We start from the raw sequence: 56,669 nt of genomic DNA on the forward strand, positions 1-56,669 counted from the left end.
AACGGCACCCGTGCGCGGCTCTCCCACGAGGTCCCGTTCGACGCGAACGGCGACGTCGCCCCGACGGACCGGGTCCTGCCCAAGACGTTGCCGGCGGACGCAGACCCGGTCACGGCGAGTTTCTTCGACTACTACCGCACCGGCCGCGGCTACCACCCGCGTTCGATCAACTCCACCACCGCGTGGACCGCGACCACGCCGATGTCGTTCTTCGCCTTCCCGCTGATGGCGAACATCGACATGCTGGCGCCCCGCAAGGCTCTACTGGTGGCCGGCGCCGAGGCGCACTCCCGCTACTACTCCGAGGACGTCCGGGCGCAGGCCTCCGACACGGTCGAGCTTCTGATTGTGCCGGGGGCCGACCACGTCGACCTGTACGACCGCATGGACCTGATCCCCTTCGACGCGCTGGACCGGTTCTTCGCCACGAACCTTGCCTGACGGGACCGTCCCGGTGGGCCGGTGCCACCACCGGCGCACCGGTGTGGTTCTACGGAATCACGGCCAGCGACGCGATCAACGACGAGTCCCACGAATCCGGCGCGGACAGCGTCCCGTTGTCGTAGACCGATGCGGCGGCCGCGGCGCCCTGGCGGCTGCCGGGCGGGGCGACGAACTTGTAGCCGACCTGGCGGACGGTGCCGATCATCGTTTCGCAGCGGGGTCCGAGCTTGGCCCGCAGGCGCCGGATGTGCACGTCCACCGTCCGGGTGCCGCCGAAGTAGTCGTAGCCCCACACCTCGCGCAGCAACTGGTCGCGGCTGAACACCCGGCCGGGCTGCTGGGCGAGGAATTTCAGGAGCTCGAACTCCTTGTACGTCAGCACCAGCGACTCGCCGCGTAGCCGGGTCGTGTAGCTGTGCGGGTCGATGGTCAGCTCGCCGATGTGGATCAGCTCGTCCGCCGAGTCGTTCTCGGCTGCGCGCCGCTTCACCGCCAGGTTCAGCCGGGCTGCCACCTCGGCCGGGCCGGCGGTTGTCAGAACGAAGTCGTCGATGGCCCAGTCGACGCCGACAGCGGCGAGGCCGGCGTCGCGGACCAGGGCGATCAGCGGCGCGCTCAATCCGCTGGCGCGAAGCGCGCGACATGTCGCGCGGGCCTGGGTCAACTGCCCGCAGGCGTCGACCAGGACGGCGGCCACGTGCGGGTCCTTGGTCGCCCCGGCCCAGTCGCCCTGGGGCGCGACCTGGACGGTGTACGGCAGCAGGTCCAGGGCAGGCAGCACCTCGAGGTGGCTGTCCGTCAGCAGGAGGAGATTCATGACGTCCTTCCAAAACAATCTGGACCGTACGATCGCTGGTCCGCACGCTAGACCCGCACTGTTTCCACCGGATATCGCGCCGATGGCGGTAGCGGCTCGCCGGACGGTGGGCAACAAGCGCGAAACATTTACAGCACTCACTGTTGACATCAGTTAACAAGCCGAACAATGCTGTGAGAGCGCTCTCAAAGCGCTGTCCGCAGCTGCTGACGAGCGCGCCGGCGAACGGTCATGACCCCGTGACCGGTCCCCTTCGCCGTCATCCGCCACACGGCCGCTTCCCCGAGGCCCGCCGGGTGCCTGGACAGAATTGAGGTGCTGGCTTGCGTACCAGAATGAGATGGCTGACCGCCCTCGCCGCGCTCGCGGTCGCGGCGCCGGTCGTGGCCGTGACGACGCCCGCCGCGGCGGCCTCGCCCGCTGTGCTCCCCGTGACCGTCACCAACAACACCGGCCGCGGTGACGCCGTGTTCCTGTATGTCATCGGCACCATGAACGGGCGCTGGGGCTACGTCAACAGCAGCGGCGCCTTCAACCCCTGGCCCGCCGGCGGCAACCCGCCCGTGCCCGCCCCGGACGTGTCGATGGCCGGGCCCGGCAACGGCGGCACCACGACGATCCGCATCCCCAAGGGCCTGTCCGGCCGCGTCTACATGGCGCTGGGCGACAAGATCAAGTTCTTCATCACCCCGGACGGCTTCGTCCAGCCCGCACCGTGGGCGCCCGGTGACCCGAACTTCAACACCCTCTTCGACACCAGCGAGTTCACCTTCAACGACGCGGGGCTGTGGCTGAACAGCTCGCAGGTGGACTTCTTCGGCATCCCGCACGCGGTCACCGTGACCAACGGCGCCGGGCAGACCAAGCGCACCGGCGACGTCGTCAACGACGGACGAAACAAGATCATCAATGCGATAAAGGCCCAGCCGGGCTGGCAGGACTCGGTCATCACCCGCGCCGACGGTACGGTCCTGCGCGTGCTCGCACCGGGCAAGGCCACCGACGCCGGGAAGTTCCCCGCGAACTACCTCGACGCCTATATCAACTCGGCGTGGAACGCGTACACCAGCCGGACGTTGACCGTCGTGCCCCGCCAGAACGAGCCGAACCGCAAGTTCTTCGGCCGGACCGTCGGCAACACCATGCGCTTCACCGACAGCACCGGCGCCGAGGTCGCCACCGTCGACAAGCCCAGCACCGCGAACGTCTGGGGTTGCGACGGCGTCTTCAACGCACCCAACGTGGCACCGTTCATCCAGAGCGAGGTCCGCCGGACCATCTGCACCGCACTGGTACGGGGCACGCTCGGCACATCCACCGTGGAGCCTGTCTACGACGCGAACGCGTTCTACAAGAACAGCGCGCCGAACCACTACTCCCGGATCATTCACGCGAACATGGCCGACGGTAAGGCCTACGGCTTCGCGTACGACGACGTCGGCGGCTTCGAGTCCCTGGTCCACGACGGCGATCCGCAGCAGGCCGGAATCATCATGAGCCCGTTCGGTGCCGGCGGGAACCCGCCCACCCCGCCGCCGGCCACCGGCAACCGGATCCTCAGCAACTGGAACAACAAGTGCGTCGACGTCAGCAACGCCAACTTCTCCGACGGGGTGCCGCTGCAGGTCTGGACCTGCAACAACACCGCGGCACAGGCGTGGACGTTCACCGGGAACACGATCAGCACCCAGAACAACAAGTGCATGGACGTCGCCTGGGGCTCGCGCGACAACGGCGCGGTCGTCCAGATCGCCACCTGCAGCGGGAACGCCGCACAGCAGTTCGTGCTCAACCCGGCCGGCGACCTGGTCAACCCGCAGGCCGGCAAGTGCGTGGACATCGCGGCGTGGAACCCCGACGACGGCGCCCGGCTGCACCTCTGGGACTGCGTCGGCGGTCAGAACCAGAAGTGGCGCAGAGGCTGACCCCACCGGCGCCTCGGCAGCGAGGCGGGCTCACGCTCCACGCGGGCCCGCCTCGCTCCGGCCGGTCACCGCGGCCGGGCCTGCCCATCGCCGAGCCGGCCACGACGCCGCGTCGTCGCGTCCGGTGTCGCTCGGACCCTCTCGCGCGGAGGGTGGCTCACTACTTCCCGCGGTTGTTGAGCGTCATGTACTTCACGGCGTCATTCTCAGTCTCGAACTGCAACACCCATCCGGGATTTCCCTCAACCGCGAGCAGGTACATGCTCTCCGAGTCCGCCTCGAGACCCTTGGCCTGGTAGGCAGCCTTCAGCTCGGCCAGCGTCGAGCCACGCTTGATGCCCGCCTCGGTGGCGGCATCCACCGGCGCCGCAATGCTGTCGATCTTGCCGTCGGTGAACCCGGCGCCGCCGGCGCCCAGGAAAGCGTCCAGCTGCGTCGCCATTCCGCGCATCGACTTGGCGCGCAGCTGCAGAACCCGCGTCTGCTCGTCGATGGACCCGGAGGCGGCCTTCTTCTCGGCCGCCTCCAACTCCTTCGCCAACTTCTCCTCGGCGGCCATCCGACTCGGGTCAGGCTTCGGCCCGTCCACGAAGGAGTACACCGTCAAGTCCTGCACCATGGACGCTGGCGCGCTGTGAAGGTCACCGGTGGCCAGCGCTTCGGCCTCGGTCATCGTAAGGGTGAGATTCCCGTAACCGGCAGGCCCAAAGTGCTTCGGCGCGGCTGTTCTCCCGGCCGGGGCCGAGACCGTCTCCTCCGCGGAGCCGCATCCGGTCAGCGCCGCCGCAGCCGTCAGTACGACCACCCCGACAACCAGGCGGCGACGCAGCCCCTCACCGCCGACATCTCCGTTGATCATGAGTGAGCATTGTAGAGAGCCGCACCACAGCGATCCGTCGATGCCCGCCGGGCCTCACAGCAGCGTTGTCAGTACCCCACCGTCGACGCGCACAGCCGATCCGTTGATCGCGGACGCTACCGGACTCGCGATGAAGGTCACCGCGTTCGCGATCTCATCGGGTTCGATGAAGCGCCCCAGCAGGGTCGTCTCGTTGGTCCCGATGATCGCCGCCTTCATCTGCTCCTCGGGAACGGACTGCGCGGCGGCGAGGGTCCGGACCGTCCGGGCGACGCCGTCGGAGTATGTCGGGCCGCCGAGAACCGCGTTGACGGTCACCGCGGTGCCTTTCGTGAGCTTCGCGAGGCCGTTACCCACGGCGAGCATCGCGGTCTTGGACGTGCCGTAGTGAATCATGTTGCCGGGAACGTTGACGCCCGACTCACTGCTCACGAAGACGATCCGGCCCCACCCGCGATCGAGCATCGCCGGCATGAGCCGCCGGGCCAGCCGCACACCGCTGAGCACGTTGACCTCGAAGTAGAGCCGCCAGTCGTCGTCGGAGACGAGCTCGAACGGTTTGAGCTCGAAGAGCCCGACGTTGTTGACCAGGATGTCGACGCTCGGGAGCTGCCCGCACAACCGGTCGACGTCGTCGGTGACCGCGAAGTCGGCGGCCACGCCGCTGACGGACACGCCGGGGACATCGCGGCCCAGCGCTGCGACGGCGTTGTCGAGCTTCGCCTGATCACGGCCGTTGAGGATCACGTCGGCGCCTTCGCGGGCCAGCGCCCTGGCGGCCGCGTAACCGATTCCTTCGCTGGATCCGCTGATGAACGCGGTCTTACCGTTGAGTTCCAGGTCCATTCGCACTCCTCGTAGATGGCCACCGGCCGGGGCCCGAACGTCGTTCCTTGCCGGCCGTCCGGCTCGGCTCGGCTCGTTCATGCTGCCGCCGGCCGATGAGCATCCGATGAGTAACGTCCGTGCGCTTCAGCGAGGTGGTCCCAGGACCACGGTGCCGCCGATCTCGACGGCTTCGGCGAGCAGTTCGCGGCTGATCTCGAAACCGTCCGGCCGCACGGTGGTGAGGTCGCGACCGGCGTGACGGAACATCTTCTCCAGTCCGCCGGGGGTCGCCATGACCAGCAGGTCCGCCCGCTCGGAGGTGATCCGATAGCCGTGCGGGATGTTGCGCGGCAGGTAGACGATGCCGCCCTCTTCGAGTTCGTGGCGTTGGTCGCCGGCCCAGACCAGGGCGGTGCCTTCGAGCAGCAGGAAGACCTCGTCCTCGCGGGTGTGCAGGTGGAACGGGGGCGCCTCGTCCTTGGGGACGGTGAAGCGACCGACACTGAGCTTGCCGTCGGTGGCTTCGCTGTCGAGCAGGACGCGGTAGGTGCCGCCGGCGAGCCATTCGAGCTTTTGCTGCTGACCCGGCTGCGCCAGGTAGGGGATGGTCATGGCTACCTCCGATCGCCGCGGTCGACCACGTTCGTGCGGGTGAGCGTGGGGTAGTCGGTGTAGCCCCGTTCGTCGCCGCCGTAGAAGGTCGGGCGATGCGGCTCGTTGAGGGATGCACCGGCCTTGATCCGGGCCACCAGGTCGGGGTTGGCCAGTGCCATGGCGCCGACGGTGATCACGTCGGCGAGGCCGTTGTTCAGGTCCTCGATGCGGGTCCCGAGGTCGGCGCCGGCGCGGTTGAGCAGCAGCGGGCCCGGCCAGTCCGTGCGGATCTGCTTGAGCAGGCCGTCGTTACCGCCGTGGGCCACGTGCAGGTAGGCGAGACCGAGGGGTGCCAGGGCTGCCACCAGGGCTCCGTAGAGCTCGGGCACATCGTGTTCGACGACGTCGTTGAACGGGTTCCCGGGTGAGATGCGGAAGCCGGTCCGGTCGGCGCCGATCTCCTGGGCAACGGCGGTGGCGACCTCGACGGCGAAGCGGATCCGGTTGCCGATGGAACCGCCGTACCGGTCTGTCCGCTGGTTGGCGTTGCTGGACAGGAACTGGTGCAGCAGGTAGCCGTTGGCCCCGTGGATCTCCACGCCGTCGGCGCCGGCGGCGATCGCCGCGGCCGCCGCGAGGCGGAACTCCTCGACCGTCTCGGCGACCTCTGCCGTCGACAGCGCACGCGGTTCGGGCACCGGCTGCATGCCGGCAGCAGTGAACATGGTGCAGTTGGCCGGCACCGCCGACGGCGCGACGGGCTGCCGGCCGTGCGGGGTGTTGTCGGGGTGCGAGATGCGGCCCACGTGCATCAGCTGGATCACGATGCGCCCACCGGCGGCGTGGACGGCGTCGGTGACCTGGCGCCAGCCCCGGATGTGCTCGTCGGTGTGGATGCCGGGAGTGAGCAGGTAGCCCTGGCCGTCGCCGGAGGGCTGGGTGCCTTCAGTGATGATCAGTGCCATCGATGCGCGCTGGGCGTAGTACTCGGCGTTCATCGCGGTCGGCACGCCGTGCGGCGTGGAGCGGTCGCGCGTCATCGGCGCCATCGCGAGGCGGTGTGCGAGGGAGATGGCGCCCAGGTCGATCGGGTTCCAGAGGTCGTTCACAGAAAGTCTCCACTACGGTACGAACGTGGCTAGCCACGTTTCTGGCGATGGTGATGGGTCAGTCATCGGCCGGGCGTCATGCCGCAGCCGATCCCCGGATGTCATGCATCCGGCTGCCTACGGCTGTCTCAGTGGGCGGTGTCTTTGCCGTCGTTGCGCAGGGACTGCTCGATCGTTCGCGCCAGCGCGACAAAGGTGTTGATCTGTTCCGGCTCGAGGTGCCGGGTGGACACCTGCTCCAGGTGCGCCCACATCGCTTCCAGCGGCTCGCGCATGGCTCGCCCCTTGTCGGTCAGGAAGACCTGCTGGACGCGGCGGTCGTGGGCAGCGGCCTCCCGGCGCAGCAGGCCGGCGTCCTGCATGCGGCTCAGCGCCTTGGAGACGGTGGAGTGGTCGAGGCCGACGCTGGCGAGAAGTTCTGACTGCGTCTGCCCGTCGCGTTCCATCAGCTGCATCAGCAGCAGTTCCTGGCCGGGGTGCAGGCCGAGGTCGCGGAGCAGGGCACCGGCGAAACCGCGGTGGGCCCGGGCAAGAGCGAAGATGGCGAAGCTCAGTGGCCCGGTGCGAACCGTGAGATCGTCATCCGCATCGTCTCGTGCGGTCCGGGACGCGGTCACGCTGTCTCCTGCTGGGCCGAGGGTCGGGTTGCCATGGTCACCTCCTGACAAGGTATCCGGTTCGGAGGGCGGAGTTTCCGACCGGCCGGAATGTGGCTGACCACATGACCATGACACATGAATATGTGGCCAGCCAAGTATTTGAGATCGAGGGCACATCCATGTGGCTGGCCACATAACTGGCGGAGCGGTCAGCGAGGGCGGGCCAGACCCAGGTCGTACGCGATGATGGTGGCCTGCACCCGGTCGCGCACCCCGAGTTTCGGCAGCAGGGCGTTGACGTGGGCTTTCACCGTCCCGGCGCCGATGCCGAGAACCGCGCCGATCTCCGCGTTGGACAGTCCGGTGGCCAGTTGCTCCAGCACCTCGCGTTCGCGAGGGGTGAGCCGGGTGAGGCGCGGGTCGTCGGCACCGGCCGTGGCGACGGCGGCGACGGCGAACGCGTCGATGAGCCGCCGGGTGGCCAGCGGGCTCAGCATCGCCTCGCCGGCCGCGACGACCCGGATGGCCGAGACCAGTTCCGCGGGTTCGGCGTCCTTGAGCATGAAACCGGAAGCGCCGGCACGCAGGGCCTGGAAGACGTACGCGTCCTGGTGGAACGTGGTCAGCACCAGAACCCGCGGCGGGTCAGCGGTGGCGGTGAGCCGGGCGGTGGCGGTCAGCCCGTCCATGCCCGGCATCCGGACGTCCATCAGCACCACGTCCGGCGCGAGCCGGCCGGCCAGGTCGAGGGCGGCCGCGCCGTCACCGGCCTCACCGACCACCTCCATGTCGTCCTGCGAGCCGACGATCGCGCACAGGCCGGCCCGGATCATCAGTTGATCGTCGACGACGATCACGCGGATGGCGATGACGACACCTCCATGGTCCTGCGGTCCACCGGGCCGAGTCCGTCGAGCATCAGCCGCATCGCGGCGAGGGCCTCGCGGGCAGCCTCCAGCACGGTAGCCAGGTCACCCTCGTCGGCTGCCTGCGGTACCCGGGCGGCGTGCCGCAGGACGGCGTCGCGCAACCCGGCGGCGACGCGGGCCCGCTCCGCCAGGGCTCGCTGTTCGGCTTGCGCGGCCACCGTGGCCACCGCCGCCTCCTCCCGGGCCGCGCGGCGCTCCCGCCGGCGCCGGGCCGCCGCGCCGGTGAGCCAGCAACCCGCGAAGGGCGCCGCCAGCACGACGGCGGCGAGCATCGCGAGCACGACCGCCACCACCACGGTGCTCATCCGGTCGGCGTCCGTCGGCTGCATGGCGAACAGCAGGCCGAGGACCAGGACCGTGCTCGTGAGACCGGCGACCGCCGCGAGCCAGGTGAGCCGCGGTCGTGCGCCGTACGCGGCGACGGCGTGCACCGCGACCAGTTCGGCGCCGCCGCTGAACAGGAACAACCAGCCGTCGTCGGCGGGCACCACGCTCGTGGCCGTCAGCAGCGGGCCGAGTCCGGCGGTCGCCGCAAGAACGCCGAGGACCGTCCACGGACGACGCCGCCGCCACAGCAGCGGCACCGCGTGCGCGATCATCGCCAGCAGCGCGAGTGTCGCCGCGGCAGGTGCCGGCCGGTCCTCGGTGACGTAGGCGGCCAGACCGGACAGCGGGACCACCAGGGTCAGCGCGACCAGGCCGGCGTCGAGGACGACCCGGCTGCGCACCCAGCGGCGCATCCGGTTCCCGGCCGGTGCGGACGCGGCCGGCGGCAGCACGGCGTGCACCCGCCAGCCGTGTGGCTGTCGCGGCCCGGCGGAGACCGTGCCACCGAGGGACGCGGCACGCTCCCGCATGCCGGTCACCCCGCGACCGCCACCCAGCCCGCCGGCGGACGACTCGCCGGCGGGTCCGCCGTCCTCGACCAGCAGGCGGGTGCCGGCCGCATCCTGCGTCAGGCTCAGCCGGACGGTGGCGCCCGGCGCGTACCGCAGCGTGTTGGTCAGCGCCTCCCGCGCGATCGCGTGCACCACCTCCGCCGTCGCGGCGCCGACAGCGACGTCCACGTCGGCGACCACCACCTGCCCCAGTTGCCGGAAGTCGTCGGCGAGATCGGACAGCGTCGGCACCGGCGGGCCGGGAAGGCCCTCGCCCTGCGGGATGAGCGTGACCAGTTGCCGCAGGTCCACGAGCGCCTGCCGGCCGGTCCGGGCGGCGAACTCCAGCGACTCAGTGACCAGTTCCGGTCGCTGCGCGCCGAGGAAGCGGGCCGTGGACGCGTTCACCACGATCGACGTCAGGTGGTGGGCGGTCACATCGTGCAGTTCCCGGGCCAGCCGGCGCCGCTCCGCCCCGGCCGCCTCCCGCCGGTCCCGCTCCGCCTCGGCCAGCCTGCGGGCGGCCGCCGATCGTTCCGCCACCCATCGCCCGCGCGCCCGGCCGGCCGCCGCCACCACCCCGTAGATCACCGCATTGATCAGCAGATCCAGCGGGAGGTCCCGGATCGGGCCGTCGTCGAGCAGCAGCACCCCCTGCCACGCCACCAGCCCGCCGGCGGTCAGCGCGGTGACACGCCGGGAACACCGCGCCGACACACTGAACAACGCGATCAGCTCGGCGAACGAGAGCACCAGCAGTGCGTCTCCCGGCACGAACAACGCCACTTCGGGAACGAGCCGGCCGCCCACCGCGGCCACCACGGCGACGATCGCGGTGACCGGCACCGGCACCCGGGCCCGGAAGCCCAGCGCGACCGTGACCACCACGACAGCCGCGACCACGACGGCGAGCCGGCCGGCCGTCACCTCGTCGCCGCGGGCCGGCGCCGTGCCCGGCCAGACGGCCAGCTGGGCGACGGCGAGCAGCACCGGCAGCGCCCAGTTCGTCATGATGGCGGACAGCCTATCGCCGTCCCGCACCGGCTGATCTATGCCCGAGGGCAGGGGTCGATATCCGTCCGCGGCGGGATCCGCCGGCGGCCGCGCGTCAGCAGACTGAGACGCATGCTGATCCCACCGCCTCCGGCCACCGCGTACCACCGCCTCGCCCGCACCGCCGCGCACCGCTGGTGGCGCCTCGTGCTGGGCGCCGTGTTCATCGTCGTCGGCGCTGTCGTCCTCGCTCTCGTCCTGGCCGTCTCGTTCGGGGTCGCCGCCGACCTCACCGGCCAGCCCCTGGATGCCGACGGGATGTCCGCCTTCGGCGCCCTCGGCGAGCTGGCGTCCGGCTTCCTGACCATCGCCGCGCTGCTCCCGCTCACCATGCTCGCCGCCCGCTGGATCCAGCGCCGACCGGCCGGCACCCTGTCCTCGGTCACCGGCCGGTTGCGCTGGGGCTGGCTTCTCACCTGCCTGCCGATCGCGTTCCTGGCCATCGTGGTGTTCCTCGCCGCCAGCAGCGCCGTCTCCGCCGTGACCGGCGAGGACCTCGGCCTCGGCGACCCGCTCGCGGGCTGGGGCCCGTTCGCCACCTCGATGCTGGTGCTGCTGCTCGTGGTGCCGGCGCAGGCTGCCGCCGAGGAGTACCTGTCCCGGGGCTGGTTGCTGCAGGGTGTCGGTGTCTGGTTCCGCAGCCCGTGGATCCCGATCGCCGTGCAGGCGCTCGTCTTCGCCGCCCTGCACGGCTGGGGGACGCCGTGGGGCTTCGCCGACCTGCTCGTGTTCGGCGTCATCACCGGCTGGCTGACGGTGCGCACCGGCGGGCTCGAGGCCGCGATCGTGCTGCACGTGATGAACAACCTGCTCAGCACCACGATCGCCGCCGCGTACGGCGACCTCGCCGTGGACGAGTCCGCCGCCGACATGCCCTGGCAGATGGCCGCGATCGACCTGCCGGTTCTGCTGGCCTACGCGGCCGTGATCCTCGTGCTCGCCCGCCGGCGTGGCATCGCGACCCGTACCCCCGCACTCCCTGCCCCGCCGCCCGGCATGGTCCCCGCCGGGGAGCGGTTGCCGGTCGCGGCGTGATGCGTCCCAGGACACCGGTGGCCTCCGAACCCTCTCCGGGCCGGCTGTCGCTCCCGCGGCCGGCGCAACAAACCCGGGCGTCTGCTGTCGGCGACGAAGCATGCGGGTTCCGGCCGGCCATCCGCCAGCTCAAGGAGTGTCCGGCAGTGCTCACCTCGGACCGGGAGCCGGCGGGCGGCGCGCCGGCCTGCTGGCGCTGTGGTACGGGCCGCGGCTGACCGCCCTGTCCACCCGCCACCGCACCGGCTGGCGGCCGCCACTCACCCGTACCCGATGTGGCCCCGCCTCACTGCCCTCGCAGATGGTCGTGCAGTTCCCGGGCGGCCTGCGCCATCATCGCCTCGGCCGCCGGCTGCACGACGGCCGGGACGCTCGACTCGGTGAGCGCCGCCACCGCGAACACCCCGCCGTCGTCGTGCTCGACCACACCGACCTCGTGGCGCAGGTTGAGCAACGTGCCGGTCTTGGACGACCACCGGGAGGCGTCCGAACTGAAGTCCGGTGCCAGGCGATGCCCGATCAGGTTGCCCGCCATCAGCCCCCGCGTCCGGGCCGCCACACCGGGCGCGATCGAAGAGGGCGACCACAACGCCTGCAACAGGTCGACGAAAGCTCGCGCGGTGCCGGTGTTGGCACGCGCGACATCCAGCTGGGTCACGGCATGGCCCCGTGCCGCGCCGCGGGACCCGATCGCCAGCGAGTGCGCGAGGTGGGCGTCGCGCGGCTCGAAGCGTTCCACCGGCGTCTCGACGAGATCCCGCAGCAGGTGGCGCACGGCGATGCCGGAGATCCCGGCGTCGCGGAGGCAGCGGTCGACCTCGCCGGGCCCGACCAGCCCGAACAGCGCGTCGGCGGCGGCGTTGTCACTGATCGCGGTGCTCAGGTAGAGCAGGTCGTCGACGGCGATGCGGGCCGGGTGCCGGAACCTGGTCAGTCCGGTCGGCCCGGGCGTGCTGACCCGGCCCGGCTCGACGTCGAGCATCGTGGCGCCGTCGATCCGGCCGTGCTCGATCTGGTTCAGCACGGCCACGGCGAGCGGGATCTTCACCAGCGAGGCGACGGGGTACTCGATGTCGGGCTCGATACCGATCTCGGCGCCGGTCGTGAGGTCGCGTACCAGAAAAGAGCCGGACAGGCCGGCGTCGCCCAGCCGCTGACGCAGGTCGCGCAGGAATCGGTCGGTAGTCATCGCGGTGCCCCGTCCTGTTCCGCGCCGAGGCAGAGCCCGACCTGGTGATGCAACGGCCCGCGGAAGCGGTCGCCGTCGCCGATGATGGCGGCGGACACCGCGTAGCCCCGGCCCACCGGGTCCCCGGTGAGAGGCCGCCAGTACAACTCCAGTTCCTCCGCCTGCGCCGCGGAGCACAGCAGCAGGTTGCCGGTCCGCACGACGTCGGAGACGGCGGCGGTCAGCGTCGGTGCCACCGCGATCTGCGCGGGCATCAGCGCGGCCCGATGGCCCAGCTGCGTCAACCGGTCCCGGACATGGGCCACGTCGTCCTCCGGCTGGATCCAGATCCGCCGCCACGCCGATCGGGCCCGGCCCGGACGCAGCGTCTCGATGCGTGTCGGCTCGGTGCCCTCGTTCCGGACCGTGCCCAGGCCCAGCGGAACCACCCAGGTGGCCTCCCCCGGCGGGACCGCCACCAGGGCCGCCCGCACCTCGCCGGTGGAGAACGCGGCGAACCGGGCCGCCGGGCCGGCCGGCCGGAAGTCGAGGACGGTGCCCTTGCTGCGGGCGGCGGCGTCCAGCAGCGCCAGCCGGCGAACCGGGCAGACGTCTGGGACGCTCAACGCCAGGGGGCGCAGTTTCGCCTGTTCGACGTCGTGGTCGAGGGTGTCCGCCAGCTGCACGAGCCGCTTGGCGGGTGGCAGCATGTCCCGGCCGAAGGCGGTGAGCACCGCGCGCCGGGCGGCGCGGTCGAACAGCTGCTCGCCGAAGCGTCTCTCCAGGGCTGCCACGCGCCGGCTGGCCACCGGCTGCGGCACCCCCGCCGCGGCGGCGCCCAGCGTGAAGCTGCCCTTCTCCCCCACGTGCACGAACACGCGGCACGCTTCGATCAGATCCATGACCGGAGGTTATGCGACAAACGCATGAGATCCTCCGTCAGCGTCTTTGACGACATAGATCCAGCGCAGCAAGCTTCTGACCATGTTCTTCGCTTCCCGACGCCCCGCCGGCCTGGCGCTACCCGTCGTCCTGGCCGCGGTGCTCCTGTCCGGCTGCGGCAGCAGCGACACGTCCGTGCCCACCGCACCCGCACCCGCGGCCTCCGCCTCGTCCTCGGCCTCCGAGACCACGCGCATCGCCGCGTTCGACGCTCTCGAACGCGAGTACCGCGCCCGGCTCGGCGTCTACGCCCTCGACACCGGCTCCGGCCGCACCGTCACGCACCGGCAGGACGAACGCTTCGCCCACGCGTCCACCTTCAAGGCGCTGCAGGCCGCCGTGGTGCTGCGCAAGGCCTCGGACGAGGACCTGCGCCGGGTGGTCAAGTACCGGACCGCCGACCTGCTGGAGTACGCGCCGATCACCACCAAGCACGTCGCGACCGGGATGACCGTCGGTGACCTGCTTGCCGCTTCCGTGCAGTACAGCGACAACACCGCCGCCAACCTGCTCTTCAAGGAGGTCGGCGGACCCGCCGGACTCGAACGCGAGCTCCGGGAACTCGGCGACCCGACGACGAACGTCGACCGCATCGAGCCCGACCTCAACGAGGCGACCCCCGGCGACGTCCGGGACACCAGCACCCCCCGGGCGCTCGGCACCGACCTGCAGAAGTTCGTACTCGGCGACGCCCTGCCCGCCGAGCGGCGCAAGACCTTCACCGACCTGCTGCTGGGCAACACCACCGGCGACACGTACATCCGCGCCGGCGTGCCCGACGGCTGGAAGGTCGGCGACAAGACCGGCAGCGGCGGGTACGGCACCCGCAACGACATCGCCGTCATCTGGCCGAAGACCGGCGAACCGATCATTATCGCCGTCCAGTCCGACCGCGGCGTCAAGGACGCCAAGTCTCAGGACGCCCTCATCGCCGAGGCCACCGAAGCCACCGTAGCGGCACTGCGCTGAGCCGGCACGCACGTGGTCGTGCGGCTGGACAGTCGTCGGCCGTCACACCACCGCGGTCGGCCGGACCGGCGTCCGGGGACGGTGCCGCAACTCGGCGCGTGCCCACCGGAACAGCCCGTCGACGGCGGCGAGGGCGAGTCCTGCCGTCACCGCGGTCACCGTGTAGAGCATGTCGGAGTCCGCCGGGCTGACCGCGGGACTTCCGGCCAGGGCCGTGACGGGCCGGCCGGCGTCCATGGTGGCCAGCGTCATCACGAACGACAGAACCGGGTAGCCGATCAGGACCCACAGCAGCGGGGCGATGGCCGCTCGCCCGCCGCGCCAGGGCCGGCTGAGCACCGTGACCGCGCCGACGGCGAGGAAGGCTCCGGCGAGCAGCGCCACCAGGTGATCGATCACGACGATCAGGACGACCGCCGACGGGGCGAGCACGGCCACGACCGGCAACCGCCGGACTCGTGCGGGCGCCACGGCGGCCACCCCCGCGAAGCCGGCGGCCAGGAGCAGTGCGACGGTGGCCGTCCGCACCACGGCAGGCCCGGGATCCGTGTCACCGGGCCCGTGCAGAGCCGCCACGGCCACCGCGGTGGTCATGCACACCGTCGCGGCCGCCGTGGTCGGCCACCGGCGGAGCACCGGCGGCCGCCGGCCGATCAGGAGGACCGCCACCACCGGTGGCACGGCCGCGACAAGCGCCAGGACCACCACGGACGGCACAGCTGAGGCGCGGTCGAGCCCGACGTCCACCCCGATCCACGCCACCGAACCGAGCACGACCGGCACACCACGGCGGCGATCACCCGCGCCGAGAACCACCAGCAGACCGGCGACCACCACGACGACGCCCCAGCGCACATCGCGCAGCCAGTAGGCGTCGGCGCCGATCACGTCCGGGCCGGGACAGGCACCACGGCACATCGCCGAGAAGCGCACGGTGTACGCCCAGATCAGCGCGGCGGCCACGACGAGGACGAGGGCTGCGGCAGTCCGTGCCCGAGGCATCATGCCGGGCACCGTAAGCCATCCGGCAAAGCCCGGGCGCCCCTCCCGCAGGCCCCGAGCACGGTCCGCGGAATGCAGCCGTCGGTGGAGACACCGGCGATGGCGAGCTTGCGGTGGCCGGTGACGCCGCCGCGGGAGCAGCTCTATGCCCACGGGTATAGGGACGTCTCCCACCGCAGGAAGATCCGGAAGAAAGCGGCGGCTGCCAAAATTCAAGCATGACAAAGAACGAAAAGCGCCGCGAGTGGACCCTCTATTTTCTGGTCCCGCTGGCCATTCACGCTCTCCTCAGCGCATTGACCCTGACCGAACCATTCGCGAACGGTCCGCTGGCGCACTTCTCCGTACGGTTCAGCATCGCTGTCGTGGTCACGGCGGTCGTCGCCGCCATCGCCTCGGTACGCCGCTCGGCCCGATCGACGACGCATCGCCCCGCCGATTGACATTTCTGAAATGGGGTCGCGGCATCGAGCCGGTAACAGTCACGGCGCGGACGAGTCGGCAGTCAGTCCAAAATCGACGCGGGGGTCGAGGCTCATCCAGTTGTCCCGGGCGGCCGCGGCGGCGCCGTCGGCGTCCCGCGCCTCGCACAGGTCGATGATGCGGTCGTGCAGGGCCACCGAGCCACGCCCGCTGACCGAGGCGAAGCGCAGCCGCTCCAGCCGCCGCAGCACCGGCGTGAACTGCTCCAGCACCGCGCACAGCGCCGGATTGGCGGCGGCGATCACCGGGATGTTGTGGAACTCGTCGTCCGAGGCGATCGCCGCGTCGACGTCGTCGGCCTTCAGGGCGGCCGCGAAACGCGCGTTCGCCGCCCGCATCGCGGTGATCTCCTCGGCCGACAGCGTGGGCACCGCCTCCCGGACGGCGAGCTCGTGCATCGCCGCGGTGACGGTCTGCGCGGCCCGCGCGGCCTGGACGTCGAGCGGGCTGACCATCGTGTAACGGCCCGGCTTGGTCTGCACCAGGCCGGTCTCCTCGAGCCTGGTCAACGCCTCCCGCACCGGGGTGCGGCTCACGCCCAGCCATTGCGCCAGTTCACCGTCGTTGAGCCGCTCTCCCGGCTGCAACGTCCCGTCGACGATCGCGTCCCGGATCGAGCGGTACGCGTTCTCCCGCAGCAAGGTCCGCGAGATGACCCCGACACGCTGCGGAATTGGCATGCAACATATTCCACACCGCATGGCGCAGTACGTCAACGAGCCACACGCCACTCCACGCATCACGACGCCCGGCTCAGGACCAGGCCTCCACCGCTGACCTGGCGCGCAGTAGCCCGACGACTCGGACTTCGACGGCGTCGGCGTCGGCTCGTCGGCGTGCGTCCTGAGAGCATTCAGGATGTCCGAGGACGGGAAGTTGGAAGGGGCGACCATGGTAAATCACCTTCAATCAGCACGGGTACGCCGGGAGACCTACATCGGCCCGTGGTTGCCCGAACCTGTCGACACGTCGGCCGACCCCTACCTGGGTGCGGAGACCGGCGACGCCCTCGAGTTGGCCGTGCTGATGCTGCTCGAGAAGTTGACGCCCACCGAGCGGGCGGCCTACGTGCTGCGGGAGGCGTTCGATTATCCGTACGCGAAGATCGCCGTCATTCTGCGGACCAGCGATACCGCCGTACGCCAGCTGGTGAGCCGGGCCCGCAAGCATGTGACAGGCGAGCGGAAGGCGCCCGTCGACGTCGTGGCCCAGCGTGAGCTGCTGAGCACGTTCATCACAGCGGCCCGCGCCGGCGATCTCGCGGGCCTGGAGAAACTGTTCGCGGCCGGCGTCGCCAGCATCACCGACGGCAACGGTGCCAAGCACGCCGCCCGCCGGGTGGTCGAGGGCGCGACCCCGGTCGCGACGTTCGTCGCGGCGTTCCGCTGAGCGCGCCGCACCCGACGGCAGACGGCCCGCACCATCCGGTGCGGGCCGTCGCTCGACCGCCTACTTCCTGGCCGCGAGCCACTCCCGGAAAGTGGTCGTGGCGAGGTGGGCGTCCCCCTTCGCGATAAGCGCGTCGCCCGGCACCGCGGCGAACATGCCCGCCGCCGGGTCCACCACGATCTGGCGCTTGTCACCGTTCGCCTCGAGCGCGATCCGGCCGAGCTCGTCGAGCGTGAACACCTCCGGGCCGGCGACGTCGCGGTAGCCGTTGAGCGGCGCACCGACACTCACCTCGGCCACTTCGGCGGCGATGTCGGCCGAGGCGAGCGGCTGCACCGGCGTGGCGGGCAGGCGCACGGTGTTCTCGTCGGAGGTCCACGACAGCACCGCGGGCACGAACTCGAAGAACTGTGTGGCCCGCACGATCGACCACGGCACCGGTCCGGCCTTGAGGATGTCCTCCTGCAACACCTTGGCCCGGTAGTAGTCCAGGCCGGGCACCTGGTCGACCCCGACGATCGACAGGATCACCGCGTGCCCGACGTCCTGGCGCCGAGCGGCGGCCACCATGTTCTCCATCGTCGTACGGAAGAAGTCCGGCGACCTGTCGTCGAAGGTGGGCGAGTTGGTCAGGTTCACCACCACGCCGGCACCCTTCAGACCGTCGTCGAGCCCTTCGCCGCTGAGCAGGTCGACACCGCTCGACGGCGACAGCGGCACCGCCTCGTGCCCCTGCTCGGTGAGCAGCCTGACGACCTGGGAGCCGATGAGACCGGTCCCGCCCAGCACTGCGATCTTCATACGAACCACAACCCTTCGCTGTCACTGCCTTGTCAACACGTTGACCGGACAGCCCCGCGAGTTGTGACATGCGCCGGCACCGCGAGTTGTGACATGCGCCGGCACCGCGTGTTGTGACATGCGCCGGCGCCGCGTGTTGTGACATGCGCCGGCACCGCGTGTTGTGACATGCGCCGGCACCGCGTGCCCCCGTGCCGGCCTTCGCTCCACGCAGCCGCGCCGCCGTCCGCTTACGAGCAGCTGTGGGCCGAGGTCCGCCCGTCGTGACCGGACCGGCCAGCTGAGCGACGCAGCACGGAACGGCGCGAAATGATCAGTAAATACGGTGAAGAATGCGCCCGCGCGGGCCGGGCAACATCCCCGAAACCTTGGCCGACCATAAAGTCAGCAATCGTAGTCAGTCAATGCTTCTGGTTTGCAGGAATGTTGCAGTGGCACCAACCGTAAACGTCTTGCCAAGGCATCGGCACTTCTTCTAACCTCACCCGAGGAAAGCGCTTTCCCCCCGCTAGAGGCGCTCGCCCATCCCCACACGAAGGTGAGAGATCAATGAGAAGACCCGTCGCTCTGCGATGGATCGCCGTGACGGCCACCGCTGTCACGACCGCCGCGACCATGGTGGCCCTGACGTCGACGCAGGCCCTGGCCGCGGACAATTTGAGCCTCGGCGCGGGCGCCGACGGTTCCAGCAAGGCCAGCGGCACCAGTTACGGCAATGTCCGCGACGGCAACACCGGCACCCACTGGGCGCCGGCCGGCGCGACGGGCTACGTCTCGGTCAAGTGGGGCAGCGCCACGACGGTGTCCTCGGCCGTCGTCAAGCAGGCATCCGGCGGCGGCTCCATCAGCGCCTGGCGGCTGCTCAATGCCGACTCGGGAAGTGTTCTCGCCGGCGGCAGCGGCAGCCCGAGCACCATCACCTTCTCCTCGACGTCGCTGAAGAAGCTGACGTTCGAGATCACCAGCGCGTCCGGTGCGCCGCGGATCGCCGAGTTGGAGACGTACAACGGCGGCTCGACCCCCACCAGCAGTCCCACCGCGAGCCCGACAAGCAGTCCCACCGCCGGCCCGAGCCCGACCAGCGGCACCGGCACCCCGACCGGCGCGTGGCCGTCGTCGGCCGGCTCAGTGACGATCAACGGCACGGTCTCCGTCTCCGGCACGTTCGACGGCGGCATGAAGACCTACTGCTGCATCGGTGACGGCTCACAGGGCGAATCACAGGACCCGATGTTCAAGATCGCCAACGGCGGCACCCTGCAGAACGTCATCCTCGGCTCCCCGGCCGGCGACGGCGTGCACTGCGAGGGCACCTGCACCATCCGCAACGTGTGGTGGAACGACATCGGCGAGGACGCCGCGACCTTCAAGGGCACCGGCGGCGGAACCAGTTACGTCATCGGCGGCGGCGCCCGGTCGGGCAGCGACAAGACGTTCCAGCACAACGGCAACGGCACGGTCAGCATCTCCGGCTTCTACCTCAGCGGCTCCGGCAAGCTGTACCGGGGCTGCGGCAACTGCACCAGCTCGTACCAGCGCCACGTGAAGATCGACAACGTGCTGCTGAACAACATCGACATGGTGGCCGGCATCAACAGCAACTGGGGCGACACCGCCACGATCACCCGGGTCACGCTGACCAGCAGCTCCGGGGCCACGGTCTGCGGCAAGTACCAGGGCGTCGCCAAGGGCAGCGAGCCGAAATACCTCGGCGAGGGCTGGAACGACGCCAACTGCAAGGTCAACCGCAGCGACGTCACGTTCAAGTAGGCCCGGACCCGCGGAGGCCGCCGGCACCTCGATGGAGGTGCCGGCGGCCTCTACCGTCCCCTTCCCCGATCAGCAGGCGTACGGATAGACGAAGTACGTGGTGGTGGCACCGATGAAGTGCTGGCCCGCCCCGAGGTCGGGTGATTGACGGTAGGACAGTCCGCCGTTGTCGGATCGGTACTGAACAGTGCAGTAACCCTGGCCGGTGAACCATCCACCCGTGGTGCCCCAGGCGAAGTAGGTGTCGCTGAACCGGTAGGCGGGCAGTTTCCGGTCGTACCAGCCCTCCTGGTACTGGCCGTCGGCGCGCTTCTTACGGATGACGCCGATCGCGCCGTGCCATCCGTTGTAGACGTAGTTCGTCGGGGCGAGAGCGCGGCGCGGCGGGAGCGTCGCCATGATCCGGCGCAGGGCCGCATCGGCCTCCTCGGAGCTGCGGGCCACGCCGGCGAGCGCCGGCAGCGGTGACGCGGCCTCCGCGACACCCGCCGTCGACAACGCGAGAGCGACCGACGTGGTGAGGGCTGCCAGCCAACGGAACCGTTTCATCGCCAACTCCGTCCGGTTTCTGCCCGGCGCCGTGCCGGACGGAGCAACTGTATCGATGAGTGACAATGTTTTGTTCGATCATCGAGCAGACGGCCGAGCGGCGGCGCTGCGGTGGGAGGCCGCAGCGGCGCCGATGGTCAGCGATGGTCAGCGGATGACCGGGGTGTCGGTCGGGTTACCGCCGTAAAGGTGCTGGGCCAGGATCTGGTCACCGGTCCGGATGTTCTTGATGTGCCACTGACCGTTGCTCTTGCGGTAGACGCCGATCTCGCTGAACCCGTCACCGTTGTAGTCAGCGGCCACCGGAACATCCGACGGATCCCCGCCGTACGAGTGCTGCGCCAGCAGCTGGTCCCCGGTCCGGTAACTCTTCACGTGCCACTGACCGTTGCCCTTGCGGTACACCCCGAAATCGTCGTACCCGTCACCATCGAAATCACCGACCACCGGCAGATCCGACGGGTCACCACCGTACGAGTGCTGGGCCAGCAACTGCTGACCGTTGCGCACACTCTTCACGTGCCACTGACCGACAGCCTGCCGGTAGACACCGATCTCGTCGAACCCGTCGTTGTTGAAGTCCCCCACCACCGGAATGTCGCTCGGTGCCCCGCCGTACGAATGCTGCGCCAGGATCTGCTCACCGGTCCGGTAACTCTTCACATGCCACTGACCGTTGCCCTTGCGGTACACCCCGAAATCGTCGAACCCGTCACCATCGAAATCACCGACCACCGGGATGTCCGACGGATCCCCGCCGTACGAATGCTGCGCCAGCAACTGCTGACCGTTGCGCACGTTCTTCACATGCCACTGACCCACAGCCTTGCGATACACCCCGATCTCGTTGACACCGTCACCGTTGAAGTCACCCGACACCGGAACATCCGACGGATCCCCGCCGTACGCATGACTGCCCACGATCTGATCACCGGTCGCCACACTCTTGATGTTCCACAACCCGTTCCCCGTCCGATACAACGCGATCTCCGCCCGACCATCACCGTCGAAATCGCCGGCCGTCGTGTTGTTGCGGCCCGCCGTCCACCAGGTGGTCTGCTTGCGGGCGCCGGGCCAGCTGAAGCTGAAGTGGATGTGGTCGGTGTGCGCGCTCTCGCCGCTGTACGGCTGCCAGCCGGCCGAGGCCTCGCTGGCGTGCCAGATCTGCCGGTTCCAGATCAGGTACATGATGCCGAGGCGCCGGGCGTTGGCGTGCTTGTTGCCGTGCACATCGGTGGCGAGCAGCCAGTTCAGGATGGAGTCGGCGATCGCCTTCTGGGACGCGTTGTTGACGTTCAGCATGTAGTCGAGCGCCCGGCCCTCCTTGTGCTCACTGCGTCCGCCCTCGCCGCAGTCCCGGGTGAAGTAACCGGTGTGGTCGCCGTAGGTCTGGTCCAGCAGTGCCTGCAGCGCGACCGGTCCGGGCTTCGCGACCGGGTCGCAGGTGCTCTGCCCGTCGGAGGCCGCGTAGGCGTCGATGGCCGGCCCGAAGTTCGGCGTCTTCGGCACCCGCGGGTCGGCTGCCGCGACCCGCAGCGCCGACGAGCCGGCGCTCCGGTTGGAACCGTCGGTCAGCAGGGCCTCGGCGAACTCGCTCTCGCCCTCGATGACGGCCGGCTTGGGCGGGTCTGCCGCGAACGCGGGGGCCGCGGCGAGCGGGCTGAGCACGGAGCACGCGGCGGCCAGCAGCGCGGCCTTGTACGTGCGGCGCATGAAGATGTTCACGGTGATTCTCCCCAAAGTTCTCGGAACGGTTTCACAACAAGCGCCACCGCGTTAATCGCGGCGTACTGAGAATGGTGGTGTTGATGAGCTTCCGAATGGCGTCGTCGGATTCGAATTGATCCATTGCGACGGTGAAAGCGGCGATGCGGAGGCATTCATCTCCCCGGCAGACCCGGAGATGCTCGACCGGATCCGTCATCGAACGGTGGTGCCATAACCGGCTGCGCATCCATTCCGGGGCGATGTCCACCCGGCCTTTTAATGGCGCGATACGGGCTATGGACAGGAGCATCAGGGTGCCGTGGATCCCCAGCCGAAGCCGGCCATCGTCGCGTCCGCGGCGGCGCCGAGCCCGAACTCTCCCGGCAGCGCACCGGCGAGTGCGTCCATCGGGTCGCCGGTGATCGCCGCCGCGGCAACCGCCGCCGCGCCGACGAGAATGGCGATCCGGCGGACCAGGACAGTGGGCGCAAGACTCCGGAAGGCAAACATGATTCAGTCCCCGTTCTGAAGCATTTGATTGACTCCCGGCTTTCCGTTCTCGCCGGGGCTGACTCAATGATTGCTTTCGGAGAGGCCGAAGTCAGTACCTGCGACCCGGCGTGATCACGCCTGGCGTATTGACGCCCACCGTAGATCGTTTAGGGTGTTGGTACGCGGCACGGGGGCTGCGGAAAGGGTGATTCATGTTCACTGAGCTGGGTCTGACCACATGGGACGAGACGGTCTATCGAGCAATGCTCCACAGTCCGCGGGCCGGGGTGGCGCAGCTCGCCGCGCAGCTCGCCGCCGACGAAGCGGCGATTCGCGAAGCACTCGACCGGCTTCTCGATCTGGCGTTGGTGCGCAGTTCGGACGACGGGTTGTCGGTGGTCCGGCCACTGGCCGGCCTGACGTCGCTGCTGGACCGCGCGGAACGCGAGATCACTCTCCGGCAGCGCCAGCTGGAAGCGACACGGGTGTCGATCACCAGCTTCGCCACCGAGTTCTCCCACCAGGCCGACGTCGACCTGATCGTCCGGCTGGAAGGCATCGACGCGGTCCGGGACCGGCTCATCGAGCTGGCACAGGAGGCGGAGCGGGACTGCCTGAGCTTCAACAGCGGCGGCGCGCAGGCGCCGGACATCATCGACGCCGAGAAGCCGCTCAACCAGCTCGCCCTCGAACGCGGCGTGCAGATCCGCGACCTGTACCAGGAGAGCTTCCGCAACGATCCCGGCACGCTGGCGCACGCCGAGTGGATGTCCGGACTCGGCGGACACTCCCGGACCGTGCCGACCCTGCCGATGCGCCTGGTCATCGTCGACCAGCGGACCGCTCTCGTACCCATCGACCCGGCTGACCCGCGCGCCGGCGCCCTGGAGATCAGCACACCGGGCGTGGTGGCCGGGCTGATCGCCCTCTTCGAACAGGTCTGGGCGTCGGGCCGCCCGTTCGGCGAGCCGGACGCTCCCGGCCAGGACGGCCTGACCAGCTACGAGCGGAGCCTGCTGGAACTGCTCGCCGAGGGACACACCGACGAGTCGGCCGGCCGCAAACTGGCGATCTCCACCCGCAGCGTCCAGCGGACCATGATGGCCCTGACCCAGCGCCTCGGCGTGAGCAGCCGGTTCCAGGCCGGCGTCGAGGCGACCCGCAAGGGATGGGTGCGTCAGTAGAACGACTGCGATTGATGGGCTTGATTGCTTCAACAGCCCAGCGCGCGATGAGAGTATGTGGCGGCAGAGCAAGACAGCCGGAAGCTCGGCGGTGGCGAGCGATGGAGCCGCCGGGCATCGCATCGAGGGGGAGATGCTGCCGTGACGTCCTTGTCCGTGCGCCTGAAAGCAGCGCTGGTCGCCGTCGGAGTGGTCGTGGCGAGCGCAGCCGTACCGTCGCCCGCTTCCGGCACGAAGCATGACGGCGGCTATTCGGCCCTGATCCGCCGGGCCTCCTACGGCGTCCCGCACATCACCGCCGACGACTTCGGCAGCCTCGGTTTCGGCGTCGGCCACGTGCAGGCCGAGGACAACATCTGCGTGATCGCCGAGAGTGTGGTGACGGCCAACGGTGAGCGGTCGCGGTGGTTCGGTGCGGCCGGGCCGGACGACGCCAACGTGCGCAGCGACCTCTTCTACCGCAAGGCGATCGACGATCGTGTCGCCGAGCGGCTGCTCCAGGGGCGCCGTGACGGTGTGCAGTCACCGTCCGACGACGTCCGTGACCAGATCCGCGGCTTCGTCGCCGGCTACAACCATTTCCTGCGCCGTACCGGCGTGCAACGCCTCACCGATCCGGCGTGCCGCGGCAAGGCCTGGGTGCGCCCGCTCACCGAGATCGACGTGTGGCGTACGTCGTGGGACAGCATGGTCCGGGCCGGCTCCCGGGCACTGCTCGACGGCATCGTCACCGCGACGCCACCGACAGCCGCCGGGCCCGCGGCGGCCCCGGAGACTCCTGACGCCGCCGCGGTCGTTGCCGCTCTCGACGGGGCGAGCGCCGGCATCGGCAGCAACGCCTACGGCCTCGGCGCGCAGGCCACCACGAACGGCAACGGGATGGTGCTGGCCAACCCGCACTTCCCGTGGCAGGGCGCCGAACGGTTCTACCGGATGCACCTCAAGGTCCCCGGCCGCTACGACGTCGAGGGTGCCGCGCTGATCGGCGACCCGATCATCGAGATCGGGCACAACCGCACCGTCGCCTGGAGCCACACCGTCTCCACCGCGCGCCGGTTCGTGTGGCACCGCCTGAGCCTCGTGTCCGGGGACCCCACCTCCTACTACGTCGACGGCCGGCCCGAGCGGATGGGCACCCGCACGGTGACGGTGCAGACCGGCAGCGGCGCGGTCAGCCGTACTTTCCACGACACCCGCTACGGCCCGGTGGCCGTGGTGCCGGGCACCTTCGACTGGACGCCGGCCACCGCGTACGCCATCACCGACGTCAACGCGGCCAACAACCGCGCCTTCGACGGGTGGTTGCGGATGGGCCAGGCCAAGGACGTCCGAGCGCTCAAGCAGGTTCTCGACCGGTACCAGTTCCTGCCCTGGGTCAACGTGATCGCGGCCGACGCGCGCGGCGAGGCGCTCTACGGCGATCATTCGGTCGTTCCCCGGGTGACCGATGCGCTCGCGACCGCCTGCATCCCGGCGCCGTTCCAGCCGCTCTACGCCGCCAGCGGCCAGGCGGTCCTGGACGGCTCCCGGTCGGACTGCGGGCTCGGCGCCGACCCCGACGCCGCAGTCCCGGGCATTCTCGGCCCGGCCAACCTGCCGGTGCGGTTCCGCGACGACTACGTCACCAACTCCAACGACAGTCACTGGCTGGCCAGCCCGGCGGCGCCGCTGGAGGGCTTCCCGCGGATCCTCGGCAGCGAACGCACCCAGCGCAGCCTGCGTACCCGGCTCGGGCTCGACCAGATCCAGCAGCGCCTCGCCGGCACGGACGGCCTGCGCGGCAAGGGCTTCACCACCGCCCGCCTCTGGAACGTCACGTTCGGCAACCGGGTGCACGGCGCCGAACTTGTCCGCGACGACCTGGTCGCGCTCTGCCGCCGGGAGCCGACCGCGACCGCCTCGAACGGCGCGACCGTCGATCTCACCGCGGCCTGCGAGGCGCTGTCCCGCTTCGACCTGCGTGTCGACCTGGACAGCCGGGGCGCGCACCTGTTCACCGAGTTCGCCTTGGCGGGCGGAATCAGGTTCGCCGACACCTTCGACGCCACCGACCCGGTGCGCACACCGCGCCGTCTCAACACCACAGATCCACGGGTACGGGCAGCGCTCGCCGACGCCGTGCAACGGCTCGCCGGCATCCCGCTCGACGCGAAGCTGGGCGACATCCACACCGACAGCCGTGGCGAACGGCGCATCCCCATCCACGGCGGCCGCGGCGAGGCCGGCGTCTTCAACGTGATCACCAACCCGCTCGTGCCGGGCGTGGGGTACCCGCAGGTCGTACACGGAACGTCGTTCGTGATGGCGGTCGAGCTCGGCCGCAACGGCCCGTCGGGCCGGCAGATCCTGACCTATTCACAGTCGACGAACCCGAACTCACCCTGGTACGCCGACCAGACCCAGCTCTACTCGCGGAAGGGCTGGGACACCATCAAGTACACCGAGGCGCAGATCGCGGCCGACCCGAACCTGCGCGTCTTCCGGGTGACGCAGCGGGGACGCTGACACACGTACGGGCCGAGCGGGCGGACACCGGCGGCGACGGCGCTGAACCCTGAGCTTCGCTCGCCGGACGCTCGGGGGCTCCCATCCACGCACGGACGGGCCCGTCGAGGACGGAAGCGCCGTCTCAGGAACGTCTCGGCTCGCGGCTCTCCCAGAAGAGTCTTTCCGGCCGGTCCGGGTCGAGAACGATCTTGCATCGGGCGTCGATCCACATCGTGGCACGGCTGTTCGGCGTGTAGGCCGGCCACGCCGGCACCCGCGGCGCGTTCGGGCGGCCGTCGCGGGCGAAGCCCGCCCACAGCGCGCTCATGTGCCGGGCGGTCGCCCGCTCGCCGGCCGGCTGGTCGTCGGGGGTGTTGGCGAGCTTCAGGGGGATGTCGGCGGCGTGCGGCGACCCGAGCGGGAAGTCGGTGCCCGGCACGAGGGCCGGGTCCGGGTAGGCGAGCTGATACATGTACACCGGTGCCCGGCGCTGCGCGACCTTGGCTTCGGCGATCTTGATGGCGTCGCGCCAGATCGGTGAGGTGGTGATCGCGAAGTAGAGCTGCGCCGGAGTGGCGGCGGGCCGCGACGTGCGGAAGGTGGCGATGATCCGGTCGAGTTCGGTGCCCTGGTAGGTGCGGCTCAGCTCGCGGCGCAGGCCTGCGTCGTCGATGCGGAAGATGTCCGGTGGGCCGAACAGACTGAAGAAGACTGTCTCGTCGCGGGTGGTGCCGACCATCAGCGGCTTGCCGGCGGACCAGGGTGCGGCGCCGTCGGCGAACGGGTGGCGCGGGATGACGTGGCCGTCGACGAAGGCGCCGAAGCCGGGCAGCGGGTCGGGTTCGCCCCACGGCGCGACACCGTTCGCGGCCTCGGACTGCTGAATCTCCAGCAACCGGGCGGCCGGGATCTCGTGCAAGCGAGGGATGTCCGCCCGGGTCAGGCCGAGCAGGTGCAGGGTGCGCTCGGCGCGGGCGCCTGCGCCGTCGCGGGTGGGGAAGCGCAGCGGCGCGGCGCTCTCGATCGACGCCTTGTGGAACAGCCGGGCCGCGGACGGCATGGTGCAGACGGCTGCGGTCTTGGCGCCGCCGCCACTCTCGCCCCAGACCATGATGTTGTCCGGATCGCCGCCGAAGTTGTCGATGTTCTCCGCCGTCCAGCGCAGCGCGGCGCGGATGTCCAGCATGCCCTGGTTCGCGGCGTAGTCAGCACGGGTGAGGTCGTCGAGGAACAGGTAACCGAGCAGTCCCAGCCGATGGTTGGACTCGACGACCACCACGTCGTAGAGCTTGGCCAGGCGGCTGCCGTCCTGACCGGTGGCGGAGCCGGAGCCGATCATGTAGCCGCCGCCGTGGTTGTAGAACATCACCGGCCGGCGCCGGCGGTCGGCTGCCGGGGTCCAGATGTTGAGGTAGAGGCAGTCCTCCGACGGTGCCGGCATCCGGCCGTTGCCGGTCGGCCCCATCTCACCGCCCGGCGCCTGGAAGGCCGGGTGGGGGAAGTCGACCGCGTCACGCACGCCGGACCACGGCCGGGGCGGCTTCGGGGCCCGGAAACGCAGCTCGCCCAGTGGCGGGGTCGCATAGGGGACGCCGAGAAACTTGACGATGCCGTCCTCGCGCCGCCCGCGCACCCGGCCGTAGCGGGTGGCCGCGACGTCGCGTCGTCCGCCGTGGGCGTGCGCCGGCGCCGGCATGCTGACGGCGGCGGCCACGGACAGCGACCCGCCGATCAAGGTTCTCCGGGTCATTCGCGTATCCATGATCAGACCTCTTCTTTCCGGACATCGCCGTTAGTGATTGTTTTGTAACGTTTCATCGAGTGGGGTGGGCGCGCGCCGGCTGTTGGCATTGATTGACGCACGCAGCGGCCCCCACGGATGCCGCAGGGCCTCATCGCTGGACAACGTTTCTCGCGTGTTAGCCGAACATAGACATCGTTACCTCGACGGTCAAGGCGGATTCGAGCGGTTGAGCGAATGTTTGCCGCTTGACGTGGATAACGTTTTTCATCCAGCATCATCGATGTCCTACTCATGAAACAGCGGCTGGCGAGTAGCCGCAGCCACGCCCCAGGAGGAACCCGATGTCAGACGAGAACCGCATGCCGTCCGCGAGCCGGCGGTCATCGATCACGCTCGTACGACGAGCACTCACCGCGATCGCCCTCACCGCCGGCCTGGCCGCCACCTCTGCGGCGCAGCCCGCCTCGGCCGCAGCCAATCCGTACCAGCGCGGCCCGGCCCCGACCGCCGCAAGCGTGGCAGCGGTGACCGGACCGTTCGCCACCGCTTCGGTCAGCGTGCCGCGCGGCAACGGCTTCGGCGGCGGTGTCATCTACTACCCGACCGACACCAGCCAGGGAACCTTCGGCGGCCTCGCCATCTCCCCGGGCCTCAACGGCACCTGGCCCGGCATCGCCTGGCTCGGCTCGCGGCTGGCCAGTCAGGGTTTCATCGTGTTCGGGATCGAAACGAACAACCTCAACGACAGCCCCACCAGCCGCGGTACGCAACTGCTCGCGGCACTGGACTACCTGGCGCAGCGCAGCTCGGTGCGCAGCCGGCTCGACCCGGGCAGACTCGCCGTCGCGGGACACTCCATGGGCGGCGGCGGCGCGCTCGACGCGGCCCTGCGGCGCCCGTCCCTCAAGGCCGCCATCGGCAACGCACCCTACCTGCCCTCGAACACCCTGGCCGGCAACCGGGTGCCGACGCTGATCTACGCGATGCAGAACGACACGCTCGTCCCACCGTCCCGGCTCACCAGCCTGTACAACACCATCCCGGCCACGACCGAGCGCGCTTACCTCGAGATCACCGGTGCCGGCCACAACTACATCGGCCAGCCGAGCACCACCCTCGCCCGCACGATGATCCCCTGGCTGAAGATCTTCATCGACAACGACACCCGGTTCAGCCAGTTCCTCTGCCCGCTGGCGGACCAGTCGGGCATCCGGCAGTACCGCAGCAGCTGCCCCCTGGTGCCGGCCACGACCCGCGCCCTGACGGCCGCAGCGGGGTGAGAGCTCCAGTCCGCCCGGCGATCGGAGCGTCACGGCGTTGGCGTCCGCTCGTCGGGGTCGGGCAACGCGTCCAGGCGGCCGGTGCGGGCGAGGCGGGCGAAGGCGTGGGCGCTGGGTTTGGGCGTTCGGGAGAAGTCGTCCCCTACGGCGATGAGCCCGAACGTCGGCCGGTAGCCCTCGCTCCACTCGAAGTTGTCGAAGGCGGACCAATGCAGGTAGCCGCGGACGTCGATACCTTCGGTGCGGGCCTGAGCCAGGGCGGCCAGGTGGGTGATGAGGTAGTCGAGACGTTCGGTGTCGTCGGTGGTGGCGATGCCGTTCTCGGTGACGTACAGCGGCAGGCCGGTTTTCGCGGCCCGGTGCAGCATCTGGCGCAGGCCGTCCGGGTGCACGGCCCAGCCCATCTGAGTCAGCGGCGTGCCGGGCGGTGGCGGGGCGAACAGGGTGGGCGAGGCCGGATCGACCCATTGTCTGCGGTAGTACTGCACGCCCAGCCAGTCGCCGGCATCAGGTCCGGTCAGTTCGTCGAGATGGCGGTCGACGATCTCGTACCGGATGGCCCGGAATCCCGCGGTCTCGGGTGCCTCGTCAGCCGGTTCCAGCAGGGGTAGCTGTACGGCGAGCCCGACCCGCGCGTCGCTGACGGCGCGGACGGCACGGACGGCGGCGAAGTGGGCGTCTAGCAGGACCTCGCCGACGCGGCGCCACTTCATCGGATTGGTGACTCCCGGTGGGTGGTAGCCCTCGAGATAGCCGTGCAGGGCGACCATCTGCGGCTCGTTGACGGTGCAGACGAACGGCACGAGGTCGCTCAGCTCGGCGGTGATGTGGCGGCAGTAGCGGGCGAAGGTGTCGACCGCGTCCGGGGCGAGCCAGCCACCGCGGGCAGCGAACCAGCGCGGCAGCGTGAAGTGGTGCAGGGTGACGAACGCGGTCATGCCGGTGCCGCGTAGTGCCGTCAGAACCCGTCGGTAGTGCAGAAGCGCGGCGCGACTGAACTCGCCGGGCGCGGGTTCGATACGTGACCATTCGATCGACAGCCGGTGGGTGTTGTGTCCCAGCGATGCCAGGAGCGCGAAGTCTTCGGCGTACCGGTGGAAATGGTCGATGCCATCGCCGGACGACGCCCGCGCGAGCGACGCCGGGTCGTGTTCGAAGTCCCACCAGTCGTTGTTGGTGTTGCCGCCCTCGACCTGGTGGGCCGAGGTGGCGCTGCCCACAGGAAGTCGTCGGGGAAGTCCACGTGGTGCCTCTCGCCGTGACCGGGCCGGCCTCCGCGGACGGTGCGGAGGCCGGGCCGGGTCTCATCGGGTGGTGAAGGTGTAGGTGCCGGACGGCACCCGGTATTCGGCGTAGCCGCCGCTGGTGCGCAGGAACTTCGCCCGGCGCGGGGTGCCGGTGACCCGGCCGCCCAGCGTCGGCACCTGGATGAGGGCGGTGGTGTTCGGCGGGACGGTGACGGTCAGTCGCAGCCGGTTGCCCTCGCGCTTCCACTCGGACCGGGCGGTGCCCTGCGGCGTGGTGTAGTGGCCCTTCACGAAGGTCAGGTCACCGACGACCTTGGGCTGGATGACGAGGTCCCGGTAGGCGGTGGTGCCCTCGGCGGCGCGGATGCCGGCGAGGCCGGCGTGGAACCACTCCTCGATCTGGGCGAGGATCATGTGGTTCTTGGAGTCGCCGCGGTTCCACCGCTCCCCCATGGTCGTCATCCCGCCCGGGTTGGCGACCGTCGGCTCCATGAAGTAGCCGTAGCTGGGCTGCTCGTCCTGAAGGATCAGGTCCCACAGCACGTCGTCGCGGCCACCCGCGGACAGCGCCCGCACGGTCGGGGCCATGCCGATGGTGCCGCCGCTGAAGTGCGGTCCGTCGCCGTTCGGGTGGAAGGCGTAGATCATCGCCACCAGCCCGTCGAGGACGGCCTGCCGCTCGGGCCCGGGCACCAGACCGGCGTCCAGGGCGAGCGCCTGCGCGGACTGGGAGACAGCGCCGTTGTCCGCGTAGAGGCGCCGCGCCGGGTCCCAGAAGGCGTTGTTGAACGCCGTCCTGATGTCGGCCGCCAGGGCGGTGTACTTGGCGGCGTCCGCCTGATGTCCGGTCAGCCGGGCCAGCTCGGCCAGCTCCTTGATCATCAGGTAGTAGCCCCAGGTGCCGGTGATCCGCCCGGAGACCGGCTCGGCCGACACCCAGTCGGCGAGGGCGGCGTCGACGATGTTGCCGACCGCCTTCTGCCGGGCGATGTAGTCGGCGAACCGCACCATCGGCTCGTAGTAGCGGGCCGCCGTCTCGGTGTCGCCGTACAGCTGCCGCAGGAAGCCGGGCACCAGGATTATCGCGTTGCCCCAGTTGATCTCGTCGCCGAAGCGGCCGGTGTAGCCCCAGTCGTAGACCGGGGTCTTGAGGGCGACGTTGCCGGCCATCGGGGTGTCCGCGATGGACTGGCCTTCGACCAGGTGCCGTTCGTGGGTGCGCAGGTAGGCGGAGAGGTCGAAGTCGCGGTGGATCGAGCCCATCGGCATCGTGTAGTCGGCCGGGTAGGACAGCTTCTCCCGGCCGGGGCAGTCGGTGAAGACGCTCATGATGTTGCCGGCGAACGAGTACCAGGCCATCTGGTGGATCCGGTTGACCCGGGCGTTCGAGGTGGTCACCGCGCCGGCGAGCGGCGTCTCGGCCTGCACCCGCAGTCCGGTGATCGTGTCCGTGGCCGGGACGTAGTCGAGAGGCAGGCCGGTGACCTGCACCCACTGCATGCCGAAGTAGTTGAAGTCCGGCCGCCAGGTCTCACCGCCGCGCAGCCCGGCCGTCGTGTAGGTGTTGAACAGGTCGACACCGCGGCTGCCGCCACCGCCCTTGAGCGACGCCTGGTCCACAGTGCCGTCAGCCGCGAGGGATTCGGCCGGTGAGATGCGGATCGTGGTGCCGGCCGGGACTCCACCCGTGAGCTTGAGCAGGGGAAACCCGACGATGTTCTGCCCGAGGTCGAACACCCACGTGCCCGGCACCGGGTTGGTGATCTTCACCGGTTCGTACCGGTCGGCGATCGTTATCGGCGGTGCGGTGCGGCCGACCAGCTTGGTCGCCAGGTTCGGCGGCGGCGCGATGCCGGCGGCGATCCAGCCGGTGGGGGTGCCGTCCCGCCGCTTCGCGGTCGCCGACCGGTCGGAACCAGGCTGGTCCCAGCCGGGCTGTTCCCGGCGGGCGTCGTAATCCGAGCCCGAATACCAGGCGTCGGTCTGGAGGGCGCCGAGCGCGGTGCGCCACTCACGGTCCGAGACGATCACCGTCTCGCGACCATCGGTGTACGTGATCTCGAGTCGCGCGATGAACCGAGGCGTGACGGCCGCTCCCGCGCTGGCGTCACTGGCGGCGATGTTGTTGCCGGAGCCGGTGACCGCCGCCCCGGCCGGGTGCGGCTTCGACAGGCCGGGCGTGAAAGTGATGCTGTCCGTGCCGATCGCGGTGATGACCCGGGATTCCAGGTTGACGCCGCCGTCGCCGGTGTCGACGTTGATCGTGCCGCCGACGTGGTAGCCGGTGACGGCGCTCAGCGTGACGGTGGTGGCGCCGGCCTCGACGTCGGCGGTCAGCGTGCCGCTGCCCTTGAGCTGGCTCTGCCACCAGGAGTACGGCGCGGTCCGCCCGACGGCCGGGTTGGTGACGCTGCGCCGCACGTAGGCGGGGCCGTTGCCGAGGCGTACCCCGACGGCGTTGGTCCCTTTGCGCAGGTCGCCGGTGATGTCGTAGACGCGGTACTCGGCCGAGAGCTGGTAGTTGGCGTAGCCGGGCGCCAGCACCTCGTCGGTCAGCCCGCGCCCGTTGACGGTGGCGAGGTGCATGCCGACGCCGCAGAGGTAGAGCCGCGCCCGGGCGACCTTGCGGCGCGGGTCGGCGGTGAACTGCCGGGCGAAGATCGGCATCGGCTGGGTCTCGGTGCGTCCGGGGTGTTCGATCCACCGGGCGGCTCCCCAGTCGCCCTGGTCGAGCAGGCCCATCTCCCAGGACGACGGCGCGCTCCACCCGGTGGCGTGACCGCTGGCGTCCCAGGCGCGGACCTGCCAGCTCAGTCGCTGGCGGGAGGTGAGCTGTTTGCCGCCGTATCGGACGCCGGACTGGACCGGCGAGCTGACCTTGCCGGAGTCCCAGAGCAGCCGGTCACGGCCCGCGTCCCAGACCCGGATCTGGTACGCGGTCTGCCGGTCGGCGGCAGCGGATGAGGTCTCGGCGAACCGCCAGCTCAGCACGGGGTTGCGGCTGTCGAGGCCGAGAGGCCGGTCGGGGCGGCCGTCGACCCGCAGGCCGACCACGCGCAGGCCATGACTGGTGCCTGTCGCCTCTGCCGGGCCGCCGGTCAGCAAGGTCGCGGAGGGGACGGCAAGGGACAATCCGAGTGCTGTACGTCGTTTCACGATCCCGCCTTGTAGTCGGTGTCCATGTCCGTGAGGACCTCGTCGGCCGTCGCCTGGTTGCTGAAGATCTCCTGCAGGCCGCTGAGCATGGTCTGCTGCACCTTGGCGTTGGGCCAGAGCTGGTCCATGAACGGCACGGTGCGGTTGTCCTTGACGAACGTGGTCAGGTCGGCCAGGCCAGGGTCGACGGTGGTGCCGGCGTCCGGCAGGGTCGGCAGGCTGCCCTGCGCCTCGTTGAAGATCTTCATGCCCGCCGGCGACATCACGAAGGTGACGAACTTCAGCGCGAGTTCCTTGTTCTTGGCCTTGGCGTTGATGCCGTACCCGGCTCCGGCGGCCGCGGGCATGACGAAGCTCGCCGGGTCGTCGGTGGCGGGCAGCGCCTTCATGGTGAACGTGCCGCTGGGGTTCTTCTGCTTGAGCAACCCGATGATCCAGTTGCCCTGAATGATGCCGAGCGTCTTCCCGGTGGCGGCGAGCGTCTGGCTGGCCTCGTAACTGGTTCCCAGGGGGTCCTTCTGGAAGCAGCCAGCGCTGTTCATCTCCTGGTACTTGGCCATCGCGGTGGTCCACGGCGAACCGGCGAAGGTGGCCTGGCCGGCGGCCATCTTCGTGTCGAAGTCGGAGTCGGTGCCGTAGACGGTGGTGGCGACCAGGGCGTACAGGGCGATCTGGGTGACCCAGTTGTCCTGGATGCCGAGCGCGAAGGCGGGAGTGCCCTTGCCGGCCGCGTCCTTGCAGAACGTCAGCAGGTCGGTCCACGTGCCCGGCGCGGTCAGGCCGGCTTTCGTCATGGCCTCGTCGTTGTAGACGGCGCCGATGCCGTTGAGCCCGAACAGCGCGTTGTAGGTCTTGCCCTCGTACTGGGCGACCTTCTTGAATGACTCCGGCAGCTGCCCGGCCCACGGCTGGTCGGACAGGTCGAGCAGATAGCCGGGCTTGGCGATCACGTACGTGGCGCCGGGGTTGCCGTTGCCCGGCCACACGGTCATCACGTCCGGCGCGGTGCCGGAGGACAACTGGGTGCGGATCTGCTGCTGGTACTGGTCGGCGCCGCTGGTCGTCAGGTTGACCGTGACACCGGGGTTGGCGGCCTTGAACGCGTCGACGACCTTCTCGACGGAGCCCTGGTCGACCGAGGCGATGGTGAGCGTCTGGTTGTCGCCGCCGGCACCGGATCCGGATCCGGTGCCGCTGGAGCAGGCGGCGAGCAAGGTGGCGGCGGTCATCGCGGCGGCGACGGCCGCCGATCTGCGAGTACGCATGCGTTCTCCCACTGTGGAGATGAATCAGACGGGGTGGTGGAAGCGGTGAAGGCGTAGCGGCCGGACGTCAGCCGCAGGGTGAGCCCGGCGGCGGACGGTTCGGCCCGGGCGACCCCGGGTGTGTCGGCGGCGGGCAGGTCGTTCTCGCGCACGCTGCCGGGGTCGGTGGTCGGAATCCGCAGTACGGCGGTGCAGCCCGGCGGCACCGTGACGGTCACGGTGAGCCGGTCGTCATCGCGGGACCAGCCGCAGGCCACCAGGCCGCGGGCGGTCTCCTGCTCGGCGCGGGCCCAGGTGAGGCGCCCGCCCGGGGTGGGGCGCAGCAGCAGCTCGGACCAGGCGACCGAGTCCGGTGTCTGGTCGATGCCGGCGACCCGGCCGTAGAGCCAGTCGCCGACGCTGCCCAGGCTGTAGTGGTTGAAGGAGTTCATCGCGGCGGACTGGAAGCCGCCGTGGTCGGTCCAGCCGTCCCAGCGCTCCCAGATCGTGGTGGCGCCGTGCCGGATCGAGTACATCCAGGAGGGGTATTCGTCCTGGTGGAGCAGTGCGTAGGCGAGGTCGCTGCGACCGTGTTCGGACAGCACCGGGCACAACAGCGACACCCCGACGAAGCCGGTGGTCAGCCGGTTGCCGCGGCCTTCGATGTCGGCCGCCAGGTGGGCGACCGCCGCTCCGGCGAGGTTCTCCGGGAGCAGACCGAAACCCAGGGCCAGGAGGTACGAGGTCTGCGTCGCACCCTTGACGCTGCCGTCGTCCCCCACGAACGCGGCGACGAACGCCCGCTTGATCGCGGCGTGCAGGGCCGTCCACTCGCCGGACGGCCGGCCGAGCACGTCCGCGGCCGCCGCGACGATCTCCGTGCTGCGCGCGAAGTACGCGGTCGCCAGCACGTCCCGGGGCGTGTCGGCGTCGATCTGGAGCCAGTCGCCGTAGGAGTTGCCGGTGCGGTGCTGCCAGATCAGGCCCGGATTGTGCCGGTGGATGTGCCGCACCCAGGCGGCCATCGCGTCGAAGCAGCGCTCCAGGGTCCGCCGGTCGCCGTAGGTGCGCCACAGCAACCACGGGATGATCACGCCGGCGTCGCCCCAGGCCGGGGCGCCCTCCCGCTCGAAGGCGATGATCGGAGCGACGTCCCGGAACGCGCCGTCGTCGTTCTGGCCGTCGACGACGTCGCGCAGCCAGCGGGCGAAGAACGCGGACACGTCGGCGTTGCGGGTCGCTGTCGGCGCGAACACCTGGGCGTCGGCGAGCCAGCCGAGTCGTTCGTCGCGTTGCGGGCAGTCGGTGGGTACAGCGACGAAGTTGCCGCGCTGCCCCCAGCCGATGTTGGCGTGCAACTGGTTGACGAGCGGGTCGTCGCACTCGAACCGGCCGGTCCAGGGTGTGTCGCTGTGCAACACCCGGGCCACCGCGCCGGGTGCCTCGGTGCAGCCGGTGACCTCGGCGTACCGGAAGCCGTGGAAGGTGAACCGCGGTTCGAAGGTCTCGGTGTCGCCGCCGGCGGTGAGGTAGGTATCGGTGGCGGCGGCCCGGCGCAGGTTCGCGACGTAGAGTTCGCCGTCCGCCAGGACCTCGGCGTGCCGGACCACGATCCGCCGGCCGCCGGGCATTCCCGGCAACGTGAGCCGCACCCGGCCGACGAGGTTCTGCCCGAAGTCGATGACGAACCGGTCCGGTCCCCGCCGGTCCACCGCGACGGCCGGCAGCTCGGTGACGACCCGGATCGGCTCGTCGGGTTCGGCGACCAGCGGCCCGGTCCCGGTGTCGAGCACGGCGACCGACCGGTCGGCCGACACGGCGCGGCGGGCGTCGACGTACTGGCCCATCATCAGGTCGGCGGACCGGATCGGGCCGTCGCTCTCGGTCCAGTCGCCGCCGGTGGCGATGATCTGCTGGGAGCCGTCCGGGAGGTCCACCACCAGTTGGGCGAGGAAGGCGGGCGCGTCGCCGTAGTGGCGGGCCGGGCGGCGCGGGTCGAAGCCGACGTAGCCGCTCCACCAGCCGTCGGCGACGACCGCGCCGAGGGAGTTGTCGCCGGCTCGCAGCTGATCGGTGACGTCGTAGGTCTGGTACTGGATCCGGTGGTGGTACTCGGTCCAGCCCGGCGCGAGTTCCCGGTCGCCGACGCGGGCGCCGTTGAGCTCCGGTTCGTAGACCCCGCGGGCGGTGGCGTACAGCCGGGCGCGCACCGGGCGCTGCGCCAGCCGGAACCCGTGCCGCAGGTAGAGCGGCGCCTCCTGCGGGCCGGGCGAGACGAGGTCCTCGTCGGTCGGCGGGTCGACCGGCGGCAGCGCCACCGGATCGCGGCCGATCCACACCGCGGTCCAGTCCTCGGGGTGCAGCAGGCCGGTCTCGAACCAGGTCTCGGCGGCGCCGGTGGGCGTACCCTGCTCGTCCCAGATCTCGACGCGCCAGTGATAGCGGGTCGCCGAGCGCAACCTCGCGCCTTCCCAGGGAATGAGGATGGTGTCGGCGGACTCGCGCCGGCCGGTGTCCCAGACGATCTCGCCGCCGGCGGTCACCGTGATGCGGTAGGCGCTCTGCGCCGCACCGCGCCGATCGGAGCGCAGCTTCCACGACAACCGCGGCTGGGGTTCGCCGAGTCCGAGGGGCTCGGTGCGCTGTTCTGTCTGCAAGCCGTAGGGGATCATCCCTTCAGCCCTCCCGCGAATCCGTTGATGATGCTGCGCTGCAGGGCCAGGTAGACCGCCAGCACCGGGACGATGCTGATCAGCAGCGCGGCGAAGATGAGGTTCCAGTCGGAGACGAACTGGCCGACGAACCCGGCGACCGCGACCGGCATGGTCTGCTGATCACTGCCGGACAGGTAGAGCAGCGGGGTGAAGAAGTCGTTCCACACGCTGACGGTGTTGAGCACCAGCGCGGTCACCGTGATCGGCTTGAGCATCGGCAGCACCACGTAGCGGAAGGCGGTCAGCGGCCCGCAGCCGTCGATGGTGGCGGCCTCCTCGAAGTCGCGCGGCAGCGCCCGCAGGAAGCCGACGTACAGGAACGTGGTGAACGGGACCTGCAACCCGGCGTAGAACAGCACCAGCGACCAGACCGAGCCGAGCAGCCCCAGGTCGCGGATGGTCTGGTAGAGCGGCAGCGCGGCCAGCTGGAACGGCAGGATCAGGCCGAGCATGATCAGCAGGAAGGTGCCGCGGGACCAGTGCGCGGTGGAACGTGCGAGGGGATAGGCGGCCAGCGACGACACGGCGAGCACGATCAGGACGCTGACCGCGGTCACGATCACACTGTTGATCAGGGCACCGCCGAGACCGCCTTCCTGCCACGCCTGGGTGAAGTTGGCGAGGGTGGGTGCGGTGGTGGGACTGATCGGGGACGAGGTGTCGGACGGGGCCCGGATCGCGAGGTTGACCAGGACGTAGACCGGGAAGGCGAAGACGATCGCCACCGCGATCATGAGCATTTCGAGCGCGAGGGTACGCCGGGTGTAGCGGTTCATGACGCGGCCCTCTCATTGCGGTTCAGGACGGCGTACTGGCCGGCGGACGCGACCGCGACGATGGCGGTGAGCACCACGGCGAGCGCGATGCTGTAGCCGAACTCGCCGAGGGTGAACGCGTCCTTGTAGATCAGCGTGGAGATGGTGTCGGTGGCGTGCCCGGGTCCGCCGCCGGTCAGGGCGTAGACCTGGTCGAACAGCTTGATCCCGCCGATGATCGACAGCATCAGGTTGATGGTGAGCGCCGGTGCCAGCAGTGGGCGGACGACCGACCAGAAGCGGCGGACCGGGCCGCTGCCGTCGATGGCGGCCGCTTCGTAGATCTCTTTGGGGATCGACTGCAGCCCGGCCAGGAAGATGACCATCGAGTAGCCGGCGAACTGCCACACCACCACCAGGACGATCATCCAGAGAGCCAGGTCGGGGTCGCCGAGCCAGTTCTGCCGCCAGGAGTCCAGACCGATCGCGCTGAGCAGGCTGTTGACCGCGCCGTCCGGACCCAGCAGGTTGCGCCACAGGTAGGCGGTGACGATCGGAGTGATCACCGCCGGGGCGAACAGCAGGGCGCGCAGGAAGTTCCGGCTCTTGATCATGGTGTTGACGCCGAGGGCCAGCAGCAGACCGATGCCGTTCTGGATCACGGTGATCGCGACGGCGATCAGCAGGGTGTGCCAGATGGCCTGCAGCGCGTCCGGGTCGTCGGCGATGGCGGTGAAGTTGTCCAGGCCGATGACGGCGAAGTCCGGGTCGAGGCCGTCCCAGTCGGTGAAGGCGTAGTAGACCCCGCGGGCGCTCGGGACGAGCACCACGAAGGTGAACAGCAGCAGTGCCGGGACGGTGAACCACCACGGTGGTGCGGCACGTCCCCGGCGGGACCGGGTAGGGACCGCGGTCCGTTCCGGGAGTCGTTCTTGCAGATCGGTTGTCACGGAGAACCCACCTTGCTGAATCGTTTCATGATCAGGTGGACGGCCGCGGCACCGACGCCGCGTCGGGGCGGCCACCACGGCGCCGGCGTGATGTGGGTAACGTTTTCCAAATGTTTCGCCGACCTTACGAGCGCGTGCCGAACAGCGTCAAGAGGTTCGCGACTGCCTTTTCCCGGCGACAGCCCCCGGCTTCCGCAGGGCGCCGATGATCTCTATCGTGGGTAACGTTTCACCAAGCAGGGAGAGTGCGTGCAGCACGGCCACACGGCTGCTGCTCGACCCCAGCACCGATCCCACCCGCCCGACCGCCCAGCTGAAGCTCTCCCCCACCGCCGTCCCACGGGGCACGACCGGGCCGCCACGCTGATCAGTACGCTTTGCTCGACCCGTCACTCAGCCCCGAGGAGGCCAGGTGGACAAGCCCGCGACCCGTCGCGTCACCATCGTCGACGTCGCGCGCCACGCCCAGGTGTCCACCACCGCCGTGTCCAAGGTGCTGCGCAACGCGTACGGCGCGAGCCCGGCCATGCGCGCCAAAGTGCAGCTGGCCATCGCCGAGCTGGGGTACCGCCCGTCCGCCGCCGCCCGAGGCCTGCGCGGGCAGACCTACACGATCGGCGTGATGCTGCCGGAGCTGCGCAACCTGTTCTTCGCCGACATCCTCGACGGCATCACCGCCCAGCTCGGCGACAGCGACTACCAGGTACTGCTGGCACCCGGCTGCAACGGCGAGAAAGCCGAAGCCCGGGTCATCGACGCGATGATCGACCGCAGCATGGACGGCCTCATCCTGATCGCCCCGGTGTCGGCCAAAAGCCGCCTGAACGAGGTCGCCCGCAGCGTGCCGACCGTGGTCGTCGGCCGGCACGGCACCTCCCCGGCCTACGACAGCGTCACCGACGACGACCTCGCCGGCGCCGCCCTGGTCGTGGACCACCTCGTCGAGCTGGGCCACCGCCGCATCGCGCACATCGAGCACCACGAAACCGACCGGGTCCGGCTCGCCGAGATGCCCAACGCGCAACGCGCCCACGGCTACCGCCAGGCGATGACCGCCCACGGCCTGGAAGCCGAGATCGACATCGCGTCGACCAGCTACACCCAGGCCGGCGGATACCTGGGCGCCCAGCAACTGCTCGCCCGCCCGGTGCGGCCCACCGCCATCTTCGCCGGCGCCGACGTCGTCGCGCTCGGCGCACTGGAGGCGATCGCCGAAGCAGGCCTGTCGGTGCCCGGCAACATCTCGGTCGCCGGCTACGACAACAGCGCCCTCGCCGCGTTCGGCCCGATATCCCTGACCAGCGTCGACCAGGACGGCCGGCAGATGGGCGCCAACGCCGCCCGCCTGCTGGTCGACCGCATCGGCCAGCGCGACCGCCGCACCGCCCAGGTCAAGCTGTCACCGACCCTGGTCGTGCGGCGCACCACGGCAGCCATATAGCCATCGCCCCGTCGTTGTCGTGGTGGCTCGCCGACCTCGCCGATTAGTGGATCAGGCACTTGCACCCGACGCCGGCGCATGTGGCGGTGGGTTTCGTCCGGCCGTCGACGGCGATTCATCACGATGTATCTCAGTGCTTCTTCGGTCGCCGTACGTGCCTCACAGGCTGTGCGACAGAGGCGGACGTGGTCCCGCCGATGAAGGGAGATACTCGTGTGGGGAATGCGTCGAAGTGCGGTGGCACTTCTGACGGCCGGCGTGGCTGCCAGCACCTTGGCGGCACCGGCGGCAGCCGGCGCCGCTGCCCGGAAGGCCGAATTCGATCTGCAGGCACATCGCGGGGGCCTGGGCCTGCGGGTGGAGAGCACCCTCGCCTCGTTCGGCAACGCGCTGCGGCTGGGCGTGTCGACGCTGGAACTCGATGTCCAGATCACCGAGGACCGGCAGGCGGTGGTCACGCACGACCGACGGGTCAGTGGAACCAAGTGCACGGACACCGCGCCGGCGACCGCGGGTGATCCAGAGTTCCCCTATGTCGGCAAGTACGTCAACACGTTGACCCTGGCACAGGTCCGCACGCTGGACTGCGGGTCGAAGACGCTGGCCGACAAGCCCGGGCAACAAGCCGTGCCGGGCGCCCGCATGCCGCTGCTCAGCGAGGTTTTCGCCCTCGTCAAGCGGTACCGGGCGGACGGCGTGAAGCTGAACGTGGAGACCAAAGTGGAGGCCGGCGCGCCGGCCGAGACGGCGCCGCGCGATCAGTTCGTGCGGATCACCGCCGCCGAGATCCGCAAAGCCGGGTTGCTGCGGCAGGTCACCGTCCAGAGCTTCGACTGGGGCGCCCTGATGCGAATGCGCCAGGTCGAGCCGCGCCTGCCGCTGGTGGCGCTCACCAATTACGACTTCCTGCAGACCGGCCAGCCCGGCGCTTCGCCGTGGCTGGGCGGGATCGACATCGACGACTTCGGCGGCGACCCGATCAAGGCCATCCGCAGCTTCGGCGCCACCACCTTCTCGCCGGTGCACGGCTTCCCGCAGAACGGCACGGTGACCGACCCGTCCTACCGGCCGTACGTGACCGCCGCGATGGTGCGGCACGCCCACGCCAACGGCATCAAGGTGGTCCCGTGGACCGTCAACGACATCCCGACCATGGCGAAGCTGATCGACGACGGCGTGGACGGGATCATCACCGACTACCCCGACCGGCTGCGGACGCTGCTCGCCGAGCGCGGCCACCGGCTGCCGAAGGCGTACACCTCGCCGTTCGACGTGCAGGCGCACCGCGGCGGCCGGGCCACCCTGCCGGAGAACACTCTGCCGGCGTTCACCCAATCGCTGAAGAACCCGGCGATCTCCACCCTCGAACTCGACACCGGCGTCACCGCCGACGGTCACCTGGTGGTCCTGCACGACCGGACCGTCAACGGCTCACACTGCGCCGACACCGCGCCGGTGCGGGCGGGTGACCCGAAGTTCCCGTACGTCGGCAAGCTGGTGCACGACCTGACCCTCGCCCAGCTCAAGACCCTCGACTGCGGGTCCAGGACGCTGCCGGAATTCCCGCAGCAGGTCGCCGTGCCCGGCGCGCGCATTCCCACACTGGGCGAGGTGCTCACGCTGGTACGCGGCAGCGGGCGCGACGACGTACGCCTGAACATCGAAACCAAGATCAGCCCGGTGGTCGAAGACACCGCGCCGTATCAGGTCTTCACCCGCACGCTGGTCCGCGAGATCCAGCGGGCTGGCTTCGCCGACCGGGTGACCGTGCAGTCGTTCGACTGGCGCACCATCCGCTACGCCCGCACCCTGGACCGGCGGATCGAGACGGTGGCGCTGATCTGGCAGTACGGTCCGGACGAGTGCAAAACCCTGGCCGACGAGTGCTCCCTGCAAGCCGTCCACGGCAACCCGACGGTGAAGAGCCCGTGGACCGGCGGTCTCAACTGGTGGCGCTACCGCGACGTCGGCGCCCTGGTACGCGCCGCCGGCGCCGACACCGTCTCGGCAAACTGGCAGGTGCACGACCCGCAGCAGCCGGTCGCCGCCTCCGACGACTGGTACCTGCGGCAGAACCCGGCCTACTTCCACGGACCGCGGGTGTCGACACTGCAGACCAGGCACCAGCTCAAGGTGGTGCCGTACACGGTGAACGACGCAGCGATCATGCAACGCGTGATCGACCTCGGCGTCGACGGCATCATCAGCGACGATCCCGACCTGCTCATCCGAGTGCTGATCCGCAACGGACTACGCTGAGCCCAGCAGTCGCCCGGCACGCGACATGTGCCGGGCGGCGCAAGGCCGAAGTCGTCGGAGCGACCTCGGCCTTGTGTATAACGTGTGTCCGAGGCCCAACACGCGCGATATGCACACGGAGCTTGCGTCGAACGAGCTGACCTCCAGACGCGGCTGCCCGTGCTGAGCCGAACGCCAAGCGGACGGCGCAGGACGTCATCAGGGCGTCGCTGATCGGGTTGCCGGGTACGAGGTCGACCGGCGTGCCGAAGGGGCAGTCGCGGTCGCCGTCCCAGCGCACGAGCTGCTCGACGCAGGCTTTGGCGAGCACATCGGCGCGTCTGAGGCTCCGCAGCCATCCTGCTCGGCGTACCGTCTCCGCCAGCTCGTGCGTCGTGATCAACTACCGCACCGGAATGCGGGCCAGCGAGACTCTCGCCTTGCGACGCGGTTGCCGTGCGCACCCGCCGGACGGTCTGGCCGTCCTGCACGGCCAGGCATCCAAGACGTCGCGCCACCACGCGGGTCACACACCAGCACCGGTGCGGGACACGCCTTGGGTAGCGATCGGGCCCGTCGTCACGGCGATACGGGTGTTGGAACGCATGACCGACGGCAGTGACCTGCTGTTCGACGTCCGCGCCCACTCCCTTCATGGCCACTCCCGGCAGGGCGCTCTCACCATCGCCACCATGCGTGACCGGCTCGATGCCTTCCATGCCTGGATCAACACGCTGGCCGCCCAGCTCGACCTGCCGGGTGAAGCCGTGCCCCCGGATCCGCTCGGACCGATTACCGTCCGCCGGTTCCGGCGCACCCTCGCCTGGCACATCGACCGCCGACCAGGTGAACTGGTCGCCTTGGCGGTCCAGTACGGACATCTGCGCACCGCTGTCAGCGCCGGACGCCTCCCGCAGCCGCGACGGCATCCACGACCTGCTCGACATCGAAACCGCACGCGCCACCGCCGACACCCTCGCTCGACTACATGACGACCTCAACGCGGGCAGCGGCATCTCCGGGCCGGCTGCCGCACGCGCGGTCCGCGCCGCCGCGCACGCACCGGCCTTTGTCGGCGCCATCCACGCCGCTCGCCAGGTCAAACAGCTGCTGACCAACCGGGCACTCACCGTCTCCGTATCAGGAAGGTCGTCAACTCCGCCAGCCTCGCTCATCCGAGGCGAAGATAATCTTGCCTTGACCGGTGGGTTGCATCATGCCCCTGGAGTAGGGGGAGGAAGGTATGGATCGGCAGCAACTGGCGGGATTCGTGCGGGCGCGCCGCGAGGCGCTGCGGCCGGAAGATGTCGGGCTCCCGCGGGGGCCGCGGCGCCGCGCCGGCGGATTACGGCGCGAAGAGGTGGCGGCGTTGGCGGGCATGTCGGTTGATTACTACAGCAGGATCGAGCAGCCGCGCGGACCGATGCCGTCCGAGCAGATGCTCTCCGCGCTCGCGCGTGCACTACGCCTGAGCCGGTTCGAGCGAGACCACCTTTTCCAGCTCGGCGGCTTCGCTACGCCGCCGCGGGACCAGGACAGCGGCGTCAGCCCCACCCTGTGGCGCGTTTTCGAAGGACTTTCGGATGATGTGCCCGCGCTGGTCATGACCAACCTCGGCGAAGTGCTTGTTCAAAACCCACTGGCGATGGCGCTGATCGGCGACTACACACGGTTCACCGGTCTATCCCGATACCTTGTCTACCGCTGGTTCACTGACCCGTCCGCCCGCGAGCTATTCCCGGTCGAGGACCATCCCAAGCGCGGTCGGGTCTTCACCGCGGACCTGCGTGTGGAGTATGCCGCCAATCCGGTCGGCACGGCCGGCGAGATTGTCGCGGCATTGCTGAAAGCGAGTTCCGAGTTCGCCGCGATTTGGCGATTGCACGAGGTGGATGTGACTCACTACCTCGAACTCAAGCGTTACCGGCATGCCACGTTGGGCGAGCTAGAAATGTATGCTCAGCCTTTACTGGATGTTGATCATTCGCAGTACATGATGGTCTACGCTGCCGTCCCCGGTTCCCCGACCGACGAGAAGCTCAAGCAGTTAGCCGCCACAGTCGACAGGCTGCAGAGGTCGAAAGGTTGAGGTCCGGCCGTTAGGCGGTCGGGGTCGAGTGTCGTGCCGGTGCAGGCGAAGAAGCCAGCGAGCAGGTTGATGCGTTCCCGGCAGGCGCGTAGTCGGCGTTGACGAGGCCGGCAAGGTGGTCGACGCCACGGGCGGCGATGTTGGTCAGACGGCGTTTCATTCAGCGTCGAACGCTCTTTACCGGGTTGAGGTTCGGGGTATAGGCAGGTAGCCGGATCAGGGTCAGCCAATTCCGGTTCGCGATCGGTTCTCGCATCCGCACGCTGACTGGTTTTCAGGTTGTCCCAGATCAACTGGATCGGTGCCTGTAAGCGCTGGCGGCCTGGTCGAGCAAGGCGATGTAGTCGTTTCGCGGAGGCTGCCGCGCTCACCTTTGCGGTTGCTACACGCTGATGAGACTGCCCTGGGTCTATCGCGGGCCGCGCAAGCCAGCCGGCGTCTCTCAAACCTGGGTAGGTCTGGCGGAAAGCCCATGGCCGAGAAAAGCAACACCTCCGTAAGGGACCATATTCGCCAGGCAGATGCGCTCATCGCCTTGATCTGGAGCGGTACCGGCATCCGGGAGCGGGGAGTCGGAGTCGTACAGCCGGCGACTGGCCGATTCGGGCGAGTGTCAGAGCTGCTGGTCTTCAAGGCCGAGCCGGGCTCGCCGAGCGAGGCCGAGCTGGAACGGCTGATCCATGTTCTGCCAGACCATGGACAACGAGAACATTCATCCGCCTCCGGATTCCCGCCATGCTCAAGCGGTCGAACGGGGGAGGTGGTGAGCGATATGGATCGGGTCAGTCCGGCTCTGCGGCTCATCGTCGATCACCTGCCGGACTGCCCGGCACTGGTGTTCTCCCTGTTCGGTGAGGTGCTGCTGCGGACCCCTCCGGCGGTCGTCCTGTTCGGTGATGTCGGGATGGAGATTCTCGATCAGCGATTCCGGGCCGGGGTGTTATGCGGTGGGGTCCTGTTGGATCCGGTGGAGCGTCAGATCCTGCTGATCTTCACCTGCGATGTATCTCCCGTCGCCCCAAGGGCGCTTCGCGAATTAGCAGCTTGCGACGGTTGGAAGTGCTTCGGAACGAAGCATCTAGGTCTTTGAAGGAGTCCAGTTATGAAGGCAATGCGTTTCCACGAGTACGGCGCACCTGAGGTCCTGCGCTATGAGGAGGCCGACCAGCCCGTACCCGGCGTCGGTGAGGTCCGGATTCGGGTGGCGGCGACGTCGTTCAACCCGGTCGAGGGCAACATCCGGGCCGGTTTCATGCGAGGGCCGATCCCGGTGGCTCTACCGCACACGCCCGGCGTCGACATCGCGGGCACGGTCGATGCGCTCGGCGCGGACGTGACCGGCTTCGCGATCGGCGACCCGGTGATCGGCGCCTTGCCGCTGACCAGCCCTGGCGCGGCCGCCGAGTACGTCATCGCCCCGGCGCCGATCCTGACGGCGGCACCCACCAGCGTCCCCCTGGAGGACGTGGCCGGGCTGCCGCTGGTCGGACTCACCGCTTGGCAGGCCCTCTTCGACCACGCGAAGCTGACCGCCGGGCAGCGGGTGCTGATCAATGGCGCGGGCGGCGTCGTCGGCGGCTACGCGGTCCAGCTGGCCAAGAACGCCGGGGCGTACGTGATCGCCACCGCCGGAGCGCGTAGCGGCGAGCAGGCCAAGGCAGCCGGCGCCGACGAGGTGTACGGCCCCGGCCTGCCCGAGCTGGCCGAACCGGTCGACGTCGTCCTCAACTTCGCGCCGGTCGCCCCGGAACAGCTGGCCGACACCGCGGGCCTGGTCCGTGACGGCGGCGTGGTGGTGAACACGACGGTGTGGATGCCGGCGCCGTCCGATGAGGCCCGCGGCGTACGCGGAATCAATCTCTTCTTCCGGCCCGACGGCCCGCAGCTCGCCCAACTGGTGGCGCTGCTCGACTCCGGCAAGCTGCGCCTGGCCGCCACCCGGCGGGTGCCGCTGGCCGACCTGGCGCATATCCACACCGAGGTCGCCACCGCCCCGATCAACGGCAAGGTCGTCGTCCTCGCCCCTACCGCCGCTGTCTGAGAAAGCAAACTCCGATGACTCTCTGGACCCCCACCACCGTCGGCGCGATCGAACTGCCGCACCGGCTCGCGATGGCACCGATGACCCGCGACCGCTCCCGGGCCGACGGGGTGCCCACCGACCTCAACCGCGAGTACTACACCCAGCGGGCGTCGATGGCCCTGATCATCACCGAGGGCACCCAGCCCTCCGCCGACGGGCAGGGCTACCTGCTCACCCCCGGCATCTACACCGCGGATCACATCGACGGCTGGCGCACGGTCACCGACGCCGTACATGCCGCCGGTGGCCGGATCGTCGTGCAGTTGATGCACACCGGCCGGATCGCCCACCCGGACAACACCCCGCACCACCGGCAGCCGATCGCTCCGTCGGCCGTGCGCCCCGCCGGTGTCATGTTCACCGCCATCGGCCCGCAGGAGATGGCTGTTCCGAGAGCCTTGGAGATCAGCGAGATCGCCGGGGTGGTCGACGAGTTCCGGCACGCCGCGGCATCGGCGATCGCCGCCGGATTCGACGGCGTCGAGATCCACGCCGCCAACGGCTACCTGATCCACCAGTTCCTGTCCAGCAACGCCAACCAGCGCACCGACGGTTACGGCGGCAGCGTCGCCAACCGGATCCGCTTCGCCGTCGAGGTCGCGTCGGCAGTGGCCAGTGAGATCGGCGCCGCGCGTACCGGGATCCGCCTCTCACCCGCCAACCCCTACAACGACATCAGCGAGTACGACACCGCGGAGCTGTACCCGGCTCTGATCGGCGCACTGGCCCCGCTGAAGCTCGCCTACCTGCACCTGATCCACGCCGGTCCCGACGACCTGCTACGCCGGTTGCGTGCCGCATGGCCGACCACCCTGCTCCTCAACCGCGCCGGCACCCCGATCGACCATCGGGCCGCCGACCTCGACGCTGGGCTCGCCGACGTCATCACCGTCGGCTCGGCGGCCCTGGCCAACCCGGATCTCCCGGCCAGGCTGCGGGCCGGCGCACCGATGAACGACCCGGATCCGGCCACCTTCTACGGCGGCGACCACCGCGGATACACCGACTATCCCGCGCTGGCCACCGCGGAGCGCTGACCATGGTGTCGGCGTCGAGCCCGGCCGGCTCGGCGGCGAGCCGGCACGTGCGAAGCGCGACCTCCCACAGGCAACGGCGAACTTCTCGTTCCACCCTCTGATACGCACTCGTCAGCACGAAGGAGCAGCTCTGATGATTCCCGACGACGACCCGTCCCGATCGCTCGCCGTGGCTGACCCGGACGACCCCAGCACGACTTACGTCTCGTTGGTGGGCAACACGTATGCCATGTTGATCACCGGCGATCAGACGAACGGTCAGTACTGCCTGATCGACATGCGCGTGCCTGACGGTGGCGGTCCGCCGCCGCACCGCCACGACTTCGAGGAGATGTTCACCATCCTCGAAGGAGAGATCGAGTTCACTTTCCGCGGCGAGAAGCACGTCGTACGGGCCGGTTCAACGATCAACATCCCGGCCAACGCGCCGCACAACTTCCGCAACGTCTCCGGCGCCCCCGCCCGCATGCTCTGCATGTGCACTCCCGCCGGCCAGGACGAGTACTTCATGCGAATCGGCGATGTCGTCGCCGGCAAGGATGCGCCGCCGCCTCGGCTCTCCGACGACGAGCTTGCGGAGCGACGTCGCCGCGCAGGTGAGTTGGCCTCGGTCTTTCGCAGCGAATTCCTGTAATCGGGCAGGACCACGGTCGGCGGCAGCTCCGCAGTCGCCGACCGTGGTGGAAACAGCAACGCCAGTGGCCGCCTGTCGTGAGTCCTGCGGCCAAGCCAACCCTTGCCGAGGAGAAACCCATGCAGTACCGGACGTTGGGTCACACCGGTGTCCAGGTCAGCTCGCTGGCGCTCGGCGCGATGAACTTCGGCCGGATCGGCCGCACCACCCAGGAACAGGTGACCGCCATCGTCGACGCCGCTCTCGCCTCCGGGATCAACCTCATCGACACCGCCGACGTCTACAGCGGCGGCGGGTCCGAGGAGATGGTCGGCAAGGCCATCAAGGGCCGCCGCGACGACATCGTGCTGGCCACGAAGGCGCGTCTGCCGATGGCCGACGATCCCCACTCCCGGGGCAGCTCGCGTCGTTGGCTGGTCACCGAGCTGGACAACAGCCTGCGACGGCTCGGTGTCGACCACGTCGACCTCTACCAGGTCCATCGCTGGGACCCGACCACCAGCGACGAGCGGCTGATGAACGACCTGCTCTCGTTCTCCGGATCGGCCGAGTCTACGACGGCAGCCGGCCCGTCAACCTCGAGACCGTGCTCGGTCAGGTCGAGGAGACCCTGGCCCGGGGTCATCGAGGGGACCGGCGCCCGCATCGAGCGGGACCGGCTGCCGACCGTACCCGGCGACACCACCCTGCTGACCATGCTGTGGCAGAACCTGGTCGGCAACGCGATCAAATTCCGGGACCCCGGCCGTTCCCCGTACGTGCGGATCACGGCGGCCCGGGACGGCGGCGCGTGGCGGTTCACCGTCAGCGACAACGGCATCGGCATCGGCATCGACTCCGAGTTCGCCGACGAGATCTGCACGGCCATCCCGACCGGACGGGCCGGGATCAAACGGCGGCTCGCCCGGTGGCCGCGGGTCCACACTCCCGCGGTGTCTTTCGACATGTCCCAGCGTGACCTGTGCGACGGCCTTACCCCTGCCCGGCCGGAGTCGCCGCAGCCACGACACAACCGGCCGGTCTCACCTGGCGACCCCTGCGGGGCATGCCCAGCCTGACGTTCCACCTGGTCCTTCCCCCGACCTGTCGCCACTGCACCGTCGCGTCCGTTCCGTCGCCAGAGCCGTGGCGCACGAGATGCACTGGCTGCCGAACTGACGTGCAGGTCGAGCGAGCGGCGCCGTCAGGTGCTCGGTGCTCTCGCCGTGACCGTGCGGTAGCCGTGGATCGGGCGCCAGCGGTCGTGCAGGGTCGTGATCAGCGAGATCATGGTCAGGAAGAAGAGCGTCTCGTAGCCGTCCAGCCGCCTCCCGAGCAACCAGTCGCCGGCACTCGCCAGGGCGATCATGAGCAGCAGGCGGGCGGCGAACGCGCGGGCGGTCGACCGGATGGTCCAGTTGCGCCGGGCGACCGCCAGGGAGATCGCCGCGTTCAGGACGACAGCCACCCCGACACCGGCGAACAGCTCCGTGGTCGTGCCGGTGAAGTCCGGCAGCATCTGGGCGAACACGCAGCAGATCAGGCCGAGCAGCAGCGCCTTCTCGGACGTGTTCCACGACCAGACGGCGTCGTAGCGGATCCGCCAGGCGCTCTGCTCGTGCGCCTCGTCGATCTGCTCCGGCAGCGGCTCGGGTCGGATCCGCCAGTCCCAGTCGGCGGGGCGCAGCCGGGGCCTGATCACCCGCTGAAAGGTGCCGGCCAGTCCGGCGAGCAGGGCGGCGATCAGCGCCAGGATCCAGTGGTGTGCGGCGATCTCGTCGGTCAGGTCGAGCTGGGCGACGTGCAGCCACCACTCCTGCGGCAGCTTCACCATGATCCAGATCGCCGCGGCCGTAGTGAGCCACCAGGTGGTCAGCACGGTGACCGGGGACCAGCGAGTGCGGATCATCTCGTACGCGATGAAGAAGTACTCGAAGACGTTCGGGAAGACCAGCAGCAGCCAGCGCGCCTGGGTGATCTCGAACAGCAGGGCGCCGGCGAGCCGGTAGAAGAACAGGAACCGGGAGATCCGGAACGCCGTCGGGCTGGTCCAGTTGCGCAGCGTCGACAGGTAGGCGATGGACAGGTAGTAGACGTCCATCGCCTTGTCGTAGGACTGATAGCCCGGTGGTTCGTACCCGAAAGTCTGGAAGATGGTCTGATCGACGCCGTCGAGCACCAGGCAGGCGAGCACCGCGGGCAACGGGAGGTACGGGATGGCCAGCGGCAGCAGGAACCGGGCCGCGACGACGGCCAGGAAGACCACATCGGCGCCCGTGCTCATGATCCACATCTTGGCATGTGGTCATCTGGTGTGCCTGTCGAGCGCCTCGATCAGCAGGTCCGCGATGATCGACTGGCCGACGGTGGTGAAGTGGATGCGGTCGGCGCTGAGCAGGTCGGGGCGGTCGTTGAGCGGGTGGTCCCAGCAGTCGGCGACGATCGCCCGATGTTCGGCGGCGAGCCTGCGGGTGATGTCGTTGAGCCGGGCGACACGATCCGTGAAGCCGGGGAGGCCCGGGATCACGAAGGCACGGCCGAGCGTGAAGACGCTCGACTGGGCGCCGGTCGAGGCGGCCCACCCGTACATCGCCCGGAGGTCGTCCTCGATCCGGTGCCAGTCGAGGGTGCGGCGCATGATGTCGTTGGCGCCGCTGTTGAGGTGCAGCAGGTCGGGGCCGAACGCGGTGATCCGGTCGGTCTGCTCGCGCAGCGCCTGCGCGGTGGTCGCACCGATCCGTGCCGTGTTGAGGTAGGCGAGGTCCGGCTGGGCCTCCCGCAGCGTGCGCTCCACCCGGGCCGGCCAGCCCAGGTCACCGTACCCCGGCGTGGGGTCGCCGACGCCGAGGGACAGGCTGTCGCCGAAGACCGCGAACCGCTTCCAGGTCATCGCCTCTCACCCGCCTTGATGCGCAGCGCGGTCGCCGCGCTGACCAGGACCAGGGCGGCGACCAGGAGCCAGCCGTGCCGCAGCGCGGGCACGGTGACCGCGCTGCCCAGGATCGCCACCAGCGCGGCGACCCCCACGGCGTAGCCGGCCTGGCGGGCGGTGTTGACGACAGCGCTGCCCGTGGCGGCCGCTGCCGGGGCGAGGCCGGCGGTGGCAGCGCCGATCAGGGTCGGCATGGCGATCCCGATCCCCGCGCCGATGATCATCCAGGCGGGCAGGACGTCGGTGGCGTAGTGTCCTCCGCTCCGGGCCGCGAGCAGCAGGGCGCCCGCGCCGAAGACCGCGAGACCGGCGGACACCACGAGCCTGACCGGTACGTCGGCTGCCCAGCGCTGGGTGAGACTCGCGAACAGCGGCACCATCAGCGGGCCGGGGACCAGTGCCAGCCCCGCCCGCAGAGGCCCGTACCCGGCGGCGACCTGCAGCCACAGCGCCACGCTCAGGAAGACGGCACTGAAGGCACTGGTGAAGATCAGGATGGTGACGTTGGCGGCGGTGAAGCCGGGCGCACGGAACAGCCCCGGCGCCATGACCGGCACCGGATGCGTCCGAACCCGGTGGACCAGCAGCGCTGAGGCGGCCACCGTGATCACGGCCGTCAGCAGCATCCGCGGCGAGACCCAGCCCCAGTCGTCGGCGCTGACCAGGCCCAGCGACAGGGCGCCGATCGCCACGGCGACCGCGAGCGAGCCCACCGGGTCGGGGACGCGGGTACGCGACGGCGGCGTGCTACCGGGCAGCAGGCGCCGGGCGAGCAGGAACGCGATCAGCCCGATCGGCAGGTTGAGCAGGAACGCCCACCGCCACGACGTCTGCGCCAGCACCCCGCCGACGACCGGCCCGAGTGCGCCCGCGAACGACGAGCTGGTGGCCCAGATCTTCACCGCGCCGCCACGCCGGGACTCCGGCAGGACACTGAGGATCAAGCCCAGACTCGCCGGGGTCAGCACCGCCGCACCCACCGCCTGCGCGGTCCGGAACGCGATGAGGAACCCCAGCGTGGGCGCTACCGCACAGCCCACGCTGGCGATCGTGAACAGCCCGAGCCCGAACAGGAACGCGCGCCGCCTGCCGTACCGGTCGGCGAGGCTGCCCGCGGGGATCAGGCACGCGGCGTACACGACGATGTAGGCGTTGAGGACCCAGCTCAACCCGGCCAGTGACGCCCCGGGATAGCTCACGCCGATCGACGCGAACGCCACGTTGACGATGAACAGATCCAGCATCGTCATGAACGCGGCGGTGCACAGCAGGGTGATGGTTCTGGTGGTGGCGGCCGGGGCGACCTCGATGCTCATGGACTCTCCCTCGTTGGTTGGATAACCAAACCGACGGCAGCGTTGCAGATGTCAGTTTGAATTCACAACCCACTAGAGGCAGAATTCGAGGATGCCGACAGCACCAGCAGGCAAGACCCCACGCGACTGCACGATCGCCGACGCCCTGGAGATCGTCGGCGACCGCTGGAGCCTGCTGGTCGTCCGAGAGCTGTTCTACGCCCAGCGGCGGTTCACCGAGATCGCCCGCAACACCGGCGCACCCCGCGACATCCTCACCACCCGCCTGCGCAAACTGGTCGAGCACGGGGTGATCGCCCGCGTGCAATACAGCGAACGCCCCGCCCGCTACGAGTACCGGCTCACCGACGCGGGCCGCGCCCTGTCACCGGTGCTGCTCACCCTCAAGCGCTGGGGCCACGAACATGCCCGCGGCGGCACCGATCCGGTGCGCTTCGACCACACTTGCGGCCACGAGTTCGTCGCCGAGGTCCACTGCACCGCCTGCGGCGACACCCTCCTCAACGACCAGTTGACGCTGGAACCCGGAGCCGGCCCCACCTGACCGCCGGCCGCATCCTGCCTTCCGCGATGTCACCGCGCCTCTTCCGGTCCGCGCACTTCAACAGGTATCCGTTGATGCCGAAGTAGCCGAGGTAGAGCAGGAATCGGCCGAGGAACGCCCAGCCGAAGTCGGGGTGCCGGCGCGGGTTGAAGTAGAAGGTGCGCAGCAGCGCGGTGAGGTCGACCGGGCGGCGCTCGTCGCCGCGGTTGTCGCAGCCCGGGCTGAACACCACGAAGATGGTGAACGCGACGAGGGTATGCCGCCGCAGGAGCGCGGGCGGAGGCGGCCGGCTCCGGCCTGGCCATCTTCGCCTCGGTGGAGCGCTGCGTCGAAGTGCTCATGGCGGCCGGGTTCGACGAGGAGCAGCCCACCCGGGCGGTCTCCTTCATGGCCGAGTTCGTCTTCGCCTCGGCCCGCGACGCCATCATGATCCGCCGGCACGGCGTGCATCCCCAGCTGTCGGAGATCTCCCAAGTGATGCAGGACGCCGACGAGTGCGAGTACGGGCTGCTGTCCTCGCTGCCGCTGCGCTCGGCACGAGGTCTCCGGTGTGAAGTTCTGGCTTGGTCGCTGAACTGACTACCGGAGACCTCTTCAGTTATCGATCACCGCCACGCCGCAACATCGACGCCGGTACGAAACACGGCCTAGAGGTCGGCGAGATGGGGAGCGTCGGCGCCCGCACGGGTACAGGTCAGGGACGCCACCTGGATGGCCCGGTCGACAACGGCTTCGATCTGATCATGGCGGAGATCGTGGAGTGCCGCTGGTGTGCCGTGCCCAGATGATCGCAGCGCGGACAGCAGGCCGGCGGTGAAGGCGTCGCCAGCGCCGACCGTGTCCACCACCTCGATCGGCGGTGCGGCGCGGCGCACCTCTTGGTCGCCGTGGATCGCAAGGGCCCCCTCTGCGCCCCGGGTGACGACCACCAGGGTGGGGCCGAGAGTGGCCCAGTGCCGGCCGATGCTGGTCACCGATTCCCCTGGATACAGGGCATGAAGGTCCTCGGCGCTGGCCTTGACCACGTGTGCGGTCGATACCAGCTTGGTGACCTGTTGTCGCGTCTCGGCTAGGGCGCCGCCGGCGGTGGGGCGAATGTTCGGGTCGAAGCTCAGCAGAAGCTCGCCGTCCTGGCGCAGCCGGGTGAGGAAGCTGGTTACCTCGGTGGCGCCTGGTTGGCGCAAACACGTCAGCGAGCCGGTGTGCAACATCGTGGTGCCGACGGGCACGGTGAGTTCGGCCGGGCGCCACCGCCAGTCGACGGTGCCTTCCAGGTAGAAGTCGTATTCGGCGACGCCGTCGGGGTCGAGGCTTACCACGGCCAGTGATGCCGGCTCGGGTTGTTCCATGGGCCCGGTGACGGTGACCCCGTTGCGGTCGGCATGCATGTGCAGCATCCGGCCGAAGGCATGTCGGGAGAAGCGGGCCAGCAGGGTCGTTGGCTCGCCGAGCCGCGCCAGGGCTATTGCCACGTTGAGTGGGCTGCCGCCAGGGTGTGCCTTGAAGCCGCCGTGCGTGTCTGTGGGTAGCAGGTCGATGACGGCTTCGCCGAGGACGGTCAGCATGGGGCTGCCGCTGTGGTGGTGCTCGTCTGAAGGGTGCCGTCGGCGAGGCTCACGGGCATGGGATCGCTGAGGCCGCCGACGAACCGGCCGTCGGCGTCGGTGTTGTGGAAGGCCAGCAGTTGCCACTGGTCGTGCGGATCTTTCACGATACGCCCGGCGTACAGGCTCTCGTCGGTGACACGCTGGGCTTTCGTCGTATCGAACGGGCCGAGCAGGCTGTCGCCGGTGACGGCCCAGATGCCGCCGGTCTCGTCGTTGGCGCGCCGTGCCGCGGACAGTTCGGGTTGCAGGCACGAGAACAGGAGGACCGGGCGGCCGTCGACGATCTCGACCTGCGGTACCTCCAGTTGGCCGAAGCCGCTGCCCGGTGCGGTCAGCGGGGGTTGGGTCTCCCAGTGCACCAGGTCCGCGGAGCGGGCGTGACCGATGACGCCTCGGTCGTCGGCCGGGCCGTGGTTGGCCCGGGCGGTGAGCAGCATGTGCCAGCCGTCGCCGGCGGGGTCGGCGAACACCCACGGGTCTCGCCATGCCTCGTTCGGCCAGGCGGATTCGCCCAGACACTCATACCAGCGCGGGTCGGCCTGTAAGACGGCTCCGGCCTGATGACGGGTCCAGGTCGTCAAATCAGCGGAGGTGGCCAGGCCGATCCGCTGCACGAGCCCGTCGTCGTCGCTACCGACGCCGGTGTAGAACATGCACCACACCCCGTCGGGGCGGCGGACCACCGAACCGGTCCAGGTGGCGATGTCATCGAAGGCCGGTCGGTCGTCGTGGACGAGCGCGTCGTCGATCTGTGTCCACCGGTGCAGGTCGGCCGAAACGGCGTGGCCGATGCCGGCTCGGTAGTGGCGGCGGTCCGGGTCGTGCAATGCCCGAGAGGCTTGCAGGAAGAAGAGGTGATAGCTGCCGTCGTCGCGGACCAGCCAGAAGTCCCACGACCAGGCGTTGGCGATTTTGAACACAGAGGATCCTTCAAGGTCAGGGGCGATCGCCGGGTACCGCGTCATACGCGGGTCCGTGGCGAGGTGGAAGGTGGTTCAGGCGGTGGCTGGTGCGGCCACGGAGTCACGCTGGATGAGATTGCATTCCATGGTGATCTGGGTGGGCCGACGCCTCCGGTGGGAAGCCGGGTGCGCCTCGTCCAGTAGACCGATCATGGTGTTGACCGCCCAGCCGCCCATCTCGTAGTGCGGCAGGGCGACCGTGGTCAGGCCCGGGAACAGGCCGTCGGCGATGAGTTCTTGGTTGTCGAAGCCGACGACCGACAGGTCTTCGGGAATCCGGAGCCCGAGTTGGTGTGCGGCGCGGTAGGCGCCCATCGCCATGCGGTCGTTGAAGCAGAACAGCGCGGTTGGCCGGTTCGGCATGTGCAGCAGTTGCAGGGCGGCGCGATAGCCACCCTGGGCGTCAGATTGCTCCACGACGACGAACTCGGGCGTGAACGGGATGCCCGCCTCGGTGAGCGCTTGCTGGTAGCCGACCATACGGCCGTGGGTGGCGGGTATGTCATCGACGTTGGTGGCGAACCCGATCCGGCGGTGTCCGGCGGTGACCAGCGCCTGCACGGCCGCTCGGCCGCCGCCGACCTCGTCGGGAACCACCGACGGATGCCGCGCGTCAGCGCTACTCGCGTCCAGCAGCACCACTGGCAGGCCGGAGAGACGGTCAGGAACGCTGACCTTGCGGTGGTACATGGTCGCGTAAAGCA

52 protein-coding genes (2 of these 52 only partly in view) are annotated in these 56,669 nt (G+C 69.7%); 21 read left to right on the forward strand and 31 right to left on the reverse strand.

The window, feature by feature from the left end:
• Positions 1–441: the final stretch of an alpha/beta hydrolase gene (locus tag LPA41_RS04760; protein ID WP_229068612.1), read on the forward strand. The gene continues 681 nt to the left of window position 1, outside the view; the window shows 441 of its 1,122 coding nt (coding positions 682–1,122); the start codon falls outside the window, past its left edge; it ends in the stop codon at positions 439–441.
• Between the two features lie 49 nt (positions 442–490).
• Here the strand turns inward: LPA41_RS04760 and LPA41_RS04765 are convergent, their stop codons facing one another.
• Positions 491–1,261: a response regulator transcription factor gene (locus LPA41_RS04765; RefSeq protein WP_229068614.1), complete on the reverse strand. Its 771-nt coding sequence runs from the start codon at positions 1,259–1,261 to the stop codon at positions 491–493.
• A gap of 335 nt (positions 1,262–1,596) precedes the next feature.
• Between LPA41_RS04765 and LPA41_RS04770 the strand changes: the two genes are divergently transcribed.
• On the forward strand, positions 1,597–3,186 hold the full coding sequence (locus tag LPA41_RS04770) for a beta-1,3-glucanase family protein (protein WP_229068616.1): 1,590 nt from the start codon (positions 1,597–1,599) through the stop codon (positions 3,184–3,186).
• A 160-nt stretch (positions 3,187–3,346) separates the two neighbouring features.
• On the opposite strand, the gene LPA41_RS04775 is transcribed toward LPA41_RS04770, so the two are convergent.
• The 7 genes from LPA41_RS04775 to LPA41_RS04805 form a co-directional block, all read right to left on the reverse strand.
• Positions 3,347–4,045, reverse strand: coding sequence for a hypothetical protein (locus tag LPA41_RS04775; RefSeq protein WP_229068622.1), 699 nt, complete (start codon positions 4,043–4,045; stop codon positions 3,347–3,349).
• Positions 4,046–4,099: 54 nt separating this feature from the next.
• Positions 4,100–4,891 carry an SDR family NAD(P)-dependent oxidoreductase gene (locus LPA41_RS04780; protein WP_229068624.1) on the reverse strand — a complete coding sequence of 264 codons (792 nt, stop codon included), beginning with the start codon at positions 4,889–4,891 and terminating at the stop codon, positions 4,100–4,102.
• Positions 4,892–5,017: 126 nt separating this feature from the next.
• Positions 5,018–5,485 (reverse strand): cupin domain-containing protein, encoded by a 468-nt coding sequence (locus LPA41_RS04785; protein ID WP_229068625.1) that lies wholly within the window; start codon positions 5,483–5,485, stop codon positions 5,018–5,020.
• A gap of 2 nt (positions 5,486–5,487) precedes the next feature.
• The gene (locus LPA41_RS04790) at positions 5,488–6,576 is read right to left on the reverse strand and encodes an alkene reductase (RefSeq protein ID WP_229068628.1); all 1,089 of its coding nucleotides are present in this window, start codon (positions 6,574–6,576) and stop codon (positions 5,488–5,490) included.
• Positions 6,577–6,704: 128 nt separating this feature from the next.
• Entirely contained in the window at positions 6,705–7,193 is a 489-nt protein-coding gene (locus LPA41_RS04795) for a MarR family winged helix-turn-helix transcriptional regulator (protein WP_229068630.1), read from the reverse strand.
• A 191-nt stretch (positions 7,194–7,384) separates the two neighbouring features.
• On the reverse strand, positions 7,385–8,008 hold the full coding sequence (locus LPA41_RS04800) for a response regulator transcription factor (protein WP_229068747.1): 624 nt from the start codon (positions 8,006–8,008) through the stop codon (positions 7,385–7,387).
• Positions 8,009–8,028: 20 nt separating this feature from the next.
• Positions 8,029–9,993 carry a sensor histidine kinase gene (locus LPA41_RS04805; RefSeq protein WP_229068632.1) on the reverse strand — a complete coding sequence of 655 codons (1,965 nt, stop codon included), beginning with the start codon at positions 9,991–9,993 and terminating at the stop codon, positions 8,029–8,031.
• Between the two features lie 114 nt (positions 9,994–10,107).
• Between LPA41_RS04805 and LPA41_RS04810 the strand changes: the two genes are divergently transcribed.
• Entirely contained in the window at positions 10,108–11,070 is a 963-nt protein-coding gene (locus tag LPA41_RS04810; RefSeq protein ID WP_229068633.1) for a CPBP family intramembrane glutamic endopeptidase, read from the forward strand.
• A gap of 286 nt (positions 11,071–11,356) precedes the next feature.
• Here LPA41_RS04810 and LPA41_RS04815 read toward each other — a convergent pair whose 3' ends face one another.
• Positions 11,357–12,259 (reverse strand): serine hydrolase, encoded by a 903-nt coding sequence (locus tag LPA41_RS04815; protein ID WP_229068641.1) that lies wholly within the window; start codon positions 12,257–12,259, stop codon positions 11,357–11,359.
• The gene (locus LPA41_RS04820) at positions 12,256–13,140 is read right to left on the reverse strand and encodes a LysR family transcriptional regulator (protein WP_229068642.1); all 885 of its coding nucleotides are present in this window, start codon (positions 13,138–13,140) and stop codon (positions 12,256–12,258) included. The genes LPA41_RS04815 and LPA41_RS04820 overlap by 4 nt, the downstream gene beginning before the upstream one ends.
• 82 nt (positions 13,141–13,222) lie before the next feature.
• Here LPA41_RS04820 and bla point away from each other — a divergent pair, with 82 nt between their 5' ends.
• Positions 13,223–14,149 (forward strand): class A beta-lactamase, encoded by a 927-nt coding sequence (bla, locus tag LPA41_RS04825; protein WP_229068644.1) that lies wholly within the window; start codon positions 13,223–13,225, stop codon positions 14,147–14,149.
• A gap of 42 nt (positions 14,150–14,191) precedes the next feature.
• On the opposite strand, the gene LPA41_RS04830 is transcribed toward bla, so the two are convergent.
• Positions 14,192–15,154: a hypothetical protein gene (locus tag LPA41_RS04830; RefSeq protein ID WP_229068646.1), complete on the reverse strand. Its 963-nt coding sequence runs from the start codon at positions 15,152–15,154 to the stop codon at positions 14,192–14,194.
• 215 nt (positions 15,155–15,369) lie between these two features.
• On the opposite strand from LPA41_RS04830, the gene LPA41_RS04835 reads away from it, so the two are divergent.
• A complete protein-coding gene (locus tag LPA41_RS04835; RefSeq protein WP_229068652.1) occupies positions 15,370–15,594 on the forward strand; it encodes a hypothetical protein in 225 nt (74 codons plus the stop codon).
• Between the two features lie 39 nt (positions 15,595–15,633).
• Here the strand turns inward: LPA41_RS04835 and LPA41_RS04840 are convergent, their stop codons facing one another.
• Positions 15,634–16,314, reverse strand: coding sequence for a GntR family transcriptional regulator (locus LPA41_RS04840; RefSeq protein ID WP_229068655.1), 681 nt, complete (start codon positions 16,312–16,314; stop codon positions 15,634–15,636).
• Positions 16,315–16,525: 211 nt separating this feature from the next.
• On the opposite strand from LPA41_RS04840, the gene LPA41_RS04845 reads away from it, so the two are divergent.
• Entirely contained in the window at positions 16,526–17,023 is a 498-nt protein-coding gene (locus tag LPA41_RS04845; RefSeq protein WP_229068657.1) for a sigma factor-like helix-turn-helix DNA-binding protein, read from the forward strand.
• 60 nt (positions 17,024–17,083) lie between these two features.
• Here the strand turns inward: LPA41_RS04845 and LPA41_RS04850 are convergent, their stop codons facing one another.
• Positions 17,084–17,824, reverse strand: a complete 741-nt coding sequence (locus LPA41_RS04850; RefSeq protein WP_229068659.1) for an SDR family oxidoreductase — start codon at positions 17,822–17,824, stop codon at positions 17,084–17,086.
• A gap of 549 nt (positions 17,825–18,373) precedes the next feature.
• Here LPA41_RS04850 and LPA41_RS04855 point away from each other — a divergent pair.
• A complete protein-coding gene (locus tag LPA41_RS04855) occupies positions 18,374–19,594 on the forward strand; it encodes a pectate lyase (protein WP_229068660.1) in 1,221 nt (406 codons plus the stop codon).
• A gap of 69 nt (positions 19,595–19,663) precedes the next feature.
• Here LPA41_RS04855 and LPA41_RS04860 read toward each other — a convergent pair whose 3' ends face one another.
• From LPA41_RS04860 to LPA41_RS04875, 4 genes are all read right to left on the reverse strand, one after another.
• Positions 19,664–20,143 (reverse strand): hypothetical protein, encoded by a 480-nt coding sequence (locus tag LPA41_RS04860; protein ID WP_229068662.1) that lies wholly within the window; start codon positions 20,141–20,143, stop codon positions 19,664–19,666.
• A 147-nt stretch (positions 20,144–20,290) separates the two neighbouring features.
• Positions 20,291–21,868 (reverse strand): hypothetical protein, encoded by a 1,578-nt coding sequence (locus tag LPA41_RS04865; protein ID WP_229068664.1) that lies wholly within the window; start codon positions 21,866–21,868, stop codon positions 20,291–20,293.
• A gap of 31 nt (positions 21,869–21,899) precedes the next feature.
• Entirely contained in the window at positions 21,900–22,160 is a 261-nt protein-coding gene (locus LPA41_RS04870) for a hypothetical protein (protein WP_229068666.1), read from the reverse strand.
• Positions 22,160–22,360 carry a hypothetical protein gene (locus tag LPA41_RS04875; protein ID WP_229068668.1) on the reverse strand — a complete coding sequence of 67 codons (201 nt, stop codon included), beginning with the start codon at positions 22,358–22,360 and terminating at the stop codon, positions 22,160–22,162. Before LPA41_RS04875 ends, LPA41_RS04870 begins: the two co-directional genes overlap by 1 nt.
• 194 nt (positions 22,361–22,554) lie before the next feature.
• On the opposite strand from LPA41_RS04875, the gene LPA41_RS04880 reads away from it, so the two are divergent.
• Positions 22,555–23,526, forward strand: a complete 972-nt coding sequence (locus tag LPA41_RS04880) for a helix-turn-helix transcriptional regulator (protein ID WP_229068670.1) — start codon at positions 22,555–22,557, stop codon at positions 23,524–23,526.
• 141 nt (positions 23,527–23,667) lie between these two features.
• A complete protein-coding gene (locus tag LPA41_RS04885; RefSeq protein WP_374238112.1) occupies positions 23,668–26,031 on the forward strand; it encodes an acylase in 2,364 nt (787 codons plus the stop codon).
• Between the two features lie 124 nt (positions 26,032–26,155).
• Here the strand turns inward: LPA41_RS04885 and LPA41_RS04890 are convergent, their stop codons facing one another.
• Positions 26,156–27,763, reverse strand: coding sequence for a carboxylesterase/lipase family protein (locus tag LPA41_RS04890; protein WP_229068672.1), 1,608 nt, complete (start codon positions 27,761–27,763; stop codon positions 26,156–26,158).
• Between the two features lie 335 nt (positions 27,764–28,098).
• Between LPA41_RS04890 and LPA41_RS04895 the strand changes: the two genes are divergently transcribed.
• Positions 28,099–29,037 (forward strand): dienelactone hydrolase family protein, encoded by a 939-nt coding sequence (locus tag LPA41_RS04895; protein ID WP_229068674.1) that lies wholly within the window; start codon positions 28,099–28,101, stop codon positions 29,035–29,037.
• A 29-nt stretch (positions 29,038–29,066) separates the two neighbouring features.
• On the opposite strand, the gene LPA41_RS42900 is transcribed toward LPA41_RS04895, so the two are convergent.
• From LPA41_RS42900 to LPA41_RS04925, 6 genes are all read right to left on the reverse strand, one after another.
• On the reverse strand, positions 29,067–30,257 hold the full coding sequence (locus LPA41_RS42900; RefSeq protein WP_229068676.1) for a glycoside hydrolase family 1 protein: 1,191 nt from the start codon (positions 30,255–30,257) through the stop codon (positions 29,067–29,069).
• Between the two features lie 84 nt (positions 30,258–30,341).
• The gene (locus LPA41_RS04905; protein WP_229068679.1) at positions 30,342–33,440 is read right to left on the reverse strand and encodes an alpha-L-rhamnosidase; all 3,099 of its coding nucleotides are present in this window, start codon (positions 33,438–33,440) and stop codon (positions 30,342–30,344) included.
• Complete coding sequence (locus LPA41_RS04910; protein WP_229068681.1) at positions 33,437–34,705, reverse strand: ABC transporter substrate-binding protein; 1,269 nt, start codon at positions 34,703–34,705, stop codon at positions 33,437–33,439. The genes LPA41_RS04905 and LPA41_RS04910 overlap by 4 nt, the downstream gene beginning before the upstream one ends.
• The gene (locus LPA41_RS04915) at positions 34,666–37,356 is read right to left on the reverse strand and encodes an alpha-L-rhamnosidase (RefSeq protein WP_229068683.1); all 2,691 of its coding nucleotides are present in this window, start codon (positions 37,354–37,356) and stop codon (positions 34,666–34,668) included. Before LPA41_RS04915 ends, LPA41_RS04910 begins: the two co-directional genes overlap by 40 nt.
• Positions 37,353–38,174 (reverse strand): carbohydrate ABC transporter permease, encoded by an 822-nt coding sequence (locus LPA41_RS04920; RefSeq protein WP_229068685.1) that lies wholly within the window; start codon positions 38,172–38,174, stop codon positions 37,353–37,355. Before LPA41_RS04920 ends, LPA41_RS04915 begins: the two co-directional genes overlap by 4 nt.
• Positions 38,171–39,103: a carbohydrate ABC transporter permease gene (locus LPA41_RS04925; protein WP_229068687.1), complete on the reverse strand. Its 933-nt coding sequence runs from the start codon at positions 39,101–39,103 to the stop codon at positions 38,171–38,173. The genes LPA41_RS04920 and LPA41_RS04925 overlap by 4 nt, the downstream gene beginning before the upstream one ends.
• Before the next feature lie 412 nt (positions 39,104–39,515).
• Here LPA41_RS04925 and LPA41_RS04930 point away from each other — a divergent pair, with 412 nt between their 5' ends.
• The 9 genes from LPA41_RS04930 (at position 39,516) to LPA41_RS04970 (ending at position 49,683) form a co-directional block, all read left to right on the forward strand.
• Positions 39,516–40,544: a LacI family DNA-binding transcriptional regulator gene (locus LPA41_RS04930; protein WP_229068689.1), complete on the forward strand. Its 1,029-nt coding sequence runs from the start codon at positions 39,516–39,518 to the stop codon at positions 40,542–40,544.
• A 237-nt stretch (positions 40,545–40,781) separates the two neighbouring features.
• Complete coding sequence (locus tag LPA41_RS04935; RefSeq protein WP_229068690.1) at positions 40,782–42,803, forward strand: glycerophosphodiester phosphodiesterase family protein; 2,022 nt, start codon at positions 40,782–40,784, stop codon at positions 42,801–42,803.
• Between the two features lie 374 nt (positions 42,804–43,177).
• Positions 43,178–43,774, forward strand: coding sequence for a hypothetical protein (locus LPA41_RS04940; RefSeq protein WP_229068692.1), 597 nt, complete (start codon positions 43,178–43,180; stop codon positions 43,772–43,774).
• Positions 43,775–44,025: 251 nt separating this feature from the next.
• Positions 44,026–44,871, forward strand: coding sequence for a helix-turn-helix transcriptional regulator (locus LPA41_RS04945; protein WP_229068694.1), 846 nt, complete (start codon positions 44,026–44,028; stop codon positions 44,869–44,871).
• 472 nt (positions 44,872–45,343) lie between these two features.
• On the forward strand, positions 45,344–45,961 hold the full coding sequence (locus LPA41_RS04950; RefSeq protein WP_229068696.1) for a hypothetical protein: 618 nt from the start codon (positions 45,344–45,346) through the stop codon (positions 45,959–45,961).
• 12 nt (positions 45,962–45,973) lie between these two features.
• Positions 45,974–46,912 carry an NADP-dependent oxidoreductase gene (locus LPA41_RS04955; RefSeq protein WP_229068698.1) on the forward strand — a complete coding sequence of 313 codons (939 nt, stop codon included), beginning with the start codon at positions 45,974–45,976 and terminating at the stop codon, positions 46,910–46,912.
• Positions 46,913–46,926: 14 nt separating this feature from the next.
• Positions 46,927–47,991: an alkene reductase gene (locus LPA41_RS04960; RefSeq protein WP_229068700.1), complete on the forward strand. Its 1,065-nt coding sequence runs from the start codon at positions 46,927–46,929 to the stop codon at positions 47,989–47,991.
• Between the two features lie 133 nt (positions 47,992–48,124).
• Positions 48,125–48,625 (forward strand): cupin domain-containing protein, encoded by a 501-nt coding sequence (locus tag LPA41_RS04965; protein ID WP_229068701.1) that lies wholly within the window; start codon positions 48,125–48,127, stop codon positions 48,623–48,625.
• A 119-nt stretch (positions 48,626–48,744) separates the two neighbouring features.
• A complete protein-coding gene (locus LPA41_RS04970; protein WP_229068703.1) occupies positions 48,745–49,683 on the forward strand; it encodes an aldo/keto reductase in 939 nt (312 codons plus the stop codon).
• A gap of 125 nt (positions 49,684–49,808) precedes the next feature.
• Here LPA41_RS04970 and LPA41_RS04975 read toward each other — a convergent pair whose 3' ends face one another.
• Genes LPA41_RS04975 through LPA41_RS04985 form a run of 3 tightly spaced genes read right to left on the reverse strand, consistent with a single transcriptional unit; the run spans position 49,809 to position 52,852 of the window.
• Complete coding sequence (locus LPA41_RS04975; protein WP_229068705.1) at positions 49,809–50,888, reverse strand: hypothetical protein; 1,080 nt, start codon at positions 50,886–50,888, stop codon at positions 49,809–49,811.
• A 21-nt stretch (positions 50,889–50,909) separates the two neighbouring features.
• Complete coding sequence (locus tag LPA41_RS04980; protein WP_229068707.1) at positions 50,910–51,494, reverse strand: SGNH/GDSL hydrolase family protein; 585 nt, start codon at positions 51,492–51,494, stop codon at positions 50,910–50,912.
• Entirely contained in the window at positions 51,491–52,852 is a 1,362-nt protein-coding gene (locus tag LPA41_RS04985) for an MFS transporter (RefSeq protein WP_229068709.1), read from the reverse strand. The genes LPA41_RS04980 and LPA41_RS04985 overlap by 4 nt, the downstream gene beginning before the upstream one ends.
• Positions 52,853–52,943: 91 nt before the next feature.
• Here LPA41_RS04985 and LPA41_RS04990 point away from each other — a divergent pair, with 91 nt between their 5' ends.
• Positions 52,944–53,396 (forward strand): helix-turn-helix domain-containing protein, encoded by a 453-nt coding sequence (locus LPA41_RS04990; protein WP_229068711.1) that lies wholly within the window; start codon positions 52,944–52,946, stop codon positions 53,394–53,396.
• Here LPA41_RS04990 and LPA41_RS04995 read toward each other — a convergent pair.
• A complete protein-coding gene (locus LPA41_RS04995; RefSeq protein ID WP_229068713.1) occupies positions 53,353–53,625 on the reverse strand; it encodes a hypothetical protein in 273 nt (90 codons plus the stop codon). The genes LPA41_RS04990 and LPA41_RS04995 overlap by 44 nt on opposite strands.
• A gap of 86 nt (positions 53,626–53,711) precedes the next feature.
• On the opposite strand from LPA41_RS04995, the gene LPA41_RS05000 reads away from it, so the two are divergent.
• Complete coding sequence (locus tag LPA41_RS05000; RefSeq protein WP_229068715.1) at positions 53,712–53,975, forward strand: hypothetical protein; 264 nt, start codon at positions 53,712–53,714, stop codon at positions 53,973–53,975.
• 68 nt (positions 53,976–54,043) lie between these two features.
• Here the strand turns inward: LPA41_RS05000 and LPA41_RS05005 are convergent, their stop codons facing one another.
• From LPA41_RS05005 to LPA41_RS05015, 3 genes are all read right to left on the reverse strand, one after another.
• On the reverse strand, positions 54,044–54,961 hold the full coding sequence (locus LPA41_RS05005; protein ID WP_229068717.1) for a carbohydrate kinase: 918 nt from the start codon (positions 54,959–54,961) through the stop codon (positions 54,044–54,046).
• A complete protein-coding gene (locus LPA41_RS05010) occupies positions 54,955–55,923 on the reverse strand; it encodes a glycosyl hydrolase family 32 (RefSeq protein WP_229068719.1) in 969 nt (322 codons plus the stop codon). Before LPA41_RS05010 ends, LPA41_RS05005 begins: the two co-directional genes overlap by 7 nt.
• A 75-nt stretch (positions 55,924–55,998) precedes the next feature.
• On the reverse strand, positions 55,999–56,669 hold the 3' portion of the coding sequence (locus LPA41_RS05015; protein WP_229068720.1) for a LacI family DNA-binding transcriptional regulator. The gene runs 373 nt beyond the window's last position; only the last 671 of its 1,044 coding nucleotides appear in the window; its start codon lies beyond the right edge, outside the window; the stop codon is at positions 55,999–56,001.

Source organism: Actinoplanes sp. DH11, assembly GCF_020873875.1.
Taxonomy (GTDB): domain Bacteria; phylum Actinomycetota; class Actinomycetes; order Mycobacteriales; family Micromonosporaceae; genus Actinoplanes.

What these genes read in the sequence shown, in the direction of transcription:
- LPA41_RS04765 (WP_229068614.1), bottom strand. Translation starts at nt 1,261, where the DNA reads ATGAATCTCCTCCTGCTGACGGACAGCCACCTCGAGGTGCTGCCTGCC.
- LPA41_RS04770 (WP_229068616.1), top strand. Translation starts at nt 1,597, where the DNA reads ATGAGATGGCTGACCGCCCTCGCCGCGCTCGCGGTCGCGGCGCCGGTC.
- LPA41_RS04775 (WP_229068622.1), bottom strand. Translation starts at nt 4,045, where the DNA reads ATGATCAACGGAGATGTCGGCGGTGAGGGGCTGCGTCGCCGCCTGGTT.
- LPA41_RS04780 (WP_229068624.1), bottom strand. Translation starts at nt 4,891, where the DNA reads ATGGACCTGGAACTCAACGGTAAGACCGCGTTCATCAGCGGATCCAGC.
- LPA41_RS04785 (WP_229068625.1), bottom strand. Translation starts at nt 5,485, where the DNA reads ATGACCATCCCCTACCTGGCGCAGCCGGGTCAGCAGCAAAAGCTCGAA.
- LPA41_RS04800 (WP_229068747.1), bottom strand. Translation starts at nt 8,008, where the DNA reads ATGATCCGGGCCGGCCTGTGCGCGATCGTCGGCTCGCAGGACGACATG.
- LPA41_RS04805 (WP_229068632.1), bottom strand. Translation starts at nt 9,993, where the DNA reads ATGACGAACTGGGCGCTGCCGGTGCTGCTCGCCGTCGCCCAGCTGGCC.
- LPA41_RS04810 (WP_229068633.1), top strand. Translation starts at nt 10,108, where the DNA reads ATGCTGATCCCACCGCCTCCGGCCACCGCGTACCACCGCCTCGCCCGC.
- LPA41_RS04815 (WP_229068641.1), bottom strand. Translation starts at nt 12,259, where the DNA reads ATGACTACCGACCGATTCCTGCGCGACCTGCGTCAGCGGCTGGGCGAC.
- LPA41_RS04820 (WP_229068642.1), bottom strand. Translation starts at nt 13,140, where the DNA reads ATGGATCTGATCGAAGCGTGCCGCGTGTTCGTGCACGTGGGGGAGAAG.
- bla (WP_229068644.1), top strand. Translation starts at nt 13,223, where the DNA reads ATGTTCTTCGCTTCCCGACGCCCCGCCGGCCTGGCGCTACCCGTCGTC.
- LPA41_RS04830 (WP_229068646.1), bottom strand. Translation starts at nt 15,154, where the DNA reads ATGATGCCTCGGGCACGGACTGCCGCAGCCCTCGTCCTCGTCGTGGCC.
- LPA41_RS04835 (WP_229068652.1), top strand. Translation starts at nt 15,370, where the DNA reads ATGACAAAGAACGAAAAGCGCCGCGAGTGGACCCTCTATTTTCTGGTC.
- LPA41_RS04840 (WP_229068655.1), bottom strand. Translation starts at nt 16,314, where the DNA reads ATGCCAATTCCGCAGCGTGTCGGGGTCATCTCGCGGACCTTGCTGCGG.
- LPA41_RS04845 (WP_229068657.1), top strand. Translation starts at nt 16,526, where the DNA reads ATGGTAAATCACCTTCAATCAGCACGGGTACGCCGGGAGACCTACATC.
- LPA41_RS04850 (WP_229068659.1), bottom strand. Translation starts at nt 17,824, where the DNA reads ATGAAGATCGCAGTGCTGGGCGGGACCGGTCTCATCGGCTCCCAGGTC.
- LPA41_RS04855 (WP_229068660.1), top strand. Translation starts at nt 18,374, where the DNA reads ATGAGAAGACCCGTCGCTCTGCGATGGATCGCCGTGACGGCCACCGCT.
- LPA41_RS04860 (WP_229068662.1), bottom strand. Translation starts at nt 20,143, where the DNA reads ATGAAACGGTTCCGTTGGCTGGCAGCCCTCACCACGTCGGTCGCTCTC.
- LPA41_RS04870 (WP_229068666.1), bottom strand. Translation starts at nt 22,160, where the DNA reads ATGCTCCTGTCCATAGCCCGTATCGCGCCATTAAAAGGCCGGGTGGAC.
- LPA41_RS04875 (WP_229068668.1), bottom strand. Translation starts at nt 22,360, where the DNA reads ATGTTTGCCTTCCGGAGTCTTGCGCCCACTGTCCTGGTCCGCCGGATC.
- LPA41_RS04880 (WP_229068670.1), top strand. Translation starts at nt 22,555, where the DNA reads ATGTTCACTGAGCTGGGTCTGACCACATGGGACGAGACGGTCTATCGA.
- LPA41_RS04890 (WP_229068672.1), bottom strand. Translation starts at nt 27,763, where the DNA reads ATGACCCGGAGAACCTTGATCGGCGGGTCGCTGTCCGTGGCCGCCGCC.
- LPA41_RS04895 (WP_229068674.1), top strand. Translation starts at nt 28,099, where the DNA reads ATGTCAGACGAGAACCGCATGCCGTCCGCGAGCCGGCGGTCATCGATC.
- LPA41_RS04910 (WP_229068681.1), bottom strand. Translation starts at nt 34,705, where the DNA reads ATGCGTACTCGCAGATCGGCGGCCGTCGCCGCCGCGATGACCGCCGCC.
- LPA41_RS04915 (WP_229068683.1), bottom strand. Translation starts at nt 37,356, where the DNA reads ATGATCCCCTACGGCTTGCAGACAGAACAGCGCACCGAGCCCCTCGGA.
- LPA41_RS04920 (WP_229068685.1), bottom strand. Translation starts at nt 38,174, where the DNA reads ATGAACCGCTACACCCGGCGTACCCTCGCGCTCGAAATGCTCATGATC.
- LPA41_RS04945 (WP_229068694.1), top strand. Translation starts at nt 44,026, where the DNA reads ATGGATCGGCAGCAACTGGCGGGATTCGTGCGGGCGCGCCGCGAGGCG.
- LPA41_RS04950 (WP_229068696.1), top strand. Translation starts at nt 45,344, where the DNA reads ATGGCCGAGAAAAGCAACACCTCCGTAAGGGACCATATTCGCCAGGCA.
- LPA41_RS04955 (WP_229068698.1), top strand. Translation starts at nt 45,974, where the DNA reads ATGAAGGCAATGCGTTTCCACGAGTACGGCGCACCTGAGGTCCTGCGC.
- LPA41_RS04960 (WP_229068700.1), top strand. Translation starts at nt 46,927, where the DNA reads ATGACTCTCTGGACCCCCACCACCGTCGGCGCGATCGAACTGCCGCAC.
- LPA41_RS04965 (WP_229068701.1), top strand. Translation starts at nt 48,125, where the DNA reads ATGATTCCCGACGACGACCCGTCCCGATCGCTCGCCGTGGCTGACCCG.
- LPA41_RS04970 (WP_229068703.1), top strand. Translation starts at nt 48,745, where the DNA reads ATGCAGTACCGGACGTTGGGTCACACCGGTGTCCAGGTCAGCTCGCTG.
- LPA41_RS04975 (WP_229068705.1), bottom strand. Translation starts at nt 50,888, where the DNA reads ATGAGCACGGGCGCCGATGTGGTCTTCCTGGCCGTCGTCGCGGCCCGG.
- LPA41_RS04980 (WP_229068707.1), bottom strand. Translation starts at nt 51,494, where the DNA reads ATGACCTGGAAGCGGTTCGCGGTCTTCGGCGACAGCCTGTCCCTCGGC.
- LPA41_RS04985 (WP_229068709.1), bottom strand. Translation starts at nt 52,852, where the DNA reads ATGAGCATCGAGGTCGCCCCGGCCGCCACCACCAGAACCATCACCCTG.
- LPA41_RS04990 (WP_229068711.1), top strand. Translation starts at nt 52,944, where the DNA reads ATGCCGACAGCACCAGCAGGCAAGACCCCACGCGACTGCACGATCGCC.
- LPA41_RS05005 (WP_229068717.1), bottom strand. Translation starts at nt 54,961, where the DNA reads ATGCTGACCGTCCTCGGCGAAGCCGTCATCGACCTGCTACCCACAGAC.